Origin of the sequence: Parazoarcus communis SWub3 = DSM 12120 (genome assembly GCF_003226565.1) — a bacterium.
Classification (GTDB): Bacteria; Pseudomonadota; Gammaproteobacteria; order Burkholderiales; family Rhodocyclaceae; genus Parazoarcus; species Parazoarcus communis.
Genome location: NZ_QKOE01000017.1, coordinates 57,672 through 100,143, shown reverse-complemented (window position 1 = coordinate 100,143; position 42,472 = coordinate 57,672). Strand labels below are relative to the sequence as shown.

The window sequence follows — 42,472 nt, the reverse complement described above, 5'->3', positions numbered from 1 at the left end:
CGCTGTCGCTGATCTTCCAGTCCATGCCGAATTCACGCGCAATCGGTGCGAACTTCTCGCGCAGCGCAGCGATGTCGAAGGGCAGCGAGTCGGCCAGGATCTCCTGACGCATGAAGAAGCGCTGACCGTCCACATCGGCGTGGTGGTTCGCCTCGGTGATCCAGCCCTGATGGCCGGAGAAGAAGCTGCTGACGGCGGCAACGATACCGACCCGATCCGGACAGGAGAGCGACAGTGTGTAGCGGCGCTGGGGTGACATGGGGACCTCTGGTGTTTCATGTAGAGAACTAATGATTCATATTATGCACAGCACAATTTTCTAAGTCAACTTAATTTCTTTACAGGAAACATGTTTTTTGGGGGGGTATGCAATAATTCGGGAAATGGCTGTTTTACAAAGGAGATCTCATGTCCGACACGACCACCACGGGGAGTCTCGAGCGCTATCTGGGCAACACGCTGCGCGAGATCCGGCTCAAGCACGGGCTGACGATTGCTGACGTGGCCACGCTCGCAAACATCAGCCGCGGCATGCTGTCCAAGATCGAGAACGCGCAGACGGCGACCAGCCTGGAAACCCTGTCCCGCCTTGCCCAGGCGCTTGGCGTTTCGCTCGCCACCCTGTTCAAGAGCTATGACGTTCCATCCGGCAGTGCGCAGCTGGTACCCAAAGGCGAAGGCATGGAAGTGGTGCGGCGCGGCACGAAACGTGGCCACACCTATCACCTGCTGTCTTACGGACAGGGGCCGACGAAAGTTTTCGAGCCCTTCCTGATCACGATTGATCACGAGTCCGAGACCTTTCCGATCTTCGAGCACCCCGGAACCGAGTTCATCTACATGCTCGAAGGCAGCATCGAGTACCGTCATGGTCAGCACACCTATGTGCTGAACCCGGGTGACGCGCTAACCTTCGACGGTGAGATCCCGCACGGACCGGAAAGAATGATCCAGTGCCCGATCCGCTTCCTGAGCATCCTGATGTACCCGAGTCCGGCCTGAGGGGCCGATGCCGTGGCGTACTGCCTGCAGCCATACGCCACGGACACGGCTCCGGTCAGGAGTGATAGGCCGTTTCTCCGTGCGAGCTGATGTCCAGACCTTCGCGTTCTTCCTCTTCCGTGACGCGCAGACCGATGGTCAGATCGACCAGCTTCAGGGCAATGAAGGACACCACCGCAGACCACACCACGGCAGTCCCCACACCCCAGGCCTGAGCGATCAACTGGGACGCCATGTCGTATTCGGCGACGGAGTCCGTCACGTAGTCCCAGACACCGGTGCCACCGAGCGAGGGTGCGGCAAACACGCCAGTCAGCAAGGCGCCGACGATGCCACCGATACCATGCACACCGAACACGTCGAGCGAGTCATCCACGCCTAGTGCCCGCTTGAGACCATTGACGCCCCAGTAACAGATCACGCCGACCAGGCCGCCCATGATCAGGCTGCCCATCGGGCCGACGAAGCCGCAGGCAGGGGTGATCACCACCAGCCCGGCGATGGCACCGGAGATTGCGCCCAGCATGGAAGGTTTGCCCTTGCGCGCCCATTCGGTCAGCGTCCAAGCGAAGGTGGCGGCGCAGGTTGCGAGCATCGTATTGATGACCGCCAGGGTGGCGACACCGGTGGCTTCCATGTTGGAGCCGACGTTGAAGCCGAACCAGCCCACCCACAGCAAGGAACCCCCGACCATCGTCATCGGCAGGTTGTGCGGCGCCATGCTCTCGCGGCCATAGCCGATGCGCTTGCCCACCATGATCGCGGCTACCAGCGCGGCGATACCGGCATTGATATGCACGACCGTGCCGCCGGCAAAGTCGAGCGCACCCTTCTGGAACAGGAAGCCCGCGGTGGCCGTTGCCGCGTCGGCTGCCTCGGTGCTGGTATAGGCGTCGGGACCTGCCCAGAACCAGACCATGTGCGCAAGTGGCAGATAGGAGAAGGTGAACCACAGTGCCATGAACACCAGCACGGCCGAGAACTTGATGCGCTCGGCAAAGGCACCCACGATCAGCGCCGGGGTGATGGCGGCAAAGGTGAGCTGGAAAGCGATGTAGATGAACTCGGGCACGACCACGCCCTTGCTGAAGGTGCCGGTCACCGAGTCCGCCGTCACCCCTTGCAGGAAGAGCTTGTCGAAGCCGCCAATGAAAGCATTGCCTTCGGTAAAGGCCAGCGAGTAGCCGTAGATGGCCCACAGGATGCCGAGCATGCAGAACACCACCAGGGTTTGCATCAGCACCGAGAGCATGTTCTTGGCGCGTACCATGCCGCCGTAAAACAGGCCCAGGCCGGGTGCTGCCATCATGACCACGAGCAGGGTCGACACGATCAGCCAGGTGACATCGCCCTTGTCGGGAACCGGTGCGGCAGCGGTATCCGCCCAGGCGGGTGACATGAACAGCCAGGCGAACAGCATTGCCATGGGTGCGAGAATTCTTTGCATCATGTTCTCCTTACAGGGCCTGCGCGCCGGATTCACCGGTACGGATTCGGATGACGTCGAGAAGGTCGAAAACGAAGATCTTTCCGTCGCCGATCTTGCCGGTGGCGGCGGATTGTTCGATCGCAGCGATGGCGGCATCGACCTGCGTGTCGTCCACCGCCACTTCAACCTTGGTCTTGGGCAGGAAGTCCACAACGTACTCCGCGCCGCGATAGAGCTCGGTGTGACCCTTCTGCCGGCCAAAACCCTTCACGTCGGTCACGGTCAGTCCCTGTACCCCCACTTCGGCCAGGGCCATCCGCACTTCGTCGAGCTTGAATGGCTTGATGATTGTGCTGATCAGCTTCACTGGAGGCTCCTTTGCGCCTGAAGGCGGCCCGCTGACATCCCTTTGATTCTCATGTTTGAACACTCCCTGAATCACCATTAAGAACAAATGTTTCCTCATGGGAAAAGCACGGGGCGTGCCAGCACCGCTTGAACGAATAATCAATAAGTTACTTGCATGAATATTTATTTCATGCACGAAAACATTGCATCGTGGTGTGGCGCTGCACCAATGTGGACCGCCTGGGACTGCTGGCGTCCATGCGCCGCTTGCCCGGATAGGGGAGGGGAGCGGGGAGGGAAGTGAGCCGATCGACACATGCCTCATTGACGTTCGACGGTGCCGCTGCCACCGCCAGCCTCGTCCGGTTCAAGTTTTGTTGAGTCGTTCGCGGGGCGATAAAAAACGCTTGACATGCCATCAATGAAACGTATGATTCAAACAACTGTTTTAAGTGAGCGTTTCAGATGAGCCAGCCTGTCCGTCCGCCTGCACCGGAAACCCGTGACCGCATCCTGGATGCGGCCGAAGCCTTGTTTGTCGAACACGGTTTCGAGGCGACCTCGATGCGCATGATCACCAGCCAGGCCGGGGCGAACATCGCCGCGGTCAATTACCACTTCGGCAGCAAGGATGCGCTGATCCAGGAAGTGTTCCGGCGCCGGCTGACCGAGCTCAACCGCCAGCGCCTGGCGGCGCTGGAGCGCCTTCAGGCTGATGCGGGCGGGGCGCCGTTGAAGCCCAGCCGGATCGTCGATGCCTTTTTTGGCACGGCGCTGGAGCTGGCGGCGGATACCGAACATGGCGGGCACACCTTCATGCGCTTGCTGGGTCGAACCTATACCGAACCCAATGCCTTTGTGCGCCAGTTCCTGGCCGAGGAATACGCCGAGGTGCTGGAGCGTTTCCTGGGGGCACTGTATGGCGCGCTGCCGGATGTGCCGCGCGAGGAGATCCTGTGGCGCTTCCATTTCATGATGGGGGCAATGTCCTACGCGATTGCCGGGACGGATGGCTTGCAGCTGTTTGCCGGGCATTTTGACGACGCCGATCCGCAGCGGCTGATGCCGCGACTGATGTCCTTCCTGCTAGGCGGGCTGCGTGCGCCACTGCCCGAGTTTTCCGAGGTTGCCCGCAAGGGTGGGCGTGAGGCCGCCTGAGCAGGCTTCGATACGAGACACATTCAACTTGACGGCGATAGCGCGACCCCAAGATCGCGGCGCCGGGTGAAAGGAGACAACGATGAGCTGGTGGTTTCTGGTTTCCCTCCCTCCCTTGGCAGGCGCGCTCGCCTACGGGCGAGCGCCACTTTTTGCCTGGGCGGTGGCCGGCGTGGCATGGCTGGCGGCAATGGCCGTGCTGGATGGCTGGGCGGTGGGGACGGCGGCGGGGGCGATCCTGGCCTTTGTCGCGGTGATTGCGGTGTTTCTGGTGGTGCCCCTGCGGCGGGCGTTGATCAGTGCGCGCATTTTCAAGGCTTTTCGCCGTGCGCTACCGTCGATGTCGCAGACCGAGCGCGATGCGCTTGAAGCGGGCACGGTGTGGTGGGAGGGGCAGCTGTTTGGCGGGCGGCCGGACTGGCGGCGGCTGGCAGCGTATCCGTGGCCCACACTGAACGCCGAGGAGCAGGCTTTTCTCGATCAGGATACCGACGAGCTGTGCCGGCTGGTGCAGGACTGGGAGGCGACCCGGCAGCAGGACATGCCGGCCCATGTGTGGCAGTTCATCAAGGACCGCGGTTTTCTCGGCATGATCATTCCGCGCGAATACGGTGGCAAGGGCTTTTCGGCCTATGCCCATTCGCAGGTGATCACCAAGCTGTCGACCCGCTCGTCAGCGCCAGCGGTGACGGTGATGGTGCCGAACTCGCTCGGGCCGGCCGAACTGTTGCTGCACTATGGCACGCCGGAGCAGAAGCAGCATTACCTGCCGCGCCTGGCGCGCGGGCAGGAGATTCCCGCCTTTGCGCTGACCAGCCCGTGGGCGGGCTCGGACGCGGCTTCGATTCCCGACGCCGGCGTGGTGTGCAAGGGCTCGTGGCAGGGGCGCGAGGTGCTGGGGATGCGGGTGTCCTTCGACAAGCGCTATATCACCCTGGCGCCAGTGTGCACGGTGTTCGGGCTGGCATTTCGTCTGTATGACCCGGATCGTCTGCTGGGGGGCGAGTCCGACCTTGGCATCACCTGCGCGCTGGTGCCGCATGATCATCCCGGCGTGGAGATCGGCCGCCGTCACTTCCCGCTCAATGCGGTTTGGATGAACGGACCGATCCGCGGACAGGACGTGTTCATGCCGCTGGAGTTCATCATTGGCGGGCCGAAGATGGCGGGGCAGGGCTGGCGCATGCTGATGGAGTGTCTGGCCGCCGGGCGCAGCATCTCGCTGCCGGGCTCCAACACCGGCATGCAGAAGCTGACGGCGCGTGCAGTCGGTGCCTATGCCCGGGTGCGCTATCAGTTCAAGACTGCAATCGGCCGTTTCGAGGGCGTGGAGGAGGCGCTGACCCGGATTGGCGCCAACACCTACCTGTGCGACGCGGCGCGCATCATGACCGCCGGGGCGATCGACCTGGGCGAGAAGCCGTCGGTGGTTTCGGCCATCGTCAAGTATCACGTCACCGAGCGTGCGCGGCAGACGGTCAACGACGGTATGGATGTGATTGGCGGCAAGGGCATCTGCCTGGGGCCGCAGAACTTCCTTGGGCGGGCCTACCAGCAGATTCCCGTCGGCATCACGGTGGAGGGGGCCAACATCCTGACCCGCAGCCTGATCCTGTTCGGCCAGGGCGCGATCCGCTGCCATCCCTATGTGCTGGACGAGATGCACGCCGCACAGCAGGGAAATCTGCAGGCCTTCGATCGTGCTTTCTGGGGGCATGTCGGCTACACCATTTCCAGTGGTGTGCGGGCGGCGGTGATGGGGCTGACGGGGTCGCACTTTGTCAGTGTGCCGGCGGATGTGGCGCCGGAGACCCGGCGTTACTACCAGCAGCTGACACGCTTCTCGGCCGCCTTCGCCTTTATTGCGGACATCTCGATGGGGACGCTGGGTGGTGCGCTCAAGCGCAAGGAAAAACTCTCCGCACGGCTGGGCGACATCCTGTCGCTGATGTATCTCGCCAGTGCGACCTTGAAGCGCTACGAGGCCGAAGGCCGCCAGGCCGCCGATGCGCCGCTGATGCACTGGGCGATCTGGGATTGCATGTTCCGCGCGCAGAACGCTTTCGAAGGCGTGATCGCCAACTTCCCTAACCGCTTCTTTGCGATGGTGCTGCGCCGTCTGGTGGTGTTCCCGCTCGGTCGCCCCTATGTGGTGCCGTCGGACCGCCTTGGGCACGACGTTGCCCGCCTGCTGATCGAACCGTCCGCAACCCGCGATCGCTTGACCGCCGACGTGCATCTGCCGACCGATGTGGAAGAGCCGCTGGGTGCGCTTGAGGCAGCCTTGCTGGCAACGGTGGCTGCGGAGCCGATCGAGACCAAGGTCAAGCAGGCGCAACGGGCAGGGCGCTTCCAGTTCGTGGCGGCGGCTGGCGGTGGGGTGGATGCGCTGTGGCGCCAGGCGTTCGAGGCCGGGGTGATCGATGCCGACGAGTTTGCGCTGCTGCAGCGGCGCGGGGTGTTGCGTGACAAGGTGATCCGGGTGGATGACTTTCCCTTTGATTTCGGCTTGAAGGCCAGCCTGTGCGAAGGCGCGGCCTTGCGTGAAGCAGCGTGAGCGGCAGTGGCATGAGCCAGGATATCTACATCATCGATGGGGCTCGCACGCCTTTCCTGAAGGCGCGCAATGCCCCCGGGCCCTTCGCCGCGGCGGATCTGGCCACCACTGCGGGCCGTGCCTTGCTGATGCGCCAGCGTTTTGACCCGGACCAGCTCGACGAAGTCATCCTGGGGTGCGCCAGTCCCTCTCCGGACGAGGTGAACATTGGCCGGGTGGTGGCGCTGCGCATGGGCTGCGGCTTGAAGGTGCCGGGATGGACGGTGATGCGCAACTGCGCCAGCGGCATGCAGGCGCTGGATTCGGCGATGAACAACATCCGAGCCGGACGCTCGCAATTGGTCCTGGCGGGCGGGGTGGATGCATTGTCGCGGGCGCCGCTGTTGTTCTCCGATGCGATGGTGCGCTGGCTGTCGGGCTGGTATGCGGCGAAGACCACCGGTGCCCGTGTGGCGCAATTGCGCCGCTTCCGCCTGGGCAACCTGGCGCCGGTGATCGGCATCATGAAGGGGTTGACCGACCCCATCGTTGGCCAGTTGATGGGCCAGACCGCCGAGAATCTGGCCTGGACCTTTGGCATCAGCCGCGAGCAGATGGACGCTTATGCGGTGCAGAGCCACCAGCGTGTCGCTGCCGCACAGGATGCAGGCCATTTCGATGCCGAGATCGTGCCGCTGATCGACCGCGACGGCACGGTGTACAAGGCGGATGACGGATTGCGCCGCGATGCGTCGCCGGCGGGGCTGGCCAAGCTCAAGCCCTTTTTTGACAAGCAGTATGGCCAGGTGACAGCGGGCAACAGCTCGCAGATCACCGATGGGGCCGCCTGGCTGGTGCTGGCCTCGGCGGCGGCTGTGGAGCGCTTCGGTCTGCAGCCCCTGGCCCGCATCGTCGATAGCGAATGGGCCGGTCTGGCGCCGGACCAGATGGGGCTGGGGCCCGTGCATGCCGCAGTGCCGCTGCTGCAGCGCCACGGTCTGCAGCCACGCGACCTGGATGCCTGGGAGATCAACGAGGCCTTTGCTGCGCAGGTGATTGCCTGCCTGCGGGCGCTGCAGGATGAGCGCTATTGCCGTGAGCATTTTGGCCTGGCGCAGGCGCCTGGGGCGCCATTGTCCGACCGCCTCAATGTGGACGGTGGGGCGGTGGCATTGGGCCATCCGGTAGGCGCAAGCGGTGCGCGCATCGTGCTGCATCTGGTGAATGTGCTGCGCCGGCAGGGCGGTGGCCGGGGTGTGGCCAGCATCTGCATCGGCGGTGGGCAGGGTGGCGCGATGCTGGTGGAGACGGTGCAATGAATGCGATTGTGGATGATATCGGCTGCTCCTTTACGCACTGGCACCTGCGCCGCGAACCGGACGGCATCGCATGGCTGGCATTCGATAAGGCAGGCAGCAGTACCAATACGCTGTCGGCCGATGTCATGGCTGAGTTTGCCCGGGTGCTGGATGCGCTCGACGCAGCGCCGCCGCTGGGCCTGGTGATGACCTCGGCCAAGCCTGCGGGTTTCATTGCCGGCGCCGATATCGAAGAATTTACCCGGCTGGATTCGCCGGCTGCGGCACGTGCCCTGGTGGCACGGGGGTGGCAATTATTCGAACGTCTGGCAAAGGTCCGCTACCCCACGCTGGCCTTGATCCGCGGACATTGCCTGGGCGGTGGGCTGGAACTGGCACTGGCCTGCCGCTATCGCATCGTGGTGGATGAGCCGGCGACCCGGCTGGCGCTGCCCGAAGTCATGCTTGGCATTGTGCCGGGCTGGGGTGGCATGAAACGACTGCCGCAGCGCATTGGGCCGGCGCTGGCGCTGGACCTGATGCTGACCGGCAAGCCGGTGGATGCCAGAAAGGCCAAGCGGATCGGTCTGGCGGATGACTGCGTGCCGCCGCGGGTGATGGAGCGTGCCGCACGCATGCGCCTGTTGTCTGGTGCTGCGCCACGAACCCTGCCGTGGATGGCACGCGTGTTGAACGGTCCGTTCAGGGTTGTGGTGGCGGCCCGTGCGCGCAAGCAGGTGGCGAGCCGGGCGCGCCGCGAGCACTATCCGGCGCCTTACGCCATCATCGACATCTGGGCGCGCTTCGGGGGGGACGCGCTGGCGGTGCCTGCGCATGACCCCGCGGCGCTGGAGGTGATCTTCGCGTCGCCGACCACACAGAACCTGGTGCGGGTGTACCAGTTGCAGGAACGTCTGAAGTCCTTCGGCAAAGGGGGGGATTTTGTGCCCCGTCACGTCCACGTGGTGGGTGCCGGTGTGATGGGGGGTGACATCGCCGCGGTCTGTGCGTTACGCGGCCTGACCGTGACGCTGCAGGACCAGACGGTGGAGCGTATCGCGCCGGCAATCGCCCGCGCCGCGAAGCTGTTCGAGCGCAAGCTGAAGGGCGACCGGCGCGAGCTGCGCTTTGCCCTCGACCGCTTGATCGCCGACCCGCAAGGGCATGGGGTGGCGCGGGCGGACGTGGTGATCGAGGCCATTTTCGAGAATCTTGAGGCCAAGCGTGCGCTCTTTGCCGACATTGAACGCCGGGCCAGACCCGACGCGGTACTGGCCAGCAATACCTCCAGCCTGCGGCTGGAAGACATCGCTACCGTGCTGGCGGATCCGGCCCGCCTGGTGGGCATCCACTTCTTCAACCCGGTCGCGATGATGCCCTTGGTGGAAGTGGTGCAGGGCGAGGCCTCGGCCGAAGCCGCACTGCAGCGCGCCGCCGCCTTTGTACGTCAACTCGACAAGCTGCCCTTGCCGGTGAGAAGTGCCCCCGGCTTCCTGGTCAATGCGGTGCTGGGCCCCTACATGCTGGAGGCCCTGCGCTGTGTCGAGGAGGGGATCGCACCAGAGACGGTGGATGCCGCACTGGTGGACTTTGGCATGCCGATGGGGCCGGTGGAGCTGGTCGACACCGTGGGCCTGGACATCGCGCTGGCCGCGGGCAAGGCCTTGACCCAAGGGGCGGCGGTGCCGCCACGTCTGCAGGCACTGGTGGATGCCGGCAAGCTGGGTCGCAAGAGCGGCGAAGGCTATTACCGCTGGATGGACGGCAAGCCGCAGAAGGGCAAGGCCACTGCGCTGGCGGGATTGGCCGAGCGTGTACTGGCCCCCTTGCTGGAGGCGACCCGCCGTTGCGTGGCGGCTGGTGTGGTGGCTGACGCCGATTTGGCCGATGCCGGGGTGATCTTTGGTACCGGCTTTGCACCCTGGACGGGAGGGCCGATGCATTTCCAGCAGTCCTCCGGGAAAGTCCGGATGGGCGAGTCGCCGATTTTGTCTGATTGTATGCAAATTGCAAATAACAAGGATGGATGATGAGCCCCGTGAATGATCTTGATACCGCGCTTCCCGATGGTCGTCAGCCGGCTTTGCGGGTGATGCCGATGCCCGCCGACCTGAACCCCGCCGGAGATGTATTTGGTGGCTGGATCATGGCCATGGTCGATATCGCGGGTGCGATTCCGGCACGGCGGCGGGCCAAGTCGCGGGTGGCGACGGTGGCGGTGAATTCCTTTGTGTTCAAGCAGCCGGTTTCGGTCGGTGATCTGGTCAGCTTCTATGCGGATGTGGTGTCGCTGGGGCGGACCTCGGTCACCGTCGATGTCGAGGTCTATGCCGAGCGAGACCCCGAGAACCCGGTCGTGGTGAAGGTGACCGAAGCGCGGTTGACCTATGTCGCACTCGACGACAAGGGCCGCAAGCGGCCAATACCGGCGGAGTGATTGCGATGCCGTGCAGTACCCGGGGGTGAAGAGACGCACGTCCGGTCATATCTATAAGAGGAGACGAAAGGATGAAACCAAACAGGCTTGCGTTGTGGATCACACTGGCGGTTGGCAGTTTCGCGTCGAGCGGGGTGCTGGCGGCGGGTTTTCAGTTGCAGAATCAGAACGGCGCGGGCACCGGCTATGCCTATGCGGGCGCCGCGGCGGTGGCTGAGGATGCCAGCACGATTTTCTTCAACCCCGCGGGGATGACCTATCTTGCCGAGGGGCATCACCTGTCGGGTGCCTTGACCGTGCTTGACCGGTCGCTGGAGTTCAAGGACCGGGGATCCAACGCCCTGCGCCTTGCCGCGCCGCCAGCGCCGGCGTATCCACTGGGTGGCGACGGCGGTCAGGCGGGCGGCCAGTCCTATCTGCCAGCGGCCTATTGGGCGATGTCGATCACGCCTGACTGGCGTGTCGGTGTGGGCGTGTCGCCCACTTTCGGCAATGCGACCGAATGGGATGACGCTTTCATCGGCCGTTACCAGGGCAGCTATTCCGAGATCAAGGCGATCAATATCAATCCTTCGGTGGCGTGGAAGGTCAATCAGCAGGTGTCGCTGGGCTTTGGTGTGAACGTGGTGCGCTTCGAGGCCGACTTGCGCAGCAAGATTCCGGTGACTGCCGCACTACCGGCGACCGTGGATGTTGAGAACAAGCTGTCCGGACACGACACCGGTTATGGCTGGAATGCCGGCGCCATGTTCCAGGTCACGCCGACCACCCGCATTGGCCTGACCTACCGCTCGTCCATCGATCTGAAGGTTGAGGGCAAGTCGAAGAACCCGGCCGGTTCGACGCCGGTACAGGTCAAGATCGAGCTGCCGGACAGCGCCTCGCTGGCGGTGTCGCAACGCATCGGCGATCGCCTGGAGTTGCTGGCCGACTACACCTGGACGGGCTGGAGTTCCATTCCATCCTTGCGGGTGACGAATCGCAACACCGGTGCGCTGCTGACCGACGAGCACCTGGGCTTCAAGGATAGCTACCGTGTGGGTGTCGGTGCCCAGTACCAGTACTCCGACGCCCTGCGCCTGCGGGCCGGCGTCGCCTACGACCAGTCGCCGATCCGCAGCGCCAGCGACCGTACCGTGCGCCTGCCGGATTCGGACCGTACCTGGCTGGCGTTCGGCTTCAACTACAAGCTGAACAAGCAGACATCGGTGGATGTCGGTTACGCCCACCTGTTCTTTGACAAGGCAAAGATCAATCGCCAGACGGTGCTTGGTACCACGGGCACCACCCAGTTCGTGCGCGGCGAGTTCGAGACTTCGGTCAACATCTTCTCGCTGCAGCTCAATCACCACTTCTGACCCCGGGCAGGCGGTGGCGCCAAGTCGGCGTGCCGCCCCCGCATGAGGAGACCCCAGTGACCCGACTGATCATCCGCAAGGTGGCCGTGCTCGGTGCCGGCGTGATGGGTGCGCAGATCGCCGCCCATTGCGCCAATGCCGATGTGCCGGTGCTGTTGTTCGACCTGGCGGCGCGCGAAGGCGCCCCCAACACCGTCATCGACAAGGCCCTGGCGGGCCTGAAGAAGCTCGACCCCGCGCCGCTGGCGACGCGCGACCGGCTGCAGCATATCGAAGCCGCCAACTACGACCACGACCTGGCGCGGCTCGCAGAGTGCGACCTGGTGATCGAGGCGATTGCCGAGAAGATGGAATGGAAGCTCGACCTGTATGCCCGGGTGGCGCCGTTTCTGAAGCCCGATGCGATCTTCGCCTCCAACACCTCGGGGCTGTCGATCGAGGCCCTGGCGGCGGGCATGCCTGCGGCGCAGCGTAGCCGGTTCTGCGGCATCCATTTTTTCAATCCGCCACGCTACATGCCGCTGGTGGAACTGATTGCGACTTCGCAGAGTGCGCCCGGGATGCTCGACGCGCTCGAGTCCTGGCTGGTGACCCGCCTGGGCAAGGGCATCGTACGGGCCAAGGACACGCCCAACTTTGTGGCCAACCGGATCGGGGTGTTCTCGATCCTGGCCGTCATGCATCACACGATCCGGCTGGGGCTGAGCTTTGACGAGGTCGATCTGCTGACCGGGCCGCGCATCGGCCGCCCGAAGAGCGCCACCTTCCGTACCGCCGATGTGGTCGGGCTGGACACCCTGGCGCATGTGGTTGGCACCATGCAGGCGACCTTGCCACAGGACCCCTGGCATGCACACTTCTGCGTGCCCAACTGGTTGCAGGCCCTGATTGCCCAGGGCGCGCTCGGGCAGAAGACGCGTGCCGGCATCTATCGCAAGCAGGGGCGGCAGATCCAGGTGCTGGATCTGGCCCTGCGTGATTACCGCGACAGCGCGGGTGAGGTCCTTCCTGACGTGGAGGACATCCTCAAGCTGCGCAATCCGGCAGAGAAGTTTGCCCAGCTGGCGGCGCACCCGCACCCACAGGCGCAGTTCCTGTGGTCGATCTTCCGCGACGTATTCCACTACTGCGCGGTGCATCTGGCCGACATCGCTGACAACGCTCGCGATGTCGATCTGGCGATGCGCTGGGGCTTTGGCTGGGCACAAGGGCCGTTCGAGACCTGGCAGTCGGCCGGTTGGCGCGAGATCGCACGCATGGTGGCAGAGGATATCGAGCACGGCCATGCAATGGCGGCGGCGCCCTTGCCGGCGTGGGTGTTCGAGCGTGACGGGGTGCATGCGGCGGAGGGTTCCTTCAGTGCATCGGCACAGCAGTTGCGTCCGCGCACCGGTTTGCCGGTGTACCAGCGCCAGCTTTACCCCGAGCGCGTGCTGGGCGAGTCGCCCTCTCCACGCGGGGAAACACTGTGGGAGAACGCCGGGGTGCGCCTGTGGCGGCGTCCGGACCAGGATGCGCGCATTGGCATCGTGTCGATCACCTCCAGGATGCACACCATTGGTGACGAGGTGATGGAGGGCATGCTGGAAGCCATCGCCCGTGCCGAGCGCGAGCTTGACGGTCTGGTGATCTGGCACGAGGCACCGTTTGCGGTCGGCGCCAACCTGCAGCAGGTGGGCGAGGCCTGCCGGGCCGGGCAGTTCGATTTGCTCGAGCGTATGGTGGACAAGTTCCAGCGCACCTCAATGGCCATCAAGCACGCGCAGGTGCCGGTGGTGGCTGCGGTGCAGGGCATGGCACTGGGCGGCGGCTGCGAGTTTGCGATGCATGCGGCGCACCGGGTGCTGGCGCTGGAAAGCTATGTCGGCCTGGTCGAGGCCGGTGTGGGCTTGATTCCGGCGGGGGGCGGCAGCAAGGAGTTTGCCTTGCAGGCCCATGCAATGGCGCAGCGTGCCGCGGGCGGGGATGTGTTTCCCTACATCCAGAACGCGTTCCAGACGATTGCGATGGCCACAGTGGCCAAGAGCGGGCTGGAGGCAATTCAACTGGGCTTTGGCCGGGCTGGCGATGATGTGGTGTTCAACGCAGCGGAGTTGCTGCATGTATCGATCCGGCGTGCGCGTGCGCTGGCCGAGTCGGCATGGCGGCCTCCCCTGCCGTCGCGCAAGGTGACGGTGGCTGGCCGCAACGGTATTGCGACCTGCGAGCTGATGCTGGTGAACATGGCCGAGGGCGGCTTCATTTCCGCCCATGATTACCGGGTGGCGCGTGCCGCAGCCACCGCCCTGTGTGGGGGCGAGGTGGAGTCGAATGCGCAGGTCAGCGAGCAGTGGCTCCTGGACGTCGAGCGCGCCCAGTTCGTCGAACTGCTGAAAACCAAGCCGACGCAGCAACGCATCGCGCACATGCTGGAAACCGGCAAACCCTTGCGCAATTGAGGAGAGCAGCATGAGCAAACAGATTCAGGATGCCTATGTGGTGGCCGCGGTGCGCACGCCGGTGGCGCGACGCAATGGTGCATTCCGTCATGTACGCCCTGACGACATGCTGGCGAGTGTGTTGCGGGCGGTGGTGGACAAGGTGCCGGGCCTTGACCCGGTCGAGATCGGCGATGTCATTGTCGGTTGTGCCATGCCTGAAGCGGAGCAGGGTATGAACGTGGCGCGCATTGGCTTGTTGCTGGCTGGCCTGCCGGATCGCGTGCCCGGCATGACCATCAACCGTTTCTGTGCTTCGGGGCTGCAGGCGGTAGCCGATGCCGCTGCCCGTATCCGGCTGGGTGAGGCGGACGTGATGATTGCGGCCGGCACCGAGAGCATGAGTGCGATGCCGCAGATCATGGGTAACAAGGTCAGCCTCAATCCGGCGATCTTTGCCCGTGCCGAGAATGTCGGCATCGCCTATGGCATGGGCTTGACTGCGGAGAAGGTGGCGCAGCGCTGGCAGGTCAGTCGTGAGGATCAGGATGCCTTTGCGCTCGAGTCCCATCGCCGGGCTTGTGCGGCGATCGCCGCTGGCCATTTTGCCGATGAAACCCTGCCCTACACGGTGCGCTCGCATCTGCCCGGTGAGGGCGGTGCGGTGAGGATCGTCGAGCGGGTGGTCGGTGAGGACGAGGGGCCGCGTACAGATGCTTCGGCGGCATCGCTGGCCAAGCTGAAGCCGGTGTTCGCCGCGCGCGGTTCGGTCACTGCGGGTAACAGCTCGCAGATGTCAGATGGTGCAGGTGCGGTATTGCTGATGAGTGAGGCAGCCTTGAAACGCTATGGGGCGACGCCGCTTGCGCGCTTTGCCAGCTTTGCGGTGGCCGGTGTGGCGCCGGAGGTGATGGGCATCGGGCCGGTCGAGGCCATTCCGCGAGCCTTGCGTGCCGCGGGGGTGACGCAGGCCGACATTGGCTGGACCGAGCTGAACGAGGCCTTTGCGGCACAGGCGCTCGCGGTGATGCGGCAGCTGGTGCTCGATCCTGCGACGGTGAATCCACTGGGTGGTGCCATTGCGCTGGGTCACCCGCTGGGGGCGACCGGCGCCATCCGAACGGCCACCCTGATGGCGGCGATGCAGCGCGATCCAGGTTTGCGTTACGGCATGATCAGCATGTGTATCGGTACCGGCATGGGGGCAGCAGGGGTATTCGAGCGGGTGTGATGTCTGCACCAAGTCGGTGCGGTTGTAGAAAAAAACCTTCCGGATCGGGGAGTTCCGAACAGGGGCTGCCCGTTTCGTATTTCAGCGGGAGCTTATATTTTTCGAAAGACGTCTTATATGTGATTACCGTAAGTGATCGGTCAGCGAGTTTCCCTTATAATTCGCGGGTTTGTATACGCGGGGCCTTCGCGCGCGTTCCGGATATCCCCGGAGCGCCTTGCTGTGCGGGGGCTTCACCATTCTCACGAGTGACTGGGCGATAGACGCATGATACGAATCAAACGCGGACTTGACCTGCCTGTCACCGGCGCGCCCGTGCAGCGCATCGAGGCCGGCAGGCCGGTGCGTAGCGTGGCCGTCATCGGCTTCGACTATCACGGCATGAAGCCGACGATGGCGGTGCAGGTGGGCGACCGGGTGAAGCTGGGTCAGGTATTGTTCTCCGACAAGAAGACGCCGGGCGTGCATTTCACTGCACCGGCAGCTGGCGTGATCAGCGCCATCCATCGCGGCGAGCAGCGTGTGCTGCAATCGGTGGTGATCGATGTCGATGGCGATGAGGCGATCGAGTTTGCCCGCTACGGCGACGCCGAGATCGACCGGCTGGCGCCCCAGGCCGTTCGCGAGAACCTGCTGAATTCCGGCTTGTGGACGGCCCTGCGCACCCGCCCGTTCAGCAAGGTGCCGGCGGTGGATGCCACGCCGTCGTCGATCTTCGTGACTGCGATCGACACCCATCCGCTGGCGGCCGATCCGGCCGTGGTCATCGCCGAGTACGCTGACGATTTCGCCCGCGGCCTGAAGGTGCTGGCGCGGCTGGCCAAGGTCTTCCTGTGCCAGGCCGAAGGTGCGCGCATCCCTGGTGCGGGTATTGCCAATGTGTCGGTCGAGACCTTCGCGGGTCCGCACCCCGCGGGTCTGCCGGGTACGCACATCCACTTCCTCGACCCGGTCGATGCGCACAAATCGGTGTGGCAGCTCAATTACCAGGACGTGATCGCGATTGGCAAGCTGTTCGCCAGCGGTCGCCTGTGGGAAGAGCGGGTCGTTGCGCTGGCTGGCCCCATGGTTGACAAGCCGCGCCTGGTGCGCACCCGCGTCGGCGCCAGCCTGGATGAGCTGACCGCCGGAGAGATCTCGGTCGGGCGCAAGGTGCGGGTGATCTCGGGTTCGGTATTTGGCGGGCGCACTGCGCGTGGCGCCTGTGCCTACCTGGGGCGCTATCACCTGCAGGTGTCCTGCCTGCAGGAGGGCACCGAGCGCGAGTTCCTGCACTATCTGCGTGCCGGTTTCGAAAAGCATTCGGTACTCAATCTGTACATCTCCAAGCTGATTGGCGGCAAGAAGTTCGATTTCACCACCTCGACCAACGGCAGTCCGCGGGCAATGGTGCCGGTGGGCAACTACGAGGCGGTGATGCCGCTGGACATCCTGCCCACGCAGTTGCTGCGCTCCCTGATTGTCGGTGACACCGAAATGGCGCAGAAGCTCGGCTGCCTGGAGCTGGACGAAGAAGACTTGTCGCTGTGCACCTATGTGTGTGCCGGCAAGTACGAATACGGCCCCATCCTCCGGGACAACCTCGCGCGCATCGAAAAGGAAGGCTGACATGGGACTGCGTTCATATCTCGACAGCATCGAGCATCACTTCGAGAAGGGCGGCAAGTACGAGAAGTTCTACGCCCTCTACGAAGCCATCGACACCGGCCTGTTCAAGCCGGGTAGCGTCACCCGCACCACCTCGCATGTGCGCGACGGCCTTGACCTCAAGCGCATGATGATCACGGTGTGGCTGTGCACCTTCCCGGCGCTGTTCTTCGGCATGTGGAACATCGGCAACCAGGCCAACACCATCTACGCGGCCAACCCCGATCTGCTGGCTGCGCAGGACAACTGGCGCCTGGCGCTGATCAGCATCTTCGCCGGCTTCAACCCAGCCAGCCTGTGGGACAACATGGTGCATGGCGCAGCCTACTTCCTGCCCATCTACCTGGTGACCTTCGTGGTCGGCGGCTTCTGGGAAGTGCTGTTTGCCGCGGTCCGGCGGCATGAGGTCAACGAAGGCTTCTTCGTCACCTCGGTGCTGTTCGCACTGATCTGTCCGCCGTCCATTCCGCTGTGGCAGGTCGCATTGGGCATCAGCTTCGGCGTCGTCATCGGCAAGGAAGTGTTCGGTGGTACCGGCAAGAACTTCCTCAATCCGGCGCTTACCGGTCGTGCCTTCCTGTTTTTTGCCTACCCGGCGCAGATCTCCGGCGATGGCGTGTGGACGGCGGTCGATGGCTATACCGGCGCGACGCCGCTGTCGCAGGCGGCTGCGGGCGGGGTGGATCAGATCCTGGCCAGCGGCCTGACCTGGTTCGACGCCTTCTTCGGCTTCATGCAGGGCTCGGTGGGCGAAGTCAGCACACTGGCCATCTTCATCGGTGGAGCGGTGCTGCTGATCATGAAGATCGCCTCGTGGCGCATCGTCGCTGGCGTGATGCTGGGCATGATTGCGATGAGCCTGGTGTTCAACAGCGTCGGCTCGGCCACCAACCCGATGTTCGCCATGCCGTGGTACTGGCACATGGTGGTCGGCGGTTTTGCCTTCGGCATGATCTTCATGGCCACCGACCCGGTGTCGGCTTCAATGACCGACACGGGCAAGTGGGTGTTTGGCGCGTTGATCGGCATCATGGTGGTGCTGATCCGTGTGGTGAACCCCGCCTTCCCCGAGGGCATGATGCTGGCGATCCTGTTCGCCAACCTGTGTGCCCCGTTGATCGACCACTTCGTGGTGTCGGCAAACATCAAGCGGAGGTTGGCACGCCATGTCCAGTAAGAAAGAATCTACCGGCCGCACGCTGTTCGTGGCGCTGGCGGTCAGTCTGGTCAGCTCGGTGTTTGTTGCCGGCGCAGCCGTATCGCTGAAACCGGTGCAGATCGAGAACCGACTGCTCGACAAGCAGCGCAGCATCCTGTCGATCGCCGGTATCGGCGGCGCCAATCTGTCCTCACGTGAGGTCAAGGATCTGTTCGCCAGCCGCATTACCGCCAAGGTTGTCGACCTGGAAACCGGCGAGTATTCCGACGCATACGATCCCATTACCTTCGACCCGCTCAAGGCTGCCAAGGACCCGCAGCTGTCGTCGGCGCTCCGTGGCAGCGACGACATCGCGCTGATCAAGCGGCGCGAGCGTTTCACCACGGTCTATATGGTCGAGCAGGACGGCAAGCTCGAGTCCCTGATCCTGCCGGTGCGGGGCTATGGCCTGTGGTCGACGTTGCACGGTTTCATGGCGGTGAAAGGCGATCTCAACACCGTTGTGGGCTTCGGTTTCTACCAGCATGCCGAGACCCCGGGTCTGGGTGGCGAGGTGGACAACCCGAACTGGAAGGCGATGTGGCCAGGCAAGACCCTGTTCGATGATTCCGGCAAGCCGGTCATCCAGATCGTCAAGGGCGGGGTCGACCCGGCCAGCCCGTCGGCCGGTCACCAGGTTGATGCTCTGGCTGGTGCCACGCTGACCAGCAACGGCGTCGATCGTCTGCTTCAATTCTGGCTCGGCGAACAGGGTTTCGGCCCCTATCTCGCCAAGCTGCGTAACCAGGGGGTCTGATCATGTCCAAGCATACGGCCAAGGAAGTCCTGCTTAACCCGATCTTCAACAACAACCCGATCGGCTTGCAGATCCTCGGGATCTGCTCGGCACTGGCGGTAACGTCCAACCTGCAGACTGCGCTGGTGATGTCGATTGCGCTGACGTTGGTGACGGCATTCTCCAACCTGTTCATCTCGATGATTCGCAGCCAGATCCCCAGTTCGATCCGCATGATCGTGCAGATGGTGATCATTGCTTCGCTGGTGATCCTGGTGGATCAGATCCTGAAGGCCTACGCCTTCAGCCTGTCCAAGCAGCTGTCGGTGTTCGTCGGCCTGATCATCACCAACTGTATCGTCATGGGCCGCGCAGAAGCCTTCGCCATGCAGAACCCGCCCTTCATGTCCTTCCTCGACGGTATCGGCAACGGCCTGGGCTACAGTGCCATGTTGATCGCACTGGGCGTGGTGCGTGAGCTGTTCGGTGCGGGCAAGCTGCTCGGCATCGAGATCCTGCCGCTGATCAAGGACGGTGGCTGGTATCTGCCCAACGGCTTGTTGCTGCTGCCGCCTTCGGCATTCTTCCTGATCGGGCTGTTCATCTGGGGGCTGCGCTCCTGGAAGAAGGACCAGCTGGAGAAGCCGGCTTTCAAGATGGCGCCGCAAGTCGTGACCAAGGAGGCGTACTGAGATGGAACATTATCTGAGCCTCTTCGTCCGCGCGGTGTTCATCGAGAACATGGCGCTGTCCTTCTTCCTCGGCATGTGTACCTTCATCGCCATTTCGAAGAAGGTCGAGACCGCGATCGGCCTCGGTATCGCGGTCATCGTGGTGCAGGTGATCACCGTGCCGGCCAACAACCTGGTACTCACCTACCTGTTACGTGACGGTGCCTTGGCATGGGCGGGATTGCCCGATGTCGATCTGTCCTTCCTGGTGCTGTTGTCCTTCATCGGCATCATTGCGGCGATCGTGCAGGTGATCGAGATGCTGCTCGACAAGTACGTACCCAGCCTTTACAACGCGCTGGGCGTTTTCCTGCCGCTGATCACGGTCAACTGCGCAATCATGGGTGGTGCGCTGTTCATGGTCGAACGTGACTACAACCTGTCCGAAAGCGTGGTGTATGGCTTTGGTTCGGGTTTCTCGTGGGCACTGGCGATCGCGCTGCTGGCCGGTATCCGCGAAAAGCTGAAGTACAGCGATGTGCCTGAGGGCCTGCAGGGCCTGGGCATCACCTTCATCACCATCGGGCTGATGTCGCTGGGCTTCATGTCCTTCTCCGGTGTGCAGCTCTAAGGACGGAACGAACGCATGAATACCGAAATCATTCTCGGCATCGGCATGTTCACTGCCATCGTGCTTGCGCTGGCCATGTTCATCATCTTTGCCCGCTCCAGATTGGTCGCCAGCGGCGATGTCACCATCGACATCAATGGCGAAAAGAAGATCACCGTGCCGGCCGGCGGCAAGTTGCTGCAGACCCTGGCCGAAAGCGGCTTGTTCCTGCCGTCCGCCTGCGGCGGCGGCGGTACCTGCGCGCAGTGCAAGTGTGTGGTCAAGGAGGGGGGCGGTTCGATGCTGCCCACCGAAGAGTCGCACTTCACCAAGCGTGATGCCAAGGAAGGCTGGCGTCTGTCGTGCCAGACCCCGGTCAAGCAGGACATGAAGGTCGAGGTGCCGGAAGAAGTCTTCGGCGTGAAGAAGTGGGAATGCACGGTGGAGTCCAACCCCAACGTGGCCACCTTCATCAAGGAGCTGACCCTGCGCTTGCCCGAAGGCGAGGAAGTGGCTTTCCGTGCGGGCGGCTATGTGCAGCTCGAGTGCCCGCCGCATGTGGTCAACTACAAGGACTTCGACATCCAGGACGAATATCGCGGCGACTGGGACAAGTTCAACATGTGGCGCTTCGTCTCCAAGGTCGAGGAAACCACGATCCGTGCGTACTCGATGGCGAATTACCCGGACGAGAAGGGCGTGGTGAAGTTCAACATCCGTGTGGCCTCGCCCCCGCCCAATCGCGACGATATTCCGCCGGGCAAGATGTCGTCCTGGGTGTTCAACCTGAAGAAGGGTGACAAGGTCACCGTCTATGGGCCCTTCGGTGAGTTCTTCGCTCGCGACACCCAGAACGAGATGGTCTTCGTCGGTGGTGGCGCAGGCATGGCGCCGATGCGTTCGCATATCTTCGATCAGCTCAAGCGCCTCAAGAGCACGCGCAAGATCACCTTCTGGTACGGTGCGCGCTCGATGCGCGAGGCCTTCTACGTCGAAGAGTTCAACAAGCTGCAGGAAGAGAACCCCAACTTCAAGTGGCATCTGGCGTTGTCGGATCCGCTGCCGGAAGACAACTGGACCGGTTACAAGGGCTTCATCCACAATGTGTTGTTCGAAAACTACCTGAAGGACCATCCGGCGCCGGAAGACTGCGAGTTCTACATGTGCGGACCTCCGATGATGAACGCCGCGGTAATCAAGATGTTGCTGGACCTTGGTGTGGAACGCGAAAACATCATGCTGGACGACTTCGGTGGTTGATTCCTGACCCGATGGTCAGCCTTGGCTGGCCACACAAAAATGCCCGCACTGCCTGTATTGAGGCGTTGCGGGCATTTTTCATTCTGCTTTTCCGCGGTACGCTGTCGCACTTACAAACGAGATGGCCCAAGGCCGTCCATGACCAAAACAGGAGAAAGCATGGCAGGAACCGTATTGACCGATGTTGCCAACGGCGTCGCCACCCTGACCTTGAACCGGCCGGCGCAGCTCAATGCGCTGTCGGTGGAGATGATGCAGGATCTGGCGGCGGCAGTGCGGGCGCTGGCGGCGCGCAAGGACTACGCGGTCGTGGTGATCGAGGGGGCGGGTGATCACTTCATGGCAGGCGGCGATCTGAAGGATTTCGCTACCCACCTTCATCTGTCTGCGGAAGCTCGACGTGCGACCTTCCGGGCAATGATCGAGCAGCACATCAATCCGACCGTCGAGGTCCTGCAGCGCCTGGATCAACCGGTGATTGCCAAGGTGCGGGGGGCGTGTGCCGGTTTTGGGCTGTCTCTGATGCTGGGCTGCGACTTTGCGATTGCTGCAAGCAATACAGTATTTACCACTGCCTACGCAGCCATTGCCTTGTCGGGTGACGGAGGCGCGTCCTATTTCCTGCCGCGCATCGTCGGTCGGCGTAAGGCGGCCGAGCTGTTGTTGCTGGGTGATCGCTTTGACGCCGCCGAGGGGGTCAGGCTGGGCTTGCTCAATCGCAGTGTCGAGCCGGATCAGCTGGAGGCTGAAGTCGCGCGACTGGTGGATCGTCTCAAGCGAGGCCCGTTGGGGACTTATGGCGAGATCAAGCGTTTGCTCGCAAGCTCGCATGACCATCAGCTTGAAACACACCTGCAGAGCGAGGCTGAGGCATTTGGCCGTTGTGGCGGCACCGCCGACTTTGCGGAGGGCGTCACGGCGTTTCTGGAGAAGCGCAAGCCGGCATTCCGGGGCGTATGAGGGCTACTGCTGGCGCTGAGCGCTAGTCTTCCAGATTGGGGTGAAGGCGGGTGCGGGCGGTTTGCTCCATGGCGGACCGGACCTGCCCAAAGCCCTGCAGCTAGCGCGACAGCCGGTAGGCGAGCAACCCCAGCCACTCGTACAGCGCATACCATCCGGCATAGGCGGCGCTTGGGCTGGGCAGGGCAGGCCAGCCCCTGTCTTCGTCGCCGGCGCGTGGTCCCTGCCATGCGGTGGGGGCTGGAATCACCTTGATGCCTTGTGATTCGAATTCGATCTGCGCCCGTCGCATGTGGGCAGCATGGGTGACCAGCAGGATACTGCCGATACCCTGTTGTTGCAGGATCTGCGCGGAGTAGCGTGCGTTCTGTCGGGTGTCGAGCGAGCGGTCTTCCTTCCACCTTACCGTGACGCCGAAGTCTTCCTGTAGCGCAGCCTTCATCAGCGTCGCTTCAGGCGTGTCCCCCGCCGGAGCTCCACCGCTGACCAACAAGGGCAGGCCGGTCTGGCGTGTCAGCCGTGCGGCGTAGCGCAGGCGTTCGAGTGTGTATCGGTTGACGGTGTCGCCGTCGTACTCCGGTGCATTGCTCATGCGGCCGCCGCCGAGCACGACAATCGCTTCGGCATGTTCGAGGTCGGTTATGGCCAATGGGCTGCGAGGTTCCAGCAGGCGGAGGGCTTCGCCAACCGGATAGGGCGTAATCGTCAGCAGGCCAACAATCAGTCCAGTCCAGGTGGTTGCAGTGCACAGGCGCGGTTTGCGGTTTTTCAGCAGTAGTCCGGCCAGGATCAGCAGAAAGGGTAGCAGGGGCGGCAGCATGGCAACAGAGGCTAGTTTCTTTAGCCAGAACAGAGCCAGATGCGGGTCGAAATCCATTCGTGTTTGTCCTTAGCGATAGGCGCCAGTATTATCGGGGCAATTCATTCCCCGGGTTCCGCTCCATGGTGTGTCTCTTCAACGTCCTGCTGACGCGCATTGCCGTCTCGTCCCCAGGTTGCTGAAGGAGCCGGCGAGATGCGACAGTTCCTCTGGGTGATGGTGGCGGCGCTGCTGATTTACGGCGCCTGGCAGCTGATACGCGCCTTACTGGCCGGACGACGTGTGCGTGCAGCCACGCCAGCGCCCCCGACGGCGCAGAAGGCTATCGATGTTCGCGAGGAAGATGAGGACGAGGACACCGGTTTTGACTATGCGCCTACGCCAGCTCCGTTGCCCCCCGCTGTTGAAGCCGGGGGGGGCGCGGTTACAGGAAAGCCAGTGCCGGATGCCGTTGATCATGGTCCTGCCTTGTTCGCGCTGGAACTGGAGACACAGCGCCTGAGGCGCGAACTGGGTGCGCTGAAGGCCGCGCTGGGCGTACAGCAGGAGGAGATCGGCGCGCTCCATGCGCAGATTGCCGGGCTTGAACAGCGCGCGCAGGTCGAACCCCCTCCCGTCGTGGCGCCCGAGCCGGCGCAGAGCGCTTCGCCGGAGTACAGTGAAGCCCTGGTCCTGGCGCGTCGGGGCATGTCAGTTGATGATATTGCTGCCCGCTGCGGTATCACCCGATCTGAAGCCGAACTGGTGGTCTCGCTTGCTGCAGGTGGTCAGGCGGGGGGGCTGTGATGAGCGAGACGGATAAGGCAAGTATCAGCGCCGACCGGCGACGGGCGTTGATGCGGGGTGGGGCCGCGGTAGCGCTGGCGCTGGTGTTGATGGTGCTGGTGTTGATCCAGGATCAGGCGCCGCCACCGCCTCGTGCCCTTGTCCAGGCGCCAGGGGCAACGCCGTCCGCTGTTCCGGTGCCTGCTCCGGCGCAGGACGCCCTGCCGGTGCAGGATGCGACGCCTGCAGTCATCGTGGAGGCCCCTGCTCCTGCCCCGGCGCAGGCCATGGACCTCGCGCCTCCGGCACCGGTGCAGATGGTGGATGCGCAGGCGTCTCAGGCCGTGAGTGTGGACACCCGGCCTGCACCGGTCGTGCTGCCGGACGGCTATATGGTACAGCTGGGGGTGTTTGGCGCGATGCAGAACGCCGAAGCACTGCAGGCCGATGTCAGCCGCCGTGGCTTGCCGGTGCGGATTGAGGGGCGCGTCGTGGTCGGGCCATTCGCCAGCAAACAGGAGGCCGAGGCGGCGCAGGCACGATTGAAGCGCGATGGCGTGGCAAGTGGTATCGTGATTCCACCACGGAAGACAAAGTGACCCAGGCTGTCTGTTGGTGGCTGTCTTGCAGGAACATTTGAATCGAGTCGGGAGGAGAGAGAAACATGAAGATCGAAAGCCCCTTGTTGGGCGCTCTGGAAGTCGCGGATGACAAGGTAATCGAGTTTCCGGCGGGTTTGCCCGGATTTGAGCAGTGTCGTCGCTTTGTGCTGGTGCATGAGGAGGGCGGTGCGGCCTCGGTGTTCCTGCTGCAGAGCGTCGAGGATCCGGACGTGGCGTTTTCGCTGACCGGGCCGGAGCAGCTTGGCGTGACCTACGAGTTTCCGCTGACCGATGAGGACGTGGCCGTCCTGCAGTTGGCACGCCCGGAAGACGCGCTGGTGGCCATCATCGTCCGCCGCGAGGATGATGATCCGGCCACTGCGGGTCTGCGTGCCAACTTCATGGCGCCGGTTGTCATCAACGTTGGTGCGCGCCGCGGGCTGCAGAAGGTGATCAACAAGTTCGGTTGCGACATCATCTTGCGCGCGCAGGGCTGACTTTTTACATTCAATCAACTCAGGACAGTTTCAATGAGCCGCAGCATTGTTTCCACCCCGGGGGCGCCAGCCGCGATCGGCACCTATTCACAAGCGGTCAAGACCGGTAACACCGTGTATTGCTCGGGCCAGATCGGTCTCGATCCGGTATCGATGCAATTGGTCGAGGGTTTCGAGGCGCAGACCGTGCGCGTGTTCGAAAACCTGAAAGCCGTGGCAGAAGCCGCGGGTGGCTCGCTGGCCGATGCAGTCAAGCTCACCATCTACCTCACCGATCTCGGCAACTTTGCCAAGGTGAATGAAGTGATGGCGCGCTACTTTGCCGAGCCCTATCCGGCGCGTGCCGCGGTCGGCGTCAAGGAGCTGCCTCGGGGCGCAGTCGTCGAGGCCGATGCCATTCTCGTGCTTGGCTGAGCTGGGGTGAGTCGATCTGCAGCGCCGGGCGGGGGCGGTGTCACCCGTCCGCAGCATTCTGCCAACAGGTGCTGAGGCGGCTTCATGCCCGACACGGCTGTTGCTCGCCTGCCACCTGCTGTCGGCTGGCCGGCTTCCGGTACGCCCTTGGCCAGCCGGCTGGCCAAGCTGGATCTTCATCGTCTCGATGACCTGATCCTTCATCTGCCCTTACGGTACGAGGATGAGACCCGGCTGACGCCGATTGCCGTGGCCCGGCCGGGTTTCCCGGCCCAGGTCGAAGGCGAGGTGCTGAGTTGCGAAGTCACGCTGCGACCGCGTCGGCAGCTGGTTGCACGTATTGCCGATGCCAGTGGCGCGCTGGTCGCGCGCTGGCTCAACTTCTATCCCTCACAGCAGAAGCAGATGGCCACCGGGCGTCGGGTGCGCTTGTTTGGCGAAGTACGCGGTGGATTCCTTGGTCTTGAGATGGTGCATCCAAGAGTGCGCCCGGTCGAAGAGGCCGAATCCTTGCCGGATGCCTTGACCCCGGTTTATCCGACCACGGCCGGCCTGGGGCAGGCTGCTTTGCGCAAGCTGGTGGAGCGGGCGCTCAACCTGGTGCCGCTGGAAGAGGGACTGCCGGCCAATACGCTCGCCGAGCTGGGCCTGCCGGGCTTTGCCGAGGCCGTGCGTGCGCTGCACCGACCGGCGCCGGATGCCGATCCGGCTGCGCTCGAGAATCGCGATCATCCGGCATGGCAGCGGATCAAGTTTGAGGAGCTGCTGGTACAGCAACTCAGTTTGCGTCGCGCCTACAACGCCCGTCGCGCCCATGTGGCGGTTGCCCTGGCTGCGCGTCGACAACTGACCCAGGCGCTGCTCGAAGGCCTGCCCTTTGGTCTGACAGCGGCACAGGCGCGGGCGCAGCGCGAGATTGCCCGTGACCTGGCGGCGAGTCATCCGATGCAGCGCCTGCTACAGGGGGATGTGGGGAGCGGCAAGACCATTGTGGCTGCACTGGCCATGCTGCAGGCGGCGGAGAACGGCTGGCAGGCGGCGATGATGGCGCCGACCGAGATCCTGGCCGAGCAGCATTATCGCAAGCTGGCGGGCTGGCTGACGCCACTGGGTGTTGAGGTGGCCTGGTTGTCGGGCAGTCGGCGCAAGCGTGAGCGGGAGGTGGTGCTCGCCCGGCTGCAAAGCGGTGAGTGCCTGCTGGCCGTGGGCACGCATGCCTTGATCGAGGATCCGGTGGCCATGCCGCGCCTGGCGCTTGCGGTGGTCGACGAGCAGCATCGCTTTGGCGTGCGTCAGCGTCTGGCCTTGCGCGACAAGGGGGCTGACGGGCGGCGGCCGCACATGTTGATGATGTCGGCGACGCCGATTCCGCGCACCCTGGCAATGACCCACTATGCTGATCTTGATGTGTCGGTGCTCGATGAGCTGCCGCCGGGGCGCACACCGATCCGCACCCGGCTGGTGTCGGATGCGCGTCGTGACGAGGTGATCGGCCGGGTGCGCGAGGCCTGCCTGGAAGGTCGTCAGGCCTATTGGGTCTGTCCGTTGATTGAGGAGTCCGAGGCGCTGCAGTTGCAGACCGCAGTGGAAACCTACGAGACCCTGTGTGCGGCCTTGCCTGAGTTGCGCGTCGGACTGATTCATGGGCGGCTGAAAACGGACGAGAAAGCCGCGACGATGGCCGCGTTTGCGGCAGGTGAGTTGCAGGTGCTGGTGGCGACCACGGTGATCGAGGTCGGTGTCGACGTACCCAACGCCAGTCTGATGGTCATCGAGCATGCCGAGCGCTTCGGGCTGGCTCAACTGCATCAGTTGCGCGGGCGGGTGGGGCGTGGCACGGCCGAATCGGTGTGCATCCTGATCTTTGCCCAGCCGTTGTCGGAAACCGGCCGGGCCAGGCTCAAGGTGATCTATGAACATACGGATGGTTTCGAGATCGCGCGCGAGGATCTGCGCATTCGTGGCCCGGGCGAGTTCGTTGGCGCGCGCCAGAGCGGTGTGCCGCTGTTGCGCTATGCCAGCCTTGAGACCGATGGCGACCTGATCGAGCCTGCTCGGGCGCTTGCGGAACGCTTGCTGCGCGAGGATCCCGCCGCAGTGGATCGGTTGATGGCGCGTTGGCTGGGTAGCCGGGAAGGCTTGTTGCGTGCCTGATCCGGTAAGATGCGGGTTGCGCTGTTTTTCTGAAATGCTGTTTCCGCAATGACGCTGACCGACCGCCTGCCGCACCGTTTATCCCTCTATGCCCGCCTGATGCGCCTGGACAAGCCCATCGGCACGCTGCTGTTGCTGTGGCCGACGCTGTGGGCGCTGTGGCTGGCGGCAGACGGCTTTCCGCCCCTGCATGTGCTGCTGATCTTTGCCGTCGGCACGCTGCTGATGCGTTCTGCTGGCTGTGTGATCAACGATTACGCCGACCGCAACTTCGACGGTCATGTCGAGCGTACCCGCAACCGGCCGCTGGCGACGGGTGCGCTGAGTACGCGCGAGGCCCTGTTGCTGGCGGCGGGCTTGTCCTTGCTGGCTTTTGTGCTGATCCTGCCGCTCAATGGGCTGGTGATCTGGCTGTCGCTACCGGCCTTGTTCCTGGCGGGCAGCTATCCGTACACCAAGCGTTTTCTTGCCATCCCTCAGGCCTATCTGGGCATTGCCTTTGGTTGTGGAATCCCGATGGGCTACGCTGCCATCCTTGGCGAGGTGCCGCTGGAAGCATGGGCGATGCTGCTGGCCAACATCTTCTGGGCGGTGGCTTACGACACAGAATATGCGATGGTGGACCGGCCCGACGACCTGAAGATCGGCATCCGCACTTCGGCGATCACCTTTGGCCGTTTCGATGTGCTTGCAGTGATGCTGTGCTACGCGGCCGCATTTGCCATTCTGGCAATGATTGGCCTCGCTGGTGAGCGTGGTGTCGCGTATTTTCTGGGCCTGCTCGGCGCCGTGGGCATCGCCCTGTACCATTACGGCTTGATCCGCGACCGCGACCGCATGCGTTGCTTCAAGGCTTTCCGCCACAATAACTGGGTGGGTGCGGTGATCTTTGCCGGCATTTTTGTCGATGATCTGTTGCGTCGCGTGTGACCGGACAGGCGTCCTCGAATGTGGCCGGTGCTGATCACGGTGCCCTGCCCCTGGCTTGTCTTTCCCCTCTGATCCGACCGGGATTCTTCCATGCACTTCATGACCGCCCTTGGCGCTGCCTGGCAGCAGCGCAACAGCCTGCTCTGCGTCGGACTCGATCCTGATCCGGCCAAGTTTCCTGCACACCTGCAGGGTCGGCCGGACGCAATCCTGGCGTTCTGCAGCGCGATTGTCGATGCGACCGCCGATCTGGTGTGCTGCTTCAAGCCTCAGATCGCCTATTTCGCCGCACATCGTGCGGAAGATCAGCTCGAGGCACTGATCGAGCACATTCATGCACGTCATCCGGGTACGCCGGTGGTGCTGGATGCCAAGCGCGGAGATATCGGCAGCACCGCCGAACAGTATGCGGTCGAGGCCTTCGAGCGCTACAAGGCCGATGCGATCACGGTCAACCCTTACATGGGGCGGGATTCGGTCGATCCCTATCTGGCCTACCCCGACAAGGGGGTGATCCTGCTTTGCCGCACATCGAATCCGGGCGGCTCGGACCTTCAGTTCCTGGATGTCGGCGGGTTGAAGTTGTACGAGCATGTTGCCCGCCTGGTGGCGCAGGACTGGAACGCCAGCGGCAATTGCGGTCTGGTCGTGGGGGCCACCTTTCCGGCGGAGATCGCACGCGTACGCGAACTGACCGGAGACATGCCGCTGCTGGTGCCGGGTATCGGCGCCCAGGGCGGCGACGTCGCGGCCACGCTGGCGGCCGGACGTACCGCAGCGGGGACCGGGCTGATGATCAATTCTTCTCGCGCCATCCTGTATGCGGGCAAAGGCGAAGATTTTGCCGACGCGGCCCGTCAGGCAGCGATCGACACCCGTGATGCGATCAACGCCCACCGTTGATAGCCCGGCCCGTGAATGCCGCACTCCGGTTTGATCCAGGCTTGCCGAATCCCATTGTCCTTCGACGGTACGCAGGGCACGGAATCACTTGGCCGGAGTCATAAGTCCCCCTGGGGGCGCAAGCCATGCGCTCCGGCACCCGATAACGAGACGCCTTCATGAAATACGACGATTTGCGAGACTTCATCGCTCAGCTTGAGGCTCGCGGCGAGCTGAAACGCATTGGTGTGCCGGTCGATACGCATCTTGAAATGACCGAGATCGCCGACCGTGTATTGCGGGCGGGTGGCCCGGCGCTGCTGTTTGAAAAACCGCTGACCCGGGGTGTGCCGCAGGCGATTCCGGTGCTGGCCAATCTGTTTGGCACGCCGCAACGGGTGGCGATGGGCATGGGCGAGGATGTGGCGGACGGCAACTGGAGCACGCCGCTGCGCGAGGTTGGCAAGTTGCTGGCCTATCTGAAGGAGCCGGAGCCGCCCAAGGGGCTGAAGGATGCCTGGGACAAGCTGCCGGTGTTGAAGCAGGTGCTGAACATGGCACCGAAAGAGGTGCGTTCGGCACCGTGCCAGCAGGTGGTGTGGGAGGGGGACGAGGTCGATCTGGCCCGGTTGCCGATCCAGCATTGCTGGCCGGGCGATGCTGCCCCGCTGATCACCTGGGGTCTGGTGGTGACGCGCGGGCCGCACAAGAAACGGCAGAATCTGGGCATCTACCGTCAGCAGGTCATCGGGCGCAACCGGGTGATCATGCGCTGGCTGGCACATCGCGGCGGCGCGCTCGATTTTCTTGAGCATCAACGCGCCCATCCAGGTGAGCCTTTCCCTGTGTCGGTGGTGCTGGGCTGTGATCCGGCGACCATTCTAGGGGCGGTGACACCTGTGCCGGACACAATCTCCGAGTATCAGTTTGCCGGCTTGCTGCGGGGCGCGAAGACGGAACTGGTGAAGTGCCTGGGGAACGACTTGCAGGTGCCGGCATCTGCCGAGATCGTGCTCGAGGGGGTGATCCAGGCCGGCGACATGGCGCCTGAAGGGCCTTACGGCGACCACACCGGCTACTACAACGAGGTCTCGGAGTTTCCGGTGTTTACCATTGAACGCATCACCATGCGTCGCGATCCGATCTACCACTCCACCTACACCGGCAAGCCACCGGACGAGCCTGCCATGCTGGGCGTGGCGCTCAACGAGGTGTTCGTACCTTTGCTGCAGAAGCAGTTCACCGAGATCGTCGACTTTTACCTGCCGCCAGAGGGATGCTCCTACCGTCTGGCCGTGGTGAGCATCCGCAAGCAGTACCCCGGGCACGCCAAGCGGGTGATGTTCGGCATCTGGAGTTTTTTGCGGCAGTTCATGTACACCAAGTTCATCATCGTGGTCGATGATGATGTGAACATCCGGGACTGGAAGGAAGTGATCTGGGCCTTGACCACGCGCATGGATGCGACCCGCGACACGACTTTGGTGGATAACACGCCGATCGACTACCTCGACTTTGCTTCGCCGGTGGCGGGTCTGGGCAGCAAGATGGGGCTGGACGCGACCAACAAGTGGCCGGGGGAAACCAATCGAGAATGGGGGCGTCCGATCGTCATGGACGATGCAGTCAAGGCCCGAGTCGATGAGATCTGGGGCGCTCTTGGGCTGTGAGCAGGTGGGGGCGGGTCGGTGCCCGAGCGTAGCTGCTTCGCTGCGTGGGCGGATGGTTGTGTGTCGCCCCGATCGGAGCCTTGCGGTGTGATGTCTCATGCAGGCGATGGTGACCAGCGCCTTTACCAACAGGAGTGACACGACAATGGCCTATCCCGATTCCGTTCCCGCACCGCTGCAGGTGGGGCAGCCGTCGGAAAACATGGTGACGCTGACTCACCTGATCTACGCCCTGCATGCGTTTGCCGTGGTGACCGGCGTGCTGGGGTCGGCAACCATCCTGGGAAGCTTCATCGCCAGTCTGCCTTCGATTGCGGCAGTGGTGCTGAACTATGTCAAGCAGGGGGCAGTGCGTGGTACCTGGCTGGAAAGTCATTTCCGCTGGCAGATCCGGACCTTCTGGTTTGCAGTGCTATGGGTGATGGCGGCGCTCTTGATGGCGATCACGCTGATTGGCTTGCCTGCGGCCGTGCTGGTGTTGATCGGCGCCAGTCTGTGGGTGTTGTACCGCGTGGTGCGCGGCTGGTGGACCTTGATCGATCGGCGGGCGCTGCCGCTGCCCTGATCAGGGTTTGCCTGCCCATACCCACTCCAGCAAGGCATCCTGGGCGTCCGCAGTGTTGGCAGCATTGGTGTGATTCACCATCATCACGACCGCATGGCGCCTGCCATGACGGTCCAGGACATAACCCGCGATGGCCCGCACACCATTGATCGTGCCGGTCTTGATGTGTGCCTGGCCGCGGGCCGGACTGGTGCCTAGCCGGCGACGCGCGGTGCCGTCCAGCCCGGCGACCGGAAGTGCGGAGATGAATTCCGGCATCCAGGGCCGATACCAGGTGGCGATCAGCATCTGCCCGAGGTCGGCGGCGCGGATCCGTTCGATTCGCGACAGTCCGGATCCGTTTTCTATCACCAGCCCTTCGGTTGCAACGCCCGCGCCAGCCAGTATTCTTTGCGCCTGTTCTGCGCCCTTGGCGACGGCGTCGCTTGTGGGGGTGCCGGAATAGGTGCCCAGCGTGGCAAGGAGTTGCCGTGCAATGACATTGCTGGACCATTTGTTCATGTCGCGTACGATGTCTGCCAGCGGTGGTGATTCGTGGCTGATCAGCGTTGATTGGCCTGCAGGTGCGGTGCCTTCACGCACGGTACCGCCGATGCGGCCACCCGCTTCGGACCAGAGCGTGGCGACCAGCGCGGTGCCGTACTCTGCAGGGGGCAGGGGGGCCGCGCTCCAGGTGCGCGGACCACAGCTGCCCGGCAGGCTGCCACTCAGCACCAGGCGGCGACCGGGCTCCAGGCGGGCTTCGAGGTCGCTGTACCACAGTTCGCAGGGGGCGCCGGAGGTGACGATGCGATTGTCGATGACCACGCCAGCCAGTGCGGGCTCGGCGATGACGGTGACTGCTTCGTTGGCGCTGTGTGCGGGAAACAGTGCGAGTTGCTGGGTGTTGTAATGCATCAGCAGCCCGTAAGGGCCGCTGTTGTACGGGCGTAGTCCCCGTCCGTCGAAGGCGTCGGGGTTGTGCGGAGGAAGGCTGAGTACCGACGCGTCAAGCACGATGTCGCCAGCGATGCGTTCGATGCCCAGGCCGCGCAATCGTCGCAGCATTCGGCTGACGCGATCCTGATCGAGTACCGGGTCGCCACTGCCGATGAGGTAGAGGTCGCCTGTCAGCGTACCGTTGGTGATGGCGGCCGTGCTTGCAAACCGGGTACTCCAGATGTGTGCCGGACCAAGCTGCTCGAACGCAGCAAAGGCGGTGACGAGCTTCATGACCGATGCGGGGTTCATCGGAGTGCCGGCATTGTGGATCAGGCTGGGTGCCGGTGCGTCGACCGGCTGCACCCAGATCGATACCGCATCGGGAGTGACTTGAGCCCGGTCGAGTGCCAGTCTGACGGCGGTGGGCAGGCTGCTGCTGGCGTACAGCGGGCTGGTTTGCAGCGCGAGCAGGCAGCAGATTGCACATAGGCCCTGACGGACGGCGCGGTATAGTGATGCGGTGCAGCACTGCCACGCTTCAAGCCCGTACGGCCGTGTCTTGGCGACAGGGTGCTGCGCTTGTGTGAATGAAGGCGAATCGGCTGTGTGACAGGGCATGTGTGTCCGCACCGGTTGACTTCGATCCGGTGAATTTGAAAGGTCTGGGAAATGAGTGGATTTGGACATTATGCGCGTACGGCGGACGAGCTCGAACGCGAAATCTACAAGCGCGGGCTCGCGCTTGGGCTGGACTGGGATGATCAGGCCAGGCTGCGTGAGCTTGCCCGTCAGGCCTTGAGTTGCAAGCCGGGATGCGTGATGAAGTTGCTGCGTAGCCCAATTCGCACCGAGAAACTGACTGGGGAGCTATTTGCCCTCACCGAGTTGATGCTCGATACGATGCGCCAGAGCGCCCAGATTGGTGTTCATACTCATGGTGGCCCTGCCTGGAAGGCCTTTGGCAAGGCCTTGTACGAGGCGTCCGACGCCATTTCGAGTTCTTAGGCCATGTCCGGCTTGAGTCACGATCCGCTGGTCGAGGATCATGACTCAAGTCTGGCAGGTGCTCACGTTATCGGGTCCCGATGTTACGGAGGGATCAGTCGATGAGCCTTTCGAGCGCATAGAGCGACTCGATCGACTCGCGCTCGCGGATCAGGTGGGCCGTGTCGCCGTCCACCATGACTTCAGCGGCGCGCCCTCGGGTGTTGTAGTTCGAACTCATGGTCATGCCGTAAGCGCCCGCCGAAAGGATTGCCAGCAGATCTCCTTCGCTGACTGCCAGGTTGCGTTCGCGGGCCAGAAAATCGCCGCTCTCGCAGATCGGGCCGACGACGTCATAGCGTTGGCTTTGTGTTGCACTGGCGGCCACTTCCACGACTGCATGATAGGCGTCGTAGAGCGCAGGGCGGGCAAGGTCGTTCATCGCGGCATCGACGACAGCGAAGTTTTTCTCTGTGCCCGGCTTGAGGTATTCGATCCGGGTCAGCAGCAGTCCTGCATTGCCGACCAGGGAGCGGCCGGGCTCGAAACACAGTTCCTCGCCACGCCCCTCGAATACGGCGAGCAAGGGCGCCAGGTAGTCGGCGACCGCAGGCGGGTTTTCGTCGTTGTAGCAGATGCCCAGGCCGCCGCCCAGGTCAATGTGATCGAGACTGATGCCTTCGCTGGCAAGTTGATCCACCAGGCCGCATACCTTGGCGGCAGCCTCAGCCATCGGTGCGGGGTCCAGCAACTGTGAGCCGATATGGCAGGCAATGCCGCTGATCTTCAGGTGGGGCAGACTGGCTGCACGCCGGTACAGTGTCAGCGCTTCGTCAAAGGCAACGCCGAACTTGTTGCTCTTGAGCCCGGTTGAAATGTACGGGTGAGTCTTGGGGTCGACATCCGGATTCACGCGCAGGGCGATGGGTGCGAGCCGGCCCAGCCCGCCCGCGACCTCGTTCAGACGCTCAAGCTCGGCCGCCGATTCGACGTTGAAGCAACGGATGCCCGCTTCGAGTGCCTGGCGCATCTCGTCGCGGCTTTTGCCGACGCCGGAAAACACGACCCTGGATGGACTGCCGCCTGCCGCCAGTACGCGGGCCAACTCGCCGCCGGAGACGATGTCAAAGCCAGCGCCGAGCTTGGCAAACACCGACAGGATGCCAAGATTGGAGTTGGCCTTGACCGCGTAGCACACCAGTGCGGGGCGGCCCTGAAGTGCGTTCTGGTAGGCTTTGAAGGCGCTGCTCAGGGCCGCGCGGGAATAAACGTAGGTCGGGGTGCCAAAGCGCTCGGCAATACTCGTCAGGGAAAGGCCCTCGAGCTTGAGCTGACCATCGACCCGTTGCAGGGTCGGAACCGGAAAGGAAGACTTCATCGGATGTTGCCTGGAGAGACAGAAGTGGGTGTGGCGCTGCGACTGGAGTCGGGTTTGCTATGATGCTCGGCCGCCTGACTGGACGTTCCTGCTTGCTGAGGCCGTTCGGGCATGTACAGGGGGCCCTTGATGCCGCAGGCAGAGAGGAACATCGCGCTGGCTAGCGCAAGTGCGGGAATCGTCGCTCGCATGGCCATTCTTCGACAAAAGTCGAGATGCTAACAGAAGGAGTCGGCATGGAAGAATCTGCATTCAATGCCTTGGCTGAGGCCGAGCTGGCCCGAATCGAGGCGGTGCTGGAAAACTGCGGCGTTGACCTGGATATCGAACTCAAGCCGGGTGGCGTGCTGGAGCTCGAGTTCGACAACGGCAGCAAGATCATCATCAACCGTCACACCGCAGCCCGTGAAATCTGGGTGGCGGCACGGTCGGGCGGTTTTCACTTCAAGCCTGAAGGCGGTCGCTGGATTGCCGGGCGTGATGGGGCTGAGTTGTATGCCTTGTTGTCGCAGGTGGTGTCCGAACAGTCGGGCACGCAGCTGACCCTCTTGCCGTAGAGAGCCGTCCGGCTTGAGTTTCGCCTGTTGTCCGTGTCTGCGGTAGTGAGCGCAACGGTTCAGCCCGGCGCCTTCCTGGATGAATCGGGCAATCATCCGGAGCGGGACCGGGTCTGATAGAGCTTTCGTGTGCGGCTTTTGCAGAGGTTTCAAAGCCCCGGAGGTTCAGCGTTGTACTGGCGTCGGCAGCCGGTCAACGACAGGTGCGGGTGCCTGCATGGCTGGAATTGGGCGCGGAGCAGGTGCGGGAGCCGGCGGTGCTGCGGGGATGGCCTCTTCCGGAGCCTCAAGTGCCGGGCTGTTGTTCGAGAACAGTTCCTCGAGCCAGGATGGCTGTGGCTTGAGTGCGGGTGGTTCGTTCTCGCTGTAGTAGAAGTCTTCTCGGTCTCCGTCGGCCACCGGTGCGCTGGCAATGCCGTTCGGGCGGGGAAGCGGGTTCTCCGGCATGTCCTTCAAGGCAGTCCGCATGTAGTTGACCCAGATCGGCAGCGCAGCCGCACCGCCGGTCTCGCCACGTCCCATATTGCGCGGTTGCGAGAAGCCCATCCACGAAACAGCGACCACGTCCGGGTTGTAACCGCAGAACCAGGCGTCGAGATAGTCGTTGGTCGTACCCGTCTTGCCTGCCAGATCGTTACGGTTGAGGCTGCGGGCGCGGGTCGCCGTGCCGCGGCGAACGACGTCCTTCAGCATTGAGTCCATCAGCCAGGCATTACGTGGGTCGATGACCCGGGGCGCACTTTCCCCGGCTACAGGGGGGTCGATGCGGGCAATCAACTTGCCATTGCCATCGTGGATCTCCTTGACCACATAGGGGTCGATCCGATATCCGCCGTTGGCGAATGCGGCATAGCCGGTTGCCATTTCCCATGGGGTGACCGAGCCGGCACCCAGCGCCATCGTCAGGTAGGGTGGATGGCGCGCAGTGTCAAAGCCGAAGCGACCGATATAGTCCTGGGCATAGGCAGGCGTGATGTTGTCGAGCAGGCGGATGGAAACCATGTTCTTGGAACGTGCCAGTGCGTCACGCAAAGTCATCTGGCCGTCGAATTTTCCGTCGTAGTTCTTGGGTTCCCAGGCCTGGCTGCCCGTCACCCCGGCAGGGAAGTAGAGTGGCGTGTCGTCAACCAGGGTTCCTGGGCTGTAGCCGCGTTCCAGCCCCGCCGAATAGATGAATGGCTTGAAGCTCGAGCCCGGCTGGCGTTGTGCCTGGGTAACGTGGTTGAACTTGTTGCGATTGAAGTCGAAGCCGCCAACCAGCGCGCGGACTGCACCCGTCTGTGCGTCGATCGACAGCAAGGCTGCCTGCACTTCTGGAAGCTGAACGAGTTCCCAGCCCTTTTCGCCATTATCGCGAATGCGCACGACGGCGCCGCGCCGGATCCGTCTTGCCTGGGGCGCCTTGTCGTTCAGCATCGGGGTAGCAAACTTGATGCCGTCGCCGGACAGTGTCAAGGTTTCACCTCGGCGGAATACCTTGACTTCACGCGTCGAAGCTTCGAGGACGACAGCGGCAAGCAGGTCGTCAAAATCGCCCGCTTCGCTCAGTGCTTCTTCTAGCGCTTCTTCATCGATCCTGCCCTGCGGCAGTTCCATGAAGCGCTCAGGGCCCCGGTAGCCATGGCGTCGGTCGTAATCCATCACGCCCTTGCGCAGCGCGGCATAGGCAGCTTCCTGGTCGTCGCGCCTGATTGTGGTGGTGATCCTGATGCCCAGCTGGTACGCATCCTCTCCGAACTGTTCAACGGCGATCTGTCTGGCCATTTCAGCGACATAGTCGCCGCGCACAAGGTTACTGCGACTGCCGCTCACGGTGCGCGCAGACTGAGTACGCAATGGTTCGGCGAGCGCGGTCTGATAGGCTGCATTGTCGATGAAGCCCGCTTCTACCATACGCCTCAGGACATAGCGCTGGCGCACCGTTGCGCGCGCCGGATTGACGATGGGGTTGAAAGCCGATGGTGCCTTTGGTAGCCCGGCGAGCATGGCTGCCTCGGCCAGAGTGATGTTCTCGAGCGGTTTGCCGAAATAGGCCCGGGCTGCTGCCGAGAAGCCGTAGGCACGTTGGCCAAGGAAAATCTGGTTGATGTAAAGCTCGAGAATCTTGTCCTTGCTGAGATTGCGCTCGATCTTCAGCGCGAGCAGGATCTCGTAAAGTTTGCGGTTGTACGTTTTCTCGCGGGACAGGAAGAAGTTGCGTGCGACCTGCATCGTGATCGTCGATGCACCCTGTCCGCGCCCGCCGGAGCTGAGGTTGGCCAGCGCAGCACGTGCGATGCCAAGCAGATCGATTCCCGGGTGTTCGTAAAAACGCTCGTCTTCGGCAGCCAGGATGGCTTGCTTAAGTTGTACTGGAACGTCATCAATGTTGACGACGTTCCGGCGCTCCTCGCCAAACTCGCTGATCAGGTGCCCGTCTGCTGTGTAAACCCGCAGTGGTATGCGGGGGCGGTAGTCAGTCAGGGCTTCAAGCGAGGGGAGGTTAGGCCAGGCGAGGATGGAAATGGCCGCCAGTGTGGCAAGGCCGAGTGTCGTCAGCGCAACAAGGGCCGCGACCGGATAGAGGACCCAGCGCATCAAAATGTCCGAAAAATGACTCAGGGGCGCATTATATAAGGGGTGTTGCGGCGCGAATCGCGGATTTGACGACTGATGCAAATTGATGCATTTTGCTTTACACCTGTTGCGCTTGTTGCTAGCATCTAAGAGCCTTATTTAGCTTCGGCGCCTAACATAAAGAAATTTAAGGGTTTTCTTTGTGATCGACTTCTCAATATTCGGTTCAAAGGCGCGTCAGCTTGCAGGGCTCGATATTTCTTCGTCATCGATCAAGATGGTGGAGTTGTCGGAGCGCGACAAGGGCGGTTACAACGTCGAACGCTACGCCATCGAGCCGCTGCCACGTGACGCGGTCGTGGACGGCAACATCGCCAATCTCGATGCAGTCGCAGATGCCGTCGGGCGTTTGTTGCGCCGCTTTGGTTCCGGGGTGAAGAACGTCGCCATGGCCTTGCCGGCGGCCTCGGTGATTACCAAGAAAATCATCCTCCCTGACGGGCTGCGCGAGCAGGAGATGGAGCTTCAGGTCGAGTCAGAGGCAAATCAATACATCCCGTTCCCGCTGGACGAGGTCAATCTTGACTTCAACGTCGTCGGGCCGGCACCTGGTAGTCCAGGTGAAGTCGAGGTGCTGATTGCTGCTTCCCGCAAGGAGAAGGTCGAGGATCGGGTCGCAGTGGCACAGTCCTGTGGCTTGAAGGCCGTGGTGCTGGACGTCGAGTCGCTGGCTGTCGAGTCTGCGTTTGAGCTGGTCAGCCGGCAATTGCCTGGCGGCGGTGCAGACAAAGTTGTGGCCTTGATCGATATTGGCGCTTCCGTGATGAATGTTTCCGTGTTGCGCAACGGCCGTCAGGTGTACTCGCGCGAACAGGCGTTCGGCGGCTATCAGCTCACCCAGGATATTGCGCGCCAGTATGGGATGAGCATCGACGAGGCTGAGGCGGCAAAACGCTCGGGTGATCTGCCCGACGATTATGCACGTGATCTGCTTCGCCCGTTCATGGACAGTGTTGCGCTTGAGGTTTCAAGGGCGTTGCAGTTCTTCTTCACTTCGACCCAGTTCAATCAGGTGGATCACCTGGTGTTGGCCGGCGGTTGCGCCACAATGCCAGGATTGGGGGATGTGGTTGGAGGGCGTACCCAGGTGGCGACCCTCATCGCCAACCCGTTTGCCGGCATGGGGCTGTCTTCCAAAGTGCGACCCAAGAGCCTGTTGGCCGACGCGCCATCGCTGATGGTTGCTTGTGGTCTGGCCCTTAGGAGGTTCGATACATGATCAGGATCAACCTTCTTCCGCATCGCGAAGAAAAGCGCAAGGAGCGGAGGCAGCAGTTTTATGTTGTTTCACTGGGCATGATCCTGCTTGGCGGTGCCATCGCACTGCTGGTGCATATGGTGTATGCAGGCTATATCGAGCGACAGGAAAGCAAGAACGCCTTCCTGAAAGCCGAGATCACCAAACTGAATGCCCAAATTGCCGAGATCAGGACGCTGAGGCAGCAGATAGACGCTCTTCTGGCGCGCAAGCAGGTGATCGAGTCCTTGCAGAGTCACCGTGCTGAAACGGTACATCTTTTCAACGAATTGGCGCGGAACATGCCTGATGGTGTCTATCTCAAGACTGCCAGGCAGTCCGGTCAACGGGTTACGTTGACAGGTATTGCGCAGTCCAATGCGAGAGTGTCCAGCCTGATGCGTAGTCTCGATGAGTCTCCTTTTCTTCAGAATCCGGGTCTGGTTGAGGTTAAGTCAGCGACTGTTGCGGGCCGGCGCGTTAGTGAGTTCACGCTGACGATTGGTATCGAGCGTCCGTCGGTCGAGGTAGCCGCTAAAGTTGCACAGGGGGGCGCACGATGAAGTCGACTGGCCTTTTACCCGATGTGCGCAAGATTGATTTTCAGCGCTTGCAACAGGATTTCAAGAACCTGGATCCTAACGATCCTGGTGTTTGGCCGCTGGCTCCGCGCATTGCCGTGTTCGTCGGGCTGCTTGCTGTGACGTTGGCGGCGGCCTGGTGGTTCGACTGGCAGGTACAGGCGGAGACCTTGGTTCAGCGCGAAGCCGAGGAGCAGCAGTTGCGTCAGGAGTGGGTCTCCAAGAAGCGCCAGGCTGTCAATCTGGAGGAACACAAGCGCCAACTCGTCGAGATCGACCGCCAGTTTGGCGCACTTTTGAAGCAACTTCCGAACCGGGCAGAGATGGATTCACTGCTGTCGGATATCAACCAAGCCGGGCTGGGGCGTGGATTGCAGTTTGAGTTGTTCAAACCGGGGGCGGACCAGGTGAAGGATTTCTACGCGGAGATGCCGATTGAGATTCGCATCACGGGTAGCTACCACGATCTGGGTGAGTTTGCCAGCGACGTTGCACGGATGCCGCGCATCGTAACGCTCAACAACGTTGTTCTGGAGTCGGGCACGGATGGGCGGCTCAGACTGAACTCTCGCGCTGTCACCTACCGTTACCTGGATGAGGAAGAGCTGGCGCAGAAGCGTCAAGCAAGCAAGCCGGGGGCTAAGAAATGAAGAGCTGGCTTCTGTTGACATCCTGCTTTCTGTTACTTGGCTGTGCCAATGAGCAGGAGGATATTCAGGCTTGGATGAACGAACAGGCGGCTGGAATGAGGGGGGCTGTCAAACCCTTGCCGGAAATCAAGCCCTTTCCTGTCGTTGCTTACTCAGCCTCAGCCTTGGTTGAGCCGTTCAAGACTTCCCGCATTGAGCCGGAACGTAAGGTGACGGGTGGGGGGCTCAGGCCCGATCCAGATCGTCGGCGTGAGCCCCTGGAGGCCTATCCGCTGGAGTCTTTGCGCATGGTCGGCGTGCTGATGCAGGGTAATGTTGCACATGCTCTTGTGCAGGCTGATCGCTCTTTGCATCAGGTCAAGCGGGGCAACTACCTCGGTCAGGACTATGGCGTGGTCACTGCGGTTGATGAAACCGGGGTGACCCTTCGCGAATTGGTTGAAGACATGAATGGCGACTGGGTCGAACGTACAACGACCTTGCAGTTGCAGGAGCGGCGGGAGGCCGGACGATGAAGAGTGCGATTACAACGGTACTGCTTGCGAGCGCGATTGCGGCTTTAGTGCCCGCGACATTCGTGTTAGCGCAGGAGCAGGGGCAGGTTCAGTCGGATCTGAATCGTATCGAGACACTGGAGGTTGCAGAGCAAGGTGGGGGGCTGTTTGTCAGGCTGCAGCTCGCTCAGCCCTTGGCTGCACCGCCTGCCAGCTTCAGTGTGGCCAATCCGGCGCGGATCGCTTTCGATTTTCCAGCTACGGCAAACGCGTTGGGACGCGCGGCCCAGGAGATTGGCCAAGGGGATCTGCGCAGTGCCAATATTATTCAGGCAGGTGATCGCACGCGGCTGGTGTTGAACCTCCTGCGGATGACGCCTTATGAGACCCGTGTCGACGGGCGCAATGTCGTCATTGCCCTGTCGCCGGTCAGTGCACAGGCAACACCGACACCCGGCGCCCAAGCCTACGCAAATTTTGCGGCGCCGAAAGCTGCCGATGTGGCTGGTACCAGTATTCGCGACATCAACTTCCGCCGTGGCAAGGAGGGGGAGGGGCGCGTTGTCGTGCAGTTGTCAAATGCCGAAACGGGTATCGATATTCGGCAGCAGGGCGGTAATCTGGTCGTCGATTTTCTCAAGGTGTCCTTGCCAGAGCATCTGCGTCGCCGTTCTGACGTGACCGATTTTGCCACGCCAGTTACTGCAATGACTGCCCAGCAGCAGGGCGATAACGTGCGTTTGGTGGTTTCGCCTAACGGTTTGTGGGAGCACAACGCCTATCAAAGCGATGATCAGTTTGTTCTTGAGGTGAAGCGCGTCGTTGAGGATCCAAATAAGCTGGTCCAGGGTACTCGTGGACAATATCAGGGAGAGAAGCTCTCGCTGAATTTCCAGAACATTGATGTTCGCTCGGTATTGCAGGTCATTGCGGATTTTACCAACTTCAACATCATCACGTCTGATTCTGTCCAGGGTAACCTGACGCTGAGGCTGAAAGATGTGCCGTGGGATCAAGCGCTTGACATCATCTTGCAGGCCAAGGGCCTGGATATGCGCAAGAGCGGTAATGTGATCTGGATTGCACCGGGTGACGAGCTTGCCGCACGTGAGAAACTGCAGCTTGAAGCGAAGGCGCAGGTGACCGACCTTGAACCGCTGCAGACTGAAAGTTTTCAGATCAACTATCACAAGGCAAAGGAGATCTTCGACTTTCTCAAGAGCAAGGATCAAACGATGCTGTCTAAGCGTGGCAGCGTAGTGGTCGATGATCGCTCTAACAAAATCTTCGTCACTGATGTCGGTTCTCGACTGCAGGCGCTGCGTAGACTGGTGACTGAAATCGATGTGGCCCCTCGTCAGGTTTTGATTGAGGCAAGAATTGTCGAAGCCAACAAGACTTTTGCGCGCGACCTGGGTGTCAGACTCGGTTACGGAGACCGCAAGGCCAAGAGCCTGGG

General features: G+C 62.5%; 39 protein-coding genes and 1 pseudogene (1 of these 40 running past the window's edge). 32 read left to right on the top strand and 8 right to left on the bottom strand.

Annotated features, from left to right (window positions below; all coding sequences use genetic code 11):
• Positions 1 to 259: pseudogene (locus tag DNK49_RS18515) on the bottom strand (formyltetrahydrofolate deformylase); the annotation flags it as partial.
• Between the two features lie 149 nt (positions 260 to 408).
• Between DNK49_RS18515 and DNK49_RS18510 the strand changes: the two are divergent.
• Positions 409 to 1,002: a helix-turn-helix domain-containing protein gene (locus DNK49_RS18510; RefSeq protein WP_110528048.1), complete on the top strand. Its 594-nt coding sequence runs from the start codon at positions 409 to 411 to the stop codon at positions 1,000 to 1,002.
• Between the two features lie 55 nt (positions 1,003 to 1,057).
• Here DNK49_RS18510 and DNK49_RS18505 read toward each other — a convergent pair whose 3' ends face one another.
• Complete coding sequence (locus DNK49_RS18505) at positions 1,058 to 2,449, bottom strand: ammonium transporter (protein WP_110528045.1); 1,392 nt, start codon at positions 2,447 to 2,449, stop codon at positions 1,058 to 1,060.
• 10 nt (positions 2,450 to 2,459) lie between these two features.
• On the bottom strand, positions 2,460 to 2,798 hold the full coding sequence (locus tag DNK49_RS18500) for a P-II family nitrogen regulator (protein ID WP_110528042.1): 339 nt from the start codon (positions 2,796 to 2,798) through the stop codon (positions 2,460 to 2,462).
• Between the two features lie 446 nt (positions 2,799 to 3,244).
• On the opposite strand from DNK49_RS18500, the gene DNK49_RS18495 reads away from it, so the two are divergent.
• The 15 genes from DNK49_RS18495 to DNK49_RS18425 all read left to right on the top strand — a co-directional run bounded on the left by DNK49_RS18495 (position 3,245) and on the right by DNK49_RS18425 (position 22,296).
• Complete coding sequence (locus DNK49_RS18495) at positions 3,245 to 3,937, top strand: TetR/AcrR family transcriptional regulator (protein ID WP_110528039.1); 693 nt, start codon at positions 3,245 to 3,247, stop codon at positions 3,935 to 3,937.
• Between the two features lie 82 nt (positions 3,938 to 4,019).
• A complete protein-coding gene (locus tag DNK49_RS18490) occupies positions 4,020 to 6,494 on the top strand; it encodes an acyl-CoA dehydrogenase (protein WP_110528036.1) in 2,475 nt (824 codons plus the stop codon).
• Positions 6,495 to 6,505: 11 nt separating this feature from the next.
• Positions 6,506 to 7,792 carry an acetyl-CoA C-acetyltransferase gene (locus DNK49_RS18485; RefSeq protein WP_110528033.1) on the top strand — a complete coding sequence of 429 codons (1,287 nt, stop codon included), beginning with the start codon at positions 6,506 to 6,508 and terminating at the stop codon, positions 7,790 to 7,792.
• On the top strand, positions 7,789 to 9,801 hold the full coding sequence (locus tag DNK49_RS18480; protein WP_207807042.1) for a 3-hydroxyacyl-CoA dehydrogenase NAD-binding domain-containing protein: 2,013 nt from the start codon (positions 7,789 to 7,791) through the stop codon (positions 9,799 to 9,801). The genes DNK49_RS18485 and DNK49_RS18480 overlap by 4 nt, the downstream gene beginning before the upstream one ends.
• On the top strand, positions 9,801 to 10,208 hold the full coding sequence (locus tag DNK49_RS18475) for an acyl-CoA thioesterase (RefSeq protein WP_110528030.1): 408 nt from the start codon (positions 9,801 to 9,803) through the stop codon (positions 10,206 to 10,208). Before DNK49_RS18480 ends, DNK49_RS18475 begins: the two co-directional genes overlap by 1 nt.
• Before the next feature lie 71 nt (positions 10,209 to 10,279).
• Positions 10,280 to 11,566, top strand: a complete 1,287-nt coding sequence (locus DNK49_RS18470; RefSeq protein ID WP_110528026.1) for an OmpP1/FadL family transporter — start codon at positions 10,280 to 10,282, stop codon at positions 11,564 to 11,566.
• Positions 11,567 to 11,622: 56 nt separating this feature from the next.
• Positions 11,623 to 14,004 (top strand): 3-hydroxyacyl-CoA dehydrogenase/enoyl-CoA hydratase family protein, encoded by a 2,382-nt coding sequence (locus DNK49_RS18465; protein WP_110528023.1) that lies wholly within the window; start codon positions 11,623 to 11,625, stop codon positions 14,002 to 14,004.
• A gap of 10 nt (positions 14,005 to 14,014) precedes the next feature.
• On the top strand, positions 14,015 to 15,214 hold the full coding sequence (locus tag DNK49_RS18460) for an acetyl-CoA C-acyltransferase (RefSeq protein ID WP_110528020.1): 1,200 nt from the start codon (positions 14,015 to 14,017) through the stop codon (positions 15,212 to 15,214).
• A 267-nt stretch (positions 15,215 to 15,481) separates the two neighbouring features.
• Positions 15,482 to 16,822 (top strand): Na(+)-translocating NADH-quinone reductase subunit A, encoded by a 1,341-nt coding sequence (locus tag DNK49_RS18455; protein ID WP_110528017.1) that lies wholly within the window; start codon positions 15,482 to 15,484, stop codon positions 16,820 to 16,822.
• A gap of 1 nt (position 16,823) precedes the next feature.
• Positions 16,824 to 18,038 carry an NADH:ubiquinone reductase (Na(+)-transporting) subunit B gene (locus tag DNK49_RS18450; protein WP_110528014.1) on the top strand — a complete coding sequence of 405 codons (1,215 nt, stop codon included), beginning with the start codon at positions 16,824 to 16,826 and terminating at the stop codon, positions 18,036 to 18,038.
• Entirely contained in the window at positions 18,028 to 18,816 is a 789-nt protein-coding gene (locus DNK49_RS18445) for a Na(+)-translocating NADH-quinone reductase subunit C (protein WP_110528011.1), read from the top strand. Before DNK49_RS18450 ends, DNK49_RS18445 begins: the two co-directional genes overlap by 11 nt.
• A 2-nt stretch (positions 18,817 to 18,818) precedes the next feature.
• Entirely contained in the window at positions 18,819 to 19,487 is a 669-nt protein-coding gene (locus tag DNK49_RS18440) for an NADH:ubiquinone reductase (Na(+)-transporting) subunit D (RefSeq protein WP_110528008.1), read from the top strand.
• A 1-nt stretch (position 19,488) separates the two neighbouring features.
• Positions 19,489 to 20,097, top strand: coding sequence for an NADH:ubiquinone reductase (Na(+)-transporting) subunit E (nqrE, locus tag DNK49_RS18435; RefSeq protein WP_110528005.1), 609 nt, complete (start codon positions 19,489 to 19,491; stop codon positions 20,095 to 20,097).
• 15 nt (positions 20,098 to 20,112) lie between these two features.
• Positions 20,113 to 21,336: an NADH:ubiquinone reductase (Na(+)-transporting) subunit F gene (gene nqrF / locus DNK49_RS18430; protein WP_110528002.1), complete on the top strand. Its 1,224-nt coding sequence runs from the start codon at positions 20,113 to 20,115 to the stop codon at positions 21,334 to 21,336.
• A gap of 159 nt (positions 21,337 to 21,495) precedes the next feature.
• Positions 21,496 to 22,296: an enoyl-CoA hydratase/isomerase family protein gene (locus tag DNK49_RS18425; protein WP_110527999.1), complete on the top strand. Its 801-nt coding sequence runs from the start codon at positions 21,496 to 21,498 to the stop codon at positions 22,294 to 22,296.
• A 100-nt stretch (positions 22,297 to 22,396) separates the two neighbouring features.
• On the opposite strand, the gene DNK49_RS18420 is transcribed toward DNK49_RS18425, so the two are convergent.
• Positions 22,397 to 23,173, bottom strand: coding sequence for a YdcF family protein (locus tag DNK49_RS18420; protein WP_110527996.1), 777 nt, complete (start codon positions 23,171 to 23,173; stop codon positions 22,397 to 22,399).
• Between the two features lie 138 nt (positions 23,174 to 23,311).
• On the opposite strand from DNK49_RS18420, the gene DNK49_RS18415 reads away from it, so the two are divergent.
• The 9 genes from DNK49_RS18415 (at position 23,312) to DNK49_RS18375 (ending at position 31,595) form a co-directional block, all read left to right on the top strand.
• Complete coding sequence (locus DNK49_RS18415) at positions 23,312 to 23,902, top strand: DUF2802 domain-containing protein (protein ID WP_207807040.1); 591 nt, start codon at positions 23,312 to 23,314, stop codon at positions 23,900 to 23,902.
• Positions 23,902 to 24,480 (top strand): SPOR domain-containing protein, encoded by a 579-nt coding sequence (locus DNK49_RS18410; protein WP_110527993.1) that lies wholly within the window; start codon positions 23,902 to 23,904, stop codon positions 24,478 to 24,480. The genes DNK49_RS18415 and DNK49_RS18410 overlap by 1 nt, the downstream gene beginning before the upstream one ends.
• 65 nt (positions 24,481 to 24,545) lie before the next feature.
• Positions 24,546 to 24,980 (top strand): flagellar assembly protein FliW, encoded by a 435-nt coding sequence (fliW, locus tag DNK49_RS18405; protein WP_110527990.1) that lies wholly within the window; start codon positions 24,546 to 24,548, stop codon positions 24,978 to 24,980.
• A gap of 33 nt (positions 24,981 to 25,013) precedes the next feature.
• Entirely contained in the window at positions 25,014 to 25,394 is a 381-nt protein-coding gene (locus DNK49_RS18400) for a RidA family protein (protein WP_110527987.1), read from the top strand.
• Between the two features lie 84 nt (positions 25,395 to 25,478).
• A complete protein-coding gene (gene recG / locus DNK49_RS18395; protein WP_110527984.1) occupies positions 25,479 to 27,548 on the top strand; it encodes an ATP-dependent DNA helicase RecG in 2,070 nt (689 codons plus the stop codon).
• A gap of 48 nt (positions 27,549 to 27,596) precedes the next feature.
• Positions 27,597 to 28,478: a 4-hydroxybenzoate octaprenyltransferase gene (ubiA, locus tag DNK49_RS18390; RefSeq protein ID WP_110527981.1), complete on the top strand. Its 882-nt coding sequence runs from the start codon at positions 27,597 to 27,599 to the stop codon at positions 28,476 to 28,478.
• 90 nt (positions 28,479 to 28,568) lie between these two features.
• Entirely contained in the window at positions 28,569 to 29,381 is an 813-nt protein-coding gene (gene pyrF, locus DNK49_RS18385) for an orotidine-5'-phosphate decarboxylase (RefSeq protein ID WP_110527977.1), read from the top strand.
• Positions 29,382 to 29,539: 158 nt separating this feature from the next.
• On the top strand, positions 29,540 to 31,030 hold the full coding sequence (gene ubiD / locus DNK49_RS18380; RefSeq protein WP_110527975.1) for a 4-hydroxy-3-polyprenylbenzoate decarboxylase: 1,491 nt from the start codon (positions 29,540 to 29,542) through the stop codon (positions 31,028 to 31,030).
• A gap of 145 nt (positions 31,031 to 31,175) precedes the next feature.
• Positions 31,176 to 31,595 (top strand): DUF4870 family protein, encoded by a 420-nt coding sequence (locus DNK49_RS18375; protein WP_110527972.1) that lies wholly within the window; start codon positions 31,176 to 31,178, stop codon positions 31,593 to 31,595.
• Here the strand turns inward: DNK49_RS18375 and dacB are convergent, their stop codons facing one another.
• Positions 31,596 to 33,134: a D-alanyl-D-alanine carboxypeptidase/D-alanyl-D-alanine endopeptidase gene (gene dacB / locus DNK49_RS18370; protein WP_110527969.1), complete on the bottom strand. Its 1,539-nt coding sequence runs from the start codon at positions 33,132 to 33,134 to the stop codon at positions 31,596 to 31,598.
• A gap of 51 nt (positions 33,135 to 33,185) precedes the next feature.
• Here dacB and DNK49_RS18365 point away from each other — a divergent pair, with 51 nt between their 5' ends.
• Positions 33,186 to 33,521: a hypothetical protein gene (locus tag DNK49_RS18365; RefSeq protein WP_110527966.1), complete on the top strand. Its 336-nt coding sequence runs from the start codon at positions 33,186 to 33,188 to the stop codon at positions 33,519 to 33,521.
• A 94-nt stretch (positions 33,522 to 33,615) separates the two neighbouring features.
• Here DNK49_RS18365 and lysA read toward each other — a convergent pair whose 3' ends face one another.
• Together lysA and lptM are read right to left on the bottom strand one after the other, a co-directional pair.
• The gene (lysA, locus tag DNK49_RS18360) at positions 33,616 to 34,878 is read right to left on the bottom strand and encodes a diaminopimelate decarboxylase (protein ID WP_110527964.1); all 1,263 of its coding nucleotides are present in this window, start codon (positions 34,876 to 34,878) and stop codon (positions 33,616 to 33,618) included.
• On the bottom strand, positions 34,875 to 35,069 hold the full coding sequence (gene lptM / locus DNK49_RS18355; RefSeq protein ID WP_165843375.1) for an LPS translocon maturation chaperone LptM: 195 nt from the start codon (positions 35,067 to 35,069) through the stop codon (positions 34,875 to 34,877). The genes lysA and lptM overlap by 4 nt, the downstream gene beginning before the upstream one ends.
• Before the next feature lie 45 nt (positions 35,070 to 35,114).
• Between lptM and cyaY the strand changes: the two genes are divergently transcribed.
• Positions 35,115 to 35,435 (top strand): iron donor protein CyaY, encoded by a 321-nt coding sequence (cyaY, locus tag DNK49_RS18350; protein WP_110527958.1) that lies wholly within the window; start codon positions 35,115 to 35,117, stop codon positions 35,433 to 35,435.
• A 165-nt stretch (positions 35,436 to 35,600) separates the two neighbouring features.
• Here cyaY and DNK49_RS18345 read toward each other — a convergent pair whose 3' ends face one another.
• Entirely contained in the window at positions 35,601 to 38,012 is a 2,412-nt protein-coding gene (locus tag DNK49_RS18345) for a penicillin-binding protein 1A (RefSeq protein WP_110527955.1), read from the bottom strand.
• Between the two features lie 181 nt (positions 38,013 to 38,193).
• Here DNK49_RS18345 and DNK49_RS18340 point away from each other — a divergent pair, with 181 nt between their 5' ends.
• The 5 genes in view from DNK49_RS18340 to DNK49_RS18320 are tightly spaced (each overlapping or abutting the next) and all read left to right on the top strand, a layout consistent with a single transcriptional unit that may run on beyond the window.
• Positions 38,194 to 39,270, top strand: a complete 1,077-nt coding sequence (locus tag DNK49_RS18340) for a pilus assembly protein PilM (RefSeq protein WP_110527952.1) — start codon at positions 38,194 to 38,196, stop codon at positions 39,268 to 39,270.
• The gene (locus DNK49_RS18335; protein ID WP_110527948.1) at positions 39,267 to 39,851 is read left to right on the top strand and encodes a PilN domain-containing protein; all 585 of its coding nucleotides are present in this window, start codon (positions 39,267 to 39,269) and stop codon (positions 39,849 to 39,851) included. Before DNK49_RS18340 ends, DNK49_RS18335 begins: the two co-directional genes overlap by 4 nt.
• Positions 39,848 to 40,519: a type IV pilus inner membrane component PilO gene (locus tag DNK49_RS18330; RefSeq protein ID WP_110527945.1), complete on the top strand. Its 672-nt coding sequence runs from the start codon at positions 39,848 to 39,850 to the stop codon at positions 40,517 to 40,519. The genes DNK49_RS18335 and DNK49_RS18330 overlap by 4 nt, the downstream gene beginning before the upstream one ends.
• On the top strand, positions 40,516 to 41,034 hold the full coding sequence (locus DNK49_RS18325) for a pilus assembly protein PilP (protein ID WP_110527943.1): 519 nt from the start codon (positions 40,516 to 40,518) through the stop codon (positions 41,032 to 41,034). Before DNK49_RS18330 ends, DNK49_RS18325 begins: the two co-directional genes overlap by 4 nt.
• Positions 41,031 to 42,472, top strand: the 5' portion of a protein-coding gene (locus tag DNK49_RS18320) for a type IV pilus secretin PilQ (protein WP_110527940.1). 712 nt of this gene lie beyond the right edge of the window; 1,442 of the gene's 2,154 nt are visible here — the first part of the coding sequence; the start codon lies at positions 41,031 to 41,033; its stop codon lies off the right edge, out of view. The genes DNK49_RS18325 and DNK49_RS18320 overlap by 4 nt, the downstream gene beginning before the upstream one ends.

Coding starts and splice junctions, on each gene's coding strand:
- ubiA (WP_110527981.1), top strand. CDS start 27,597: ATGACGCTGACCGACCGCCTGCCGCACCGTTTATCCCTCTATGCCCGC.
- DNK49_RS18450 (WP_110528014.1), top strand. CDS start 16,824: ATGGGACTGCGTTCATATCTCGACAGCATCGAGCATCACTTCGAGAAG.
- DNK49_RS18505 (WP_110528045.1), bottom strand. CDS start 2,449: ATGCAAAGAATTCTCGCACCCATGGCAATGCTGTTCGCCTGGCTGTTC.
- DNK49_RS18335 (WP_110527948.1), top strand. CDS start 39,267: ATGATCAGGATCAACCTTCTTCCGCATCGCGAAGAAAAGCGCAAGGAG.
- pyrF (WP_110527977.1), top strand. CDS start 28,569: ATGCACTTCATGACCGCCCTTGGCGCTGCCTGGCAGCAGCGCAACAGC.
- DNK49_RS18480 (WP_207807042.1), top strand. CDS start 7,789: ATGAATGCGATTGTGGATGATATCGGCTGCTCCTTTACGCACTGGCAC.
- nqrE (WP_110528005.1), top strand. CDS start 19,489: ATGGAACATTATCTGAGCCTCTTCGTCCGCGCGGTGTTCATCGAGAAC.
- DNK49_RS18455 (WP_110528017.1), top strand. CDS start 15,482: ATGATACGAATCAAACGCGGACTTGACCTGCCTGTCACCGGCGCGCCC.
- DNK49_RS18485 (WP_110528033.1), top strand. CDS start 6,506: ATGAGCCAGGATATCTACATCATCGATGGGGCTCGCACGCCTTTCCTG.
- cyaY (WP_110527958.1), top strand. CDS start 35,115: ATGGAAGAATCTGCATTCAATGCCTTGGCTGAGGCCGAGCTGGCCCGA.
- DNK49_RS18445 (WP_110528011.1), top strand. CDS start 18,028: ATGTCCAGTAAGAAAGAATCTACCGGCCGCACGCTGTTCGTGGCGCTG.
- DNK49_RS18475 (WP_110528030.1), top strand. CDS start 9,801: ATGAGCCCCGTGAATGATCTTGATACCGCGCTTCCCGATGGTCGTCAG.
- DNK49_RS18325 (WP_110527943.1), top strand. CDS start 40,516: ATGAAGAGCTGGCTTCTGTTGACATCCTGCTTTCTGTTACTTGGCTGT.
- DNK49_RS18495 (WP_110528039.1), top strand. CDS start 3,245: ATGAGCCAGCCTGTCCGTCCGCCTGCACCGGAAACCCGTGACCGCATC.
- DNK49_RS18490 (WP_110528036.1), top strand. CDS start 4,020: ATGAGCTGGTGGTTTCTGGTTTCCCTCCCTCCCTTGGCAGGCGCGCTC.
- nqrF (WP_110528002.1), top strand. CDS start 20,113: ATGAATACCGAAATCATTCTCGGCATCGGCATGTTCACTGCCATCGTG.
- DNK49_RS18365 (WP_110527966.1), top strand. CDS start 33,186: ATGAGTGGATTTGGACATTATGCGCGTACGGCGGACGAGCTCGAACGC.
- lptM (WP_165843375.1), bottom strand. CDS start 35,069: ATGCGAGCGACGATTCCCGCACTTGCGCTAGCCAGCGCGATGTTCCTC.
- DNK49_RS18510 (WP_110528048.1), top strand. CDS start 409: ATGTCCGACACGACCACCACGGGGAGTCTCGAGCGCTATCTGGGCAAC.
- DNK49_RS18425 (WP_110527999.1), top strand. CDS start 21,496: ATGGCAGGAACCGTATTGACCGATGTTGCCAACGGCGTCGCCACCCTG.
- DNK49_RS18420 (WP_110527996.1), bottom strand. CDS start 23,173: ATGGATTTCGACCCGCATCTGGCTCTGTTCTGGCTAAAGAAACTAGCC.
- DNK49_RS18345 (WP_110527955.1), bottom strand. CDS start 38,012: ATGCGCTGGGTCCTCTATCCGGTCGCGGCCCTTGTTGCGCTGACGACA.
- ubiD (WP_110527975.1), top strand. CDS start 29,540: ATGAAATACGACGATTTGCGAGACTTCATCGCTCAGCTTGAGGCTCGC.
- recG (WP_110527984.1), top strand. CDS start 25,479: ATGCCCGACACGGCTGTTGCTCGCCTGCCACCTGCTGTCGGCTGGCCG.
- DNK49_RS18330 (WP_110527945.1), top strand. CDS start 39,848: ATGAAGTCGACTGGCCTTTTACCCGATGTGCGCAAGATTGATTTTCAG.
- dacB (WP_110527969.1), bottom strand. CDS start 33,134: ATGCCCTGTCACACAGCCGATTCGCCTTCATTCACACAAGCGCAGCAC.
- lysA (WP_110527964.1), bottom strand. CDS start 34,878: ATGAAGTCTTCCTTTCCGGTTCCGACCCTGCAACGGGTCGATGGTCAG.
- DNK49_RS18400 (WP_110527987.1), top strand. CDS start 25,014: ATGAGCCGCAGCATTGTTTCCACCCCGGGGGCGCCAGCCGCGATCGGC.
- DNK49_RS18375 (WP_110527972.1), top strand. CDS start 31,176: ATGGCCTATCCCGATTCCGTTCCCGCACCGCTGCAGGTGGGGCAGCCG.
- DNK49_RS18410 (WP_110527993.1), top strand. CDS start 23,902: ATGAGCGAGACGGATAAGGCAAGTATCAGCGCCGACCGGCGACGGGCG.
- DNK49_RS18470 (WP_110528026.1), top strand. CDS start 10,280: ATGAAACCAAACAGGCTTGCGTTGTGGATCACACTGGCGGTTGGCAGT.
- DNK49_RS18415 (WP_207807040.1), top strand. CDS start 23,312: ATGCGACAGTTCCTCTGGGTGATGGTGGCGGCGCTGCTGATTTACGGC.
- DNK49_RS18460 (WP_110528020.1), top strand. CDS start 14,015: ATGAGCAAACAGATTCAGGATGCCTATGTGGTGGCCGCGGTGCGCACG.
- fliW (WP_110527990.1), top strand. CDS start 24,546: ATGAAGATCGAAAGCCCCTTGTTGGGCGCTCTGGAAGTCGCGGATGAC.
- DNK49_RS18440 (WP_110528008.1), top strand. CDS start 18,819: ATGTCCAAGCATACGGCCAAGGAAGTCCTGCTTAACCCGATCTTCAAC.